Genomic DNA, 46,452 nt, shown 5'->3' on the forward strand with positions numbered 1-46,452 from the left:
CACCTCCCTTGTCGCGGTGACCGCACGCACCAACCGGTCGAAGGCGGACCAGGATCCGACGGACTGGATGCCGCCGTCCCCCGAGGCGCAGTGCCGGTACCTGGGGGAGTGGGTGGCCACCAAGCTCCGCAGGCAGCTCACCGCGGACGACCGCGAGCTGGAGACGCTGAAGGTGTACGCGGACGAGCCGTGCGAGGACACCATCGTCCGCTACGCCCCGGCCGCCTGAACCCTCCCTGCCGTTCGGGGACCAGGCCGGCGTGCGACCGCGCCGCGCGGAGAGTCCACCGATCCACAGGACAGGCAGGGCGCTGCCGCACCGCTCCACGATGCACGCGAGGCAGCGGCCCGCCCGGCAAAGAACTGCGTTCGCCCGGTCCCCCGAAAACGCCGATCCTGAAAAAATCCAGGGAGGGTGAACGGTCAACTTTTCAGCCCATGGAACACACGAAAAATCCAGAATTTCAAAAGTTCACAGAAAGTGGAATCGATGAAACCGAAAACCTGGCCCGCATGGCGAATGTGCGAAGCTGAACACTCGCGCAAATGCGAGTTCGGCGTTTTCTGCCGGACGGCAGATCGAGATTTCGCAGAAAATTTGGATCTCTGAGAACCAAAAAACGGCGCTTCAGGGTGGATTCATCCACCCTGAAGCGCCTAGAATGAGCACAATCTCGGTGCGATTCACGCGCCGGGAGTCATCGGGCCTTCGAAACCTCAGACTCCCGGAGCTCTCCGAGACCGCTGCAGGGCCTGGACCGTCTGCCGTGGTTCAGGCCCCGCGGCCCCTAGAGGTACTGCTGCAGCAGCAGAACCACGTGCTCCTGTACGTACGGCCACAGCCGGATCGAGATCTTGACTCCGCGGTAGAGAACCCTCAGCCCCCGCCCCCGGTGCGCGGGATCTGCGACCCACGGCTTTCGGTGTGAGGTCCCGGACATGAGTCCCGGTGTTCTCTGGCCCGGGACCCATGATGGCTCTGATTCATTTGCTTCGCTTCGGGTCATGCTCGTGCAGCCCTTCCTTTCTGGTATTTGCGGTAAGCGGTATTAGGCTGCTGCGGCCTGGAATAGTCAAGCGGATTGGGGTGTGCGCGTGCTGATTTGAATGCGACTTCCTGCGGAGGGGGGCTTGCCCCCGTCCTTTCGATCGTGTGAGCGAATCCCCGGCCCGCGGCTCATGGGTTACGCATTCGGCTGCCGGAAATCCCCAAACCCGCCGTCCACGTGCGCTCTGGGCCGGGTCCGCGCCAGGCCTCGCACTGTCGCCGTGGCCTCGGTCGGCGGGCCGGTCTCGCGGTGGCAGCGACGCAGCGGCCGACACTGGATGTCCTTATGCTGCGCACTTGCCCAGGACTGTGGGCCGGCTGGCAGAGCGCGGATACGCCCTCCCGCTGTCCGTGTACCTCACTATCCTTGATGCCCAAGAGACGTTACGGCCCGGGCCCGGGCCTCTGCACGAGAGCGGGACGCACGTGACCTCGATCTACCTCTCCTCCGGCAACCCCTGCTGGGTACCGCGGACCGAGGACGACCTCCAAGCCGCGATCGACGGTGGCCTGTTCGAGGAGAACCACCACCTCGACCTCAAGAAGGCCCCGGGCACCAAGAGCGACAACAAGGAACTGGCCCGGGACCTGGCCTCACCTGGCGCGTGCTGGAACTGATCCGGCTGGTCTCCGAGGAGGTCGGCTACCACGGCAACCGGGCGGTCGGAGTCGGCGCGAAGCAGCTGAACGGCCGCCGACGGTACGCCGGGCAGTCACGTTTTCCCGCCAACGACCGCTACAGCGACGACACCTACGAGGAGACCACCGGCACCACCCTGGCCGAACTCCGCGACCAACCGGGCGCCGTCACCCGCCGGCTCCTGTGGCCGCTGCTGCGCTCCCTGGGCTCGGAAGCCCTGTTCGCAGGGGCACTGGGTGACCGGCCCTGACGACAAACCCGGCACCACGGGCCACCGACTCGGTCCGGTGACATGAGGCTCACCGACCTTTGGCCGCTGATGGCCCGCCGCCGGGACGGCGCGCTCAGCTTCGACCGCTTCCGTACCGATCCGATGGTGGCCGCCCTGCGGTGGCCGGACGACGTCCTGGAGCAGTTCCTCTTCGACCACGGCGACAACACCGCCTTCGTCGACGACTACAACGCCATCGACCTGCACACCATCACCTGGCAGCTGGAGACCCTCCCTGCCGCCCACTTCACCGGCATGCCCACCGGAGCCTCCGACGAGGGCTGCATCGAGAACTACGCCAAGAACCCGGTGCACTGGGTCACCGTCCGGCCCCCGCAGGTCGCACGATGCTGGGAGAAGCACGGGACGTGGCTGCGCCCGCCGCTCCTGATCGAGCGGCGTCTTCTGGAGCCGGACGTCGGCGGGCTGCAGGTCCTGGAGGGCCGGACACGCGTGGGGGTGCTACGCGGACGCCTGCGCGAGCACCTGCGCGTCGCCCCCGAACACCGGGCCTGGGTCGACCGCCCATGACCAGACGGGCCTTGTTTCCGTGCGTACGCTGCGGGCGTCCACCCGTTTTCACAGAGAGATACGGATGATGGAGAACCCTTCTGTCGGCCAGTGCCGGGACCTGTCGCTGCACAACGACTGGTTCGTCTCCGGATGGGAGCACGTCCTGCCCCGCCAGGCCCTCGCCCTGACCATGCTGATGGGCACCGCCTCCCAGCGCGGTGTCATCGGCTCCCTGGATGACCTGTTCCAGGAGCTCTTCGACGGCCACTGGGACATGATCGGCGGCGACCTCGACGGTGCCCTCACCTTCACCTGGCACGCTGAGGAGTGGGACTACGAGGAAGCCCCCGAAGGCCGGGAGGCGTGCGAAGCGGAACGGTGGGAGGAGTTCGGCGCCATGCTCACCGCCGCCGGTTATCCGGTGCCCACCACGGTGCGAGACCTCGCCGAGCCCTACCTGACATGGGGCCTGGCCTGCCGCCACGAAACACCCCAGGGAACCCGCTGGTCGATGCCGACCGCCCTGCCGCTCCCCGGCGACCTGCTGCCCTTGGACACCGAACTTACCCGGTGCCTCGACAAGATCCGCTGGGTCATGCGCACCGGCCCCCTCGTCGACGTCCTCGTCAACCACCTGATCGACGCACTGGGTGAACCGCAGGAGATTCTCACCTCCCTGGACCGCCTGGCCGGCGCCACCGGCCAGGACGTCAACGATGCGCGCCTGGCCGTCGCGGAACTCGTCCAGTGCGATGACGCCAAGATCCTGCGCGGACAGGATCCGGCCGACCCCGAGCGCCTGGAACCGCACCACCGCTTCCGCCTGATCATGGACTGGAACCACTTCCACGACACCCGGATCGAGCTCAGCCTCGCCCCCGACGAAGCATGACGCCCCGGGGGCGCAACTGCCAGCCGTGTACTGCCTCTGTCGGCGCCGCCGTGGCCAGACCGGAGGACCGCGGCAGCGAACCCGCTCAGGGTCAGGCCGGGCCGTGGGCGCGTACGAGGAGCGTGCCCAGGCCTTCCCCGCCCGGTGCGGGCAGGACACACGCGTCGACATCGATGAAGCCGTGGCGCTTGAGGAGGTCTGCCCATGCCTGGGGGGTGTACTGCCAGCGCAGCACGGTCAGTTCGCTCTCCCGGCCTTCGAGCCACTTGCCGTGCATCGGCTGCGGCCCGTAGGCACCGGGGGAGGGCTCTGCCTGACTGAAGGCGAAGATCCCGCCGGGCGTGAGGTTCCTGGCGACGAGCGGAAAGAGGAGCTCGGGGTCGGTGAACCACACCGCGCCCCACACCGAGTAGACCGCGTCGAAGGGCGTCGTGCTGGAGGTGAGGTAGTCACAGGCCTCGGCGTGGACGAACTCCAGACCGGGGGTGTCCTTCCACCACCGGCTAGCCCGTTCGACCTGAGCTGCGGAGAGGTCCACGCCGGTCGTGGCGACACCCTGGCGGGCCAGGAACACCGCTTCCCTCCCCTCCGCCGGGCCCAGGTCCAGGGCACGGCGCGGGTGCCCCAGCACCTCGGCTCCGGGCCCGTGGCCGGGGTACTGAGTCCACTCGAACCGGTCCACCACCGGGGCGGGCTGCTCGCCCGCTCCCCGGTAGGGCCTGTAGGTGTCCCAGTACTGGGCCGGGGTGCGGGGCTCGGCTGGCATGACGTTCCTCTGGGGGCGGGGGCGGCCTTCGAACTGGCCACCGTACCCGCGCCGCCCCACTGCCCACCGGCGAACGCCTCCGGCTCACCCTCAGGGGGCCATACGCACCGGGGCCCGGGGACGCTGCGAGCGTCCCCGGGCCCCGGCCGGCCGTTGCTGGCTCAGTGGCAGTTTTCTCCGGGCCGGCAGGGGCCGCACTTGCCGTAGTCCGCCTCCCACAGCTTCCAGTCGACCTCGAAACCGTTGTCGGCGATGATCTGCGCCGTCCGCTCGACGCTTCCGTCGTACTTGAAGTCGATCTCCGGGATGTGCTCCAGGAACCTGCCGTCGAAGTGCCGGTGGCAGAACTCGCGGTAGTTGCGGGTGTCCAGGATGAAGGTGTGCACCGCGATGTCGACGGTGCGGCCGCAGCACATCTCCAGGCCCTGGCCCCACTTGTCGATGGCCGTGATCAGGTTGGAGACGGCGGCGTGGAAGAGACGCGTCGCCATCACCTCGTCGAAGGGGTAGTCGCGCATGAGGAGCTGGACCTCCCGGTCCCAGACCTCGGGGTCCACGTAGTCCCGCGGGTCACGGACCCTGGGTTCGGCGGCTGTCGCCATGCTGTCCTCCCGTGTGTGAGAGGTCCCGCCTCACGCCGGGGCCACACCCCCAGCAAAGCGACCACCCACCCCGCACGGTGATCAACATGCGCCCGGTGCACACCGTTTGCAGACCCTGCACACACCATAGGCACCCCGCCCCACGGCCCCTACCGTGGACAGGCAGACCTGTCGGCTCCTGGCGAGTGGGAGGCCCCTGTGCGCACCGATTCCCTCTGGACGTCCAGCAGGGTCACCACCGCCGTCGCCCGCCAGGACCCCGGCGCCCTCATCCGGATCGCCCGCCAGCACCGCGGCTGGCGTCAGACCGACCTCGCCACACGCATCGGCTGCTCCACCTCCACCGTCTCCCGGCTGGAAACACACCACGGCTACGCCGACCTGACGCTCCTTCGGCACGCCGCCCGCGAGGCGGGCGTCCCGACGGGTGTCCTCGCGGCGTCACTCGGGTTAACCGGGCCACCAGCCGCTACAGTCGTCGCGGACGGGCCACGCCGTGACGAGGAGGACCCCATGCGTCGCCGTACTCTGCTCGCTGCCGCCGGCCTCACGGTCCCCGCCGCCCTGCTGACCGGCGTCCAGGACGCACTCGCCAGCACCCCGGCACCCACCGGCTCGCCCGTCCCGCTGGACAGACGCATCACCACCGCCCGCGGCTACTTCGACGCCGGACAGCACAGCCACCTCCTCAAGGCCCTGCCCGGCCTGCTGGCCGACACCCGTGAAGCCGCCCGCAGCCGCCAGGACCTCGACTTCGCCCGCCTCTCCGCGTGCTACAGCCTCACCGCCCAAGTCCTGACGAAAATCGGCAGATACGACCAGTCCAGGCTCAGCGCCGACCGCGCCACCATCTACGCCGAACTCTCCGGCTCCTCCCTCGCCGCCGCCGCGGCGGCCAGGGAACTGAGCATCGTCCTCCGCCACCAGAACCAGCCGGCCGCCGCCCAACGCCACATCCTCGACGCCGTCACCCGCGTGGAAAAGACCGGACTCCGAACACCGGCCCAGGCCTCGGCCTACGCCCAGATGCTGTGCACCACCTCCTACACCGCAGCCCGCGCCGGCGACCGGGACCAGGCACTCACCATGATCCGCGATGCCACCCGCGCCGCCCGCGACCTCCCGCACAACCCGCCCCAGGGCCGTCTCTTCCCCCTCACCCCCGCCGCCGTCGACCTGTACGCCGTCGGCGTCCACTGGGCCCTCGGCGACGCCGGCGCCGCCCTCGAAGCCGGACGTGGCCTGCACGAGGACCAGTTCACCACCCCGGAGCGCAAGGCCCGCATGCACACCGACCTCGCCCGGGCCTGGTGGCAGTGGGGCAAACCCGAACAGACAGCCGCCGAACTGCTCAGCGCCCTGCGGGCATCACCGGGCGAAGTTCGCGACCGCCCCGCCATCCGCACCATCGTCACCGAACTGCGCACACGGCACGCCCAGGCAGCAGGAGTACGGGAACTGGCCGCGTCCGTCGGCACCACAGCCGCCTGAGGACGCGACAAGAGGCCCTTCGGTACACGAAAGGCGGAGCTGCGCCGCACGACGACGGCGAAGATCCGGGAGAGGGGAGACGCTGACCGGGTGCGAAGGCTGTGCGGGCCGGTGATGGGACCGGCTGACGGGCTGCGCTCTTCCCAGGGCCCGGTCGTGGTTGACGGACATGGTCGTGATCCGCGTACGTGAGCAGCCGCTGCCCACCATCACCCCCACCGGGCGCCGTTCATTCACCTGCAGCCCGGGTGACGTAGGTGCTGCTACGCGTCGCCCTGGCTCGGATCTTTCTGATGAGTTCAGCCTCGGCGCGCGTCACTCCAAGGGGCTTTGGCTGATCAGCGGGGTGTGGGTGAACTGGTCCAGGAGGGCGCGCAGCTCGCTGCGGCGGATCTCGGGATGGGCTGGTGCGGGGCCGGGCCGCTGCTGCGTGGGTACTGCTGTCAGCCGTGGCGGCCGGACTTCCAGCGGGGCGCCGGGAAGCTGCAGCCGGGCGGGCCAGGGCATGGACGGGGGCCGGTAGACGGCGTCCTGGCACCAGGCTGCTGCCCCGGCGTTGGCCTTGGCGGCGATCTTGCGGGTGAGGCCCTGCTGGGGCCGGTAGTGCGCGCGGGGTGTGGAGATGAGCAGGCACGTCGGTGACAGCGGAGCGAAGACCTCGGCCGTCTCGGGCAGCAGTGGGGGAGTGAGGTCAAAGGTGCCGTCCTTGCGGCGCAAGGCCACGCCGCTGTCGCCCAGGACCAGCAACGGCTCCGCCGAACGCAGCACCACCAGGCGACGGCCCGGGACGGTGAGGAGGTCGCGGGTGCGCTCGGAGGCGCGGATCATGGCGCGCAGCGCCGAGCGCGGGTCAGCGACCACCGAAGGGCCGGGAGCCGTCCGTACGGCCGTCCAGAACACCTCCATCCGCTCCACGTCCGACAGCGGCCGCCTCAGCCGCTCCTCGCAGAAACCCACTGCCTCCGAAGCCCACAAAGCTGGGAAGAGCAGCCGGCCGACCTGCTCGTCGAAGGACCTGAACGCCTGCGTGCGCACCACCTGCCAGGCCAGCGCGTCCAGCACGAGAGCATGCTGCGCCCCGTCCAGCGGCCACCGTCCCTCACGCACGGCGCGCAGAACCGGCGCGCACGGGCCGTCGACATGGTGGTCCAGGTAGGTCTCCAACGCCACACGCCGCTCGCCCTCCGCGAGGGGGTCGGTGTTGAAGTCCCGAGCCACCGCCGCGCGCCTCACGGGAGTGCGATGCTCCGCGCCGCTGCGCCTCCGCCCCAGTACGTGTCCGTCCTCAGCGAAGGCCCGCAGCCAGTACTTCGGCACCAGGTGGTGTTCCCGGGAAGTGTTCGCCCCCATCCCTCCCCCTACCGTGCCGCACCGGCGAACTCGGCCGGCACCTGTTCCGCTGCGCCGCAGCTCCAGGGGTAGCTGCTCCACCCGGCGTCCAGGACAGGATTGCGGGCATGGTCGTGCCCCGACAACGCCTCACGCAGGGCGTAGGTGGAGCGCCGGGCGTCGGCATCCCGCTCCAGCAGGAGCCGGCCGACAGGGGTGTCGGTGATGGTGACCATGTCCTCCAGTTCACCGATGCTGCACACCGTCACGGGAACCGTGGTGGCCGGCAGAAGCGGCCGCTGCATGGGGGCGTTGACGATGTGGAACGGCTCCATCGTCACGATCAACCCGTGCACGGGCCGGTCGGTGGGCACCCCGGCGAACTCCTTGCGCCCGCTCGCGATCAGAACGGCGGTGTTGTCGATCTGCTCATAGGCGCGCCCGAGCATGCGCTGCAGCTCCTTGACCCGGCTCTCGGTGGCCAGCCGCAGACGCGCGGTGGGCCGCACGGACTTCACCTCCACCAGCAGCACCAGTTCCTCAGTGACGACGATCCAGTCGACGCTGAGCGACCGGTTCTGGCCGTAGGTGATCTCAGGGAGGACCGTCGCTTCGGGCAGCAGCCCGAGCTGGCGGCCGACGTAGGCCTCGAACAGGTCGCCCAGGTCCTGCGCGAAGGCATTACCGAACCGGGCGACGCCGGTGTAGTAGATGCCCAGCGGGCTCGCCTTGGCCGGGACCAGCTGGCTGACCGGTGCGAGCATGCCCGGGCCGTAGCCCTTGACCAGGGGCGTGGTGCGCAGCGGGTTGTACTCGTAGCGCCGCAGGAGCGGATCGGTGGTCACCTGGGCCCGTTCGTTGGCCTGCTGGAAGGCGGCTGTATCGGTCACGAAGTGTTTCTCGGCCACGGACAGGATGGTCGTGGCAGGGATCTCCGCGCAGATCCGCTCGGCACCGGATGCCTCCAAGGACGTCGGATCGAACCGGCCGGCGCAGTTGATCGCCGATGCCCACAACAGCTGGGCGATGCCGACGTAGTGCGACAGACTGGTGCCTAGCAACTCCTCTTCCCAGCCCGGACGCAGGCACCGGGCCTCCCGCGTGCCTGTCGTCTGCGTGAGCATCGCCGCGGCACGCGCCAGCTCCCGGCCCACCGGCTCCTGGTAGATCATCTGCTCCCCGGCGGCGCGCAGCATGAATCGGGCCAGAGCGTCCCCGTCGTTGTCGTGGTCGTAGAGGTAGGGCTCCTCCAGCTGCGAGTGCATGTCCAAGATCCGCAGGAGGTCCGCTTCGCTCGCGTCCTTGCGGTACTCGTTCCCGCACGCCAGCGACACCCGGGCAGCGTCAGCCAGAGCCCACGGCAGATACTTGCGATACGGGCTCTCCTGCCACGACGACGGCAGCGCATAGGTTGCCGACGCCTTTGCGATCAGCGGCAACAGGGCACTGGGCCGATGCCTGCGAACCCGCGCCACATAATCCCGATCCCGTACCGCCCGACTGCCTGCTGCCCACGTCATGCGCTCAAGGATCCCGCACCCGTATATGCGCTGTCCTGCCCATTACCGCCCCGCCCCACCCTTCGTCACTTCTCCGGACAAGTCCGAGCCACGTAGCCGTTCAGCTCGGCGCGCAGGTCCCGGCCCGCCCCGGCCACGGACTGACGCTGCAGGGCCACGAGCTCGTCCGCACTGAGGCCATCCACCCACGCCACCCACCGCCGCTGCTCCGCCTCTTCCTCGTCACGCAACTGCTGGTCGTACGGGTCGAGCTCTACCTCCCTCTCCTTCTCCTCCTCCTCGGTGATGCCTCTGAACCGGCGCCGCTTCTCATCCTGCTCACAGCGATCCTCACGTTCCTCCTCGGCCCGCTCGACGACGTCGCACGGGTAGACCGCGGGCGGCCGGGGCCCGGCAGTGATCCTCCGGTGCGCGGCGAGCAGGGCGTCGGTGGTCGCCGGGCTGGCATCCAAGGCCGCAGCGAGCGCGGCGAACTGTTCGACCGTGGGGTGCTGCCCGTTGAGAAGGTTGTTGATCGTGCTCTTCGACAGCCGCCCGGCCGCTCCGGGGGACGCGGCCAGCGCACGTACCGAGGGCTTTCCGGCCTCCAGGTGAAGGCGGTTGAGGGCCTTCGTCAAACCGGTCCAGGTTCTGACACGCCCCGGGATGTAGACAGGCGCGGGCCAGGTCATGGCCGGAACCGGAGCAGCCCGCCGCGCCGCCTCACGAAGCCTCAGACCTCTCTTCTCCAGAGCCCCGCGGGCATGGTTGTCGGCTGCCGCTCTGCTGCCCCATGCGTAGGCCCTGACCGTCTGCTCGGTGGGCAGACCCTCCTGCAAAGCCCGGCGCAGCGTCCGCTCGGCCACCGCCTGGCCGAACTGCGCGGCCCAGAAGGCGAGACGGGGGAAGGCCAACTCCCCCTTGACCTCACGCATCCACGCACGCAACGCGTCCAGCTCGGCCCACGTGCCCGGACGGGCCGAGCGGCTCACCGGCTTCCGCCGGTACATGAGCCGAGCAGACAGCCGAGCCGGCCGGGCACCAGCAGCGCCCCGGCCGCCGCGGCGAGCGCGAACAGGACGGCGGGCACCGGCCGCTGGAGCACGGAGAGGACCGTCACGGCGGCCACCACCGAGACCACGACCAGCGCCTCACCCGTGCCGACGCGCCCGCACACCCTCTCGGTGACGGAGGGCGGCCCGGACAGCGGGGGACAGGAACAAGACATGGAGGCACCTCGAAATCGTCAGCGGGGCATGCGCAGTGCGGAGCGAGAACCACTCCGGCGGTGCCACCGATCGTCCCAGCGCCCCCGGATACCGCGCGACCTGCTCACCAAAGCCCCCCGCAAGGCGTACCTTCCCGCCCGGTCGCCAAGCACAGGTCAGCCGCAGTGAGGTCACTTTTATGTCCACGCCCCTCTCGCTGCCGCCTGACCCCACAGACCAAGAAACTCACCCATGCCCGCGACCAAAAGGCCTGTCCGACTGCGCTGCCCCCATGTCCGTCATACCGGCCCTCTTCCGCGCAGCCGAGACTGATCACCCGGCCATCGCACAGTGGTGCTCCACCATCCTGGCCGGCGACACCGCCCGCCTCCTGCTCCTGGGACCGCACTGGTCCGGCAAAACACACACCGCCTACGCCGCGCTGCGCCGACTGACGGCTGCCGGATACCGCGAGGCGGACATCACTGTCCACCGAGCCCTTGACCTCAAGAGCACCTACGAGCCCGGCATGATCGAGAACACCACAGCGGTCACGGTCATCGACGACGTGACGCTCTCCGTCGACCTGGTGCGTGAGGCCGCACGGCCACTGCAATCCGACCCTGCGGATGTTCAGGCGATGATGGCACTGGAGGCCGGCGCCCTGGCAGACGCCATCGCCCGCCTGAGCCTACTGCCGCGCCGCTCCTGGCTCCTGATCGCCTCAAGCACCGAACGGCTCAGCGAAGCAGTCGGCCAGGAGACCACTGACCGCCTCCTCGCCGTAGCCGATCTGGCCGAACTGCACCAACGCCCCCGGCCGACCCAGAACTGGTAGCCGTCGAGCGGGGCCCACATCGGCCGTCACCGTCTCGGTGACGGCCCGACGCTTCCCTCGTTCACGTTCAAACGGACCCCGGCTCGTAGGGCTGCCCCCCTCGCCTGGGGACCGCTTCGGCCGATACTTGCGAGGCCCGCCGAGGCGGCCAGGCCGTACGCGGTGGTGATGGGGCCGGCTGGCGGGCTGCGCCCTTGGCCCTCAACATGCCTGGACGCCGGTGGGGCCGTAACCACCCCGTGCAGACCGGGGAGGCTGCTTCTCATCGGTGCTGGTGGCCCCGATCCGGCCCCCATCGCCAGGATCCTAAGAGACGCCTCTGACGGTGAGTTGCCGGAGGAAGCGCTTCTCCTTGCGCTTGCGCAGTATTTGGTACCAGCGGGCGTTGTAGGAGAGCTCTTCTCGGCAGGTGTCCAGGAACGTCTTCTGGGCGGCAACAACGGCCTCGGCCTGTAGCTGGAAGCGGTCCGCCTTTCTCTCGTTCAGGTCCAGGTCGCCGGCGGCCGTGACGAGGTTCTCGGCGGCGTCGATGACCTGGACGCTGCCGCACAGGCGAACACCGTTGAGCGCACTGATCAGGTCGCTGCTGATCTCCCACATCGCGGGCATCTGCGCAGTGAGCAGCTTGTACGAGGCCCGTCCTGCTTCGCGGCGCAGGTTGGCGAACTGGTAGCTGTAGGCGAAGGAGCGGGTCGAGGCGTCCAGCATCCGCCGGTACGCGCCTGCCCGGTCCTCCCTGCTGCCGAGCCGGGGGATACCCGTAGGCCGGTAACGGCCTATCAGGGCACCGAGCGGACCACCAGCAGCCTTGATACCTGCTGAGGCCACACCAGAAGCGATCAAATCCATGCTCGGGGTTCTATCACCTACGCCGCACGCGTGAGCGGCCGCGCGCCCGGCCCTGCCGCGGCCGCCCCCGCCGCCCGTGCCTGGGCGCCGGGCGGTTCACCAGGTTCGCCTCCGGGCGCCGGGTCGTTTGTCCTACGGTGCACCGGTGAACATGGAGATGCTGCCGGGTGGCGGAGCACGGTCCGTACGGGAACTGCCAGTGCTGGATGAGGTCTTGGCCGCTGCGCTGCGGGCGCAGGGCGAGGGCGGTGTTCGGGCGCTGGGGCTGCTGCGGGACGCGCACCGGATCCTGTCCAGCGACAGCGGCTTGGAGAGCCCCGGGGAGATCGTCGAGGCGTGCGTACGCAGCGCGGCCGACGCCTTGCTGAAACTGCCCGGGGCCCCGAAGAACCCGGCCGGCTTGCAGTCGGCGGCGACGGGCCTGCTGGCGGCGGTGGACGTCTTCGGGTCGCCGCACGCCGGGAGTACGGCCCCTGGGCGCCAAGCCCCGGCGGGCAGCCCGGACTGGGAGCCGGTCGCGGAGGCGGCCGAGGTGCTGCGCGGCGAGATCCAGAGCCCCGGCGGCCATAGGCGCCGTCAGGCGCGGGGGATCGCCGAGCGGCTGACGGGTCTGCGGCTGGGGGCCGCGCAGGACAAAGCCCTGGACACGTGGGGGGCTCTGTACTCGAAGGCGTCGGGCACCCTGCACGGCGCCGGTGCCGAGGGGGCCCGGCCTGCTCGCCTGTACACCGAACTCCTGTACGCGGCACGCGAGTTGCTGGTGCCGCTGCCCGGCCGCGCTGCCCGGGTTCTGGAGCTCACTGCCCTCACCGACCCCGGCCCGGACGACGCGGCGGAGCTGGCCCGGTGGACGGACCCGAGGGCGGAGGCATTCTTCTTCCGCTCCGGCCCGTCCCCGGCCTGGCTGGGCGTACTGGACGAGCACGCCGGGCACCTGCTCCTCACCGACGAGGAGAACGGCGTGTGGCCAGCCGCCCCGTTCCTCGAGCACCTGAACGCCACCGCCCCGGACACCGCCCGCCCGTGGCTGGCCGCCCACGCCGGGCAGCTCGCCGCCGGCGGCCCGGCCGTACTGGACGCGCTGCTGCGCCTGGCCCTGGCCGGCGCGCTCACCCCGGCCGCTGTCCGCTCGCTGCTCCCGCACATCACCGCGCCGCCCCTGCCCGGGGCCCCGGCCGGACAGGGCGGGTTCGCGCTCCGGCTCGCGGCCCGCTGGGCACGCACCCTCCCGGTGGCGGCCCGCGACGGGGACTGGGTGGTGGTGGCCGAGACGCTGCTGACGGACGCGGTGGACGCCGAGCACACCGGCCACCTGGCCCTGCAGGCGGTGCTGGAGCGCGCGCACGCCGCCCAGGACGCCGCGACAACCGGCCCCGCACCGGGGGCCGGTGCCGAGCGCGCCGCGGCCCAGGCTGATGTGGAGATGGAGGAGGCGATCGCCCGGCAGAGCGCCGACCGCTTGCCCGGCCACGACGTCGCGGGCCTGCTGCAGCAGTTGGTGGCGACTGTCCACCCCGCCGCCGGGGGAGGCCCCTTCCGGTGGGCCCGTGCTGTACGCGGCGCGGTGGCGGGGCTGCTGCGCCGCGACGTCGAGGCGACCTCATACGCAGCCCGGCAGCTGGTCTTCGACGTCGACCTCGCCGAGGTTCGCCTCGGCGACTCGGCCGCCTTCACCGGCCCGGTGTTGGCCCGCACCGTCCTCGACCTCGCGGCGGCGGACGCCGCGGCAGGCCTCCCGATTGCCGAGCGGCTGCGGGCGTGGTCCCGGATCGAACAGGCCGACGCGCACCTACACGCCCGCCTCCTCGCCGCACACCTGGCCGCCCACCCGCCCCACACCCCGGACCCGCACACCGCTCCAGACCCGGGTGCCCCCGCCCTTGCCCTCGCCGAAGCGCCGGGAGGGAAAACAGGGAAGTGGTGGGATCTGGCGCTGGAGACCACGGAGCGGCTGCTGACCGGCCGCCCCACTCCGGAGGGCGCCCGACTGGCCGACCTGGTCCTCACCACCTGCCCGCCCGAGCGCGCCGAAAGCCTTCAGCGGCGGGCCCGGGAGGCGCTCGGCCCCACACCCGCAGCCGCCGAGGTAGAGCAAGCCCTGCACGCCGGACCCACCGGGGTCGACGGAACGGTGGAGCCGCTCGCGTCCTGGCTGCGGGTGTGGGACTGGTCCCCGGTGCTCACCGCACCGTTGCTGGAAGGGTTCGGTCCGCTGCTTGCCGCGGTGCGCCGCCTGCGCCCGGCCGGGCCGCCCGACCCGCGCGCCGCCGATCACCTGGTGCCGCTGCGCCGCGCCGTCACCCTCGTCGAGGAGGAGTTGCTGGAGCTGGCCGCCGCGGACGGCCCGCTCGAAGCCGCCGCCGCACTGGCCGCCGTCGAGGACGCCGGCGCCGACGGGTACGCGATCGTGCTGCACCGCCTCGTCGGGGCCGACCCGGCCGCCTGGACCACCGACGTCCCCGCCGTGCTCACTGCCCTGGAACGGGCGGAGCTCGGCGCGTTCTACCTCGCGGCCACCGCGAATGCCGGCCACCGTCCCGGAGCCCTCACGGGCGGGCCGGTCCCGGCCGCACGGGCCGCCCTCGGCCTGCGCCGAACCCTGCCCGCCCCCGCGCCAGGCCAACCGAACCCCACCGTCCTCCTGTTCGCCGACCAGGCGCTGTTCGACCTGCTGACCCTGGTGTGGCGCACCGGCACCGACCTCGCCGAGGACCTCATCCCCGCCTTGGACCACCTGCACGCCCTCGCCACCCCGCTCACCATTCCCGCCGTCCCGCCACCCGCGCCCGGCCCAGGCCCGGACAGCACCGTGCTCGCCGACGCTGCCGGGCCGGACGACGAGAGCGCGGTGCCCGAGCCGACCGGAGACCTGCCCGGCTCGGACCCGGCGGTGCGCGCGCTGGGCTGCCTGCTGGAGTACGCCGCCGCCCAAGTCCGTACCGGCGCCGCAGTTCCCAACGACGTCCTCGACCTGGTGGCCCGAGCCCTGGCCGCGCGCGGCGGCGAGGAGGCGCTCACCACCGCCATCGGGGTGGCCCTGCCGTTTCTGCACCGCCGCGCCGCCGAGTTCACCGATGCCCATCCCAGCCTGTACGTCCTCACGCCGGACCGGCCCACCCCGGCGACCGCATGGCTGCGCTGGTGCGGGTACGACCCGCTGCTGCTCACAGCCCTGGGCCCCAGCCCACTCCTTGACGCCGTACGCGGGAACCTGCCCGGCGCCGACCGGCACCTCGCCCATGCCCTACTCACCCGCACGGGCGACACCGGCGACGTCCTGGGCGACCCACGGGCCGCCTGGACGGAGCTGGCCGCCGCACCTGACGGCGCGCCTGCGGCATCCCGGCTCCTGGCCGCGCTCGCCGCACACACACCGCACCGGACCGGGTCCGGCGACACTCCGCCGGACCCGGCCGCCCACCGCGCCCTGGCAGCGGCAGCACGGTGGTGGACCGCAGCGCTAGACGCCGACCTGCCGCCCGGCGCGCTCGCCGCCGCCGGCGACTTCGCCGACACCGCCCTCGACGACACGGTGTGGCTGCCGCTGGCCCGCCGCAGCGCCGCCCACACCCCGGCCCAGACCCGCGCCGGTGACATCGCAGAACGGGCCGCCGCCCACCCGCGCGACAACGACGCCCTGCTCCTGGCCGCGCACCTGCTCACCCGATCCGCCCTCGCCCCCTGGCACGACATCGAGGTCCGCGCGCACGCCCGCACCCTGCTCCTGGCCGCCGATGCCCAACCCGCCCCCGAACACCCGGCAACCACCGAGCAGCTGCGCCGAGCGCTGGTGGAGGCAGGAGAGGTGGACCTTGCCCGGACGACATCGATGACCAGCTGACCTCACCGGCCCCGGGCCGGCAAGGAGGCGGGTTGTGGCTCGGCCCCGGCGGCGGCCCGCGCTCGGTCCGCCTCCCCGTGCGCCAGCGGGCGAGGAACTGGCCAGGAGACGGGGATGGGTCTACGACTTCGCCGCGTCCCGCTGCGCTCGCTGGTCCCGGAGCCGCGTGCGCTGGCTGACCTCCGCCGGTTCCGCACCTCTCTGGATCCCTGATGCGTTGAGTTGTCGACCGCCCCGATCCTCGGGCGAACTCGGGGCGGGACCGTCGACTCTCGGGAACCGTCTCTGCTGCGTGGGCGAGCGCTTCCCGGCCGGTTCCGCGCGGCCACCTACAGCGGGGGCCCACGTCGGCCCTAAGCCTGTACGCGATTCAGCCCACGGAAGACCAGTTGGTGACCGAGAAGGGGAGGGCCGGGCACTGCCGGGGCCGGTGAAGCTGGTGCGGGCCGCAGTCGAGGACGCCACCGTTCGTCCAGAGGAAGAACTGGTATGGGTTGGCGGGCAGTCCGCGCACCGCGAAGCGTCTCGAAGCATTCTTGATTTCCTGCTGGTGCACCCCTAAGGAATCTCGATACTCGGCTTCCAGCAGGAAGTCGCAATCCTGCACCCCGGACGAAAAGCTCGCACGCAGTCCTCCCGGCTCGGCGCCGTTGCCGAGATCGATCTTCTTGTGCGAGAAGTACGGCTTGCCGAAGTAGTCGTCGGGGCTGAGGGAGTACGGCGTCTTCGACTCGGAGAGATTGAAATGGATTCCGTCGTAGGCGCCCCCACCCTCCGGGCGGACCAGGATGACCGTCTTCGCGGCAGCGGGGCCGCATCTCAGATCCTTGGCCCTCACGCCTGTGATCGCCAGGCCCGCCGATCTGTCGCTGAAGAGATCGATGAGCCACGAGGACGAGTATCCACCGGCCTTGTCCCAGCCCGGGTCCTCAAGACCGTGGCCACCGTGGGTCGCGGCCAATTCTTCCACCGCCTCGAATTTGGGGCCATCGCTGCCGGACTCCAGGAAGGTGGCGACCTCGGAACGGGTCAGCGGGCGATCCAGCACATATGCCATGTAGAGCGGGTCCGGGTCCACGCGCGTGGACGCTGTGAAAGCCGGCCCCTCACGATCGAGATTCTCCTCGACCTGTTTTGAGTGGCGTGTCGTCGGCTCGGTTACGAAGTAGTCTAGAGCGGCTGGGACGAGCCAAGCGAGAAGACCAACGACGGCACCGCTCGCCAGAGTCCACAAGACCTTTCGTCGTCTCTGTCCCGGCGGACTCTCCAGTATGCCCGGCACGAGAGCCTCGCCGACCAGCTCGCGCCGACGTGGCCCGGCCGGACTCAAGTCCGGTATTGCGGCCGCGGCGGCAGGAGTCGTCTGGTCCGGCATGGGTGAAGTGGCCGGGGCGACGCCCGCACTCTGCGGGGTTGATAGAGGCCCGGAAGACGGTGCGGTCCCGGCGGGCGTATTGCTCGTAGCTGCGGAGGGCGCTGCCGCCGGATCCGTACTGTGCATGGCGCCCTCACGGGGAATCGACCAACGGAAAGTGGGCTCATGATGCCCGCTGAAGGGTCTGATTCTCAACGCCCCTTCACCGGAACCAGGTTCCGAGAATTCTCTGTCCCGGCTCGTCCGGCCCTACTGCCGCCCGCATCCCTCCCGCATGTCCCGCGTTGTGTCGTGCCCTGTGTCCCTGCTCGTGCGGTTGTGCTTCTCCTGGATGCGGCGGAGCAGCTACCGACGCTGTGTGTTCTCCGTGGCTGCGGCCAGCCCCCCCTGCCCTTGACGCTACTCTGGCCTTCCGGGGCACGACCACAGGAGGGGCATATGGCGCACGAGGACTGGACAGTGGACCGGCTGCACGTCGCGCTGCCGCATTCGGCGTCCCGGCAGCAGCTGCTCCAGGACGTCAACCTCACCCCGATCGAGGGCCTCCCCGCCGTTCTGGACGGATGGGCCTCGGCCGCCGAGCAGCTCGAATCGGCCCGGCCCCGTATCGAGGCCGCCCGCGCCCACATGAAAATGCGCGGTGTTCTCCCTGATGACCTGGAAACCAGGGACGTCACCGCCGACGTGCTCAGGGACGCCGAGCCGCGCCAGAACAACCGGGACGACCGCGGCCGGGGAGCGGCGTGACCTACCGGCTCAACTTCCCTACCGACGTCTTCGACACGTACAAGCAGCTGCCCGAGCTCGCCCGGCGGGACCTCGCGTTCGCCCTGGTCGACGCCCAGCAGGATCCGCTCGCGTACTCGGAGCCGTACGGGCAGGACGACGGCATCATCCGCACCGTTGCCCAGGGTCACGTTACCGCGGTGATCCTTCTCGGCCATGACACGTCGACGATGACCGTCCTCACCATCGCGTACGCCGGCACGGCCAACACGTAGGCCGCGATCACCTGAATGCCCATCAACACAGATTCTTACCTGGATAGTTGCCCAACGAACCGGACGACATCATCTGTCGCGGCTCGGTTGAAGGTGAGCAGAGAGGGGGGCTCCGAGCTGGGCATTGGTCACTTTTGTGAGCGCTACGGCTAGGTGGTGGTTGCTGGCGGTGGCCTCGACTGGCCTTTGATGGATTCGCCCGTGGCGCCTTCGGCCTGCGTTCTGTGACCTGTGAGCTTGTACAGCCTGCGTTGCTCACAGTGAGCGGATGCTGCGCAGTTCTACCGGGCCGTCGGTGTAGTGGTCGAAGCCGCATCGCAGTCGGCCGGCGCGGCAAGGGGTATACACCTACTTCTCCCTCACACTCCTCGACATCTTCGCCGAGAACGGCCTCGAACGCCGGACCCGGCAGGCAGCCCAGCGCGGCCCCGACGGCAACCCGGAGCGACTGGCCCACGCACGCCAGGAACTGGCAGTCTCGCCCTACAGCAGCCGCCCGCTGATCGAGGCCATCCGCAAGGCATGGTCTCTCCCGACGAGCCCCAGCAACGTCATCCGCTGGCCGTGGGAACGCGCATGCCCGATCCACCTTTCCTGAGAAGCGAACCCCGTTTCCTCTGGCTCGCCGAGGTGGGACCAGGAGCGGAAGTCGTCGTGATTCTCCCTCTGCGGCATCCCCGCCACCTTGTAGACGAGCCTGCGCTACGCGATGGGTACTGGGCTTTCACCACGGCCGGGCCACCCGTGGTGGGCGCCCCTACGATGGTCTGTGACCACTTGCCGCGCCCTTAGCGCAGGACCCCAGGTTCCCGGGGCCAGTAGTATCCGCGCGGCCGAAGCCGTCATTCGCGATGTGTTCTGCCCGATGCTCCTGCCGTGGTCGGATAGGCCGCTTCTGGACTGGAAAGCTATTGGCTGTGTCAGCGGGTCAGGCCAGATCGAGGGGTGAGCGGCTGGGGCCGGCGAGCCTGAACTGGCTGGGGTCCCAGAGCGCAACGGGTAGCAGTGGAGGGGTGCCGCCGTCGGCATGGAACGTGTCGCGCGGGCCGATGATGTGCTCCTGGTGCAGGAGGCGGGAGAGCAGAGCGTCGTCGAGGAGGTTGACCAGCCCCTCGCGGCCACCGTGACGGCCCGACAGGCGTGTGCAGTAAGCGGCTTGGACCACCCAATGAGTCAATACGCGGCACACCACGGATCGCAGGGCATGTAGATCCGATTCCTTGTCCTTGGCTCCGTGGGCGTAGGCAGAGCGTGCCGCGTAGCCCGCCCCTACCGTGTTGCGGACCTGTAGACGGTCATCGTCGTCCGTCCCGACCAGCATGGCGGCACGCTGCTGGACTTTGCGGCCAACCTCGGCATGCCCGCCGTCCCCGCCGGCCAGCAGAGACTCCATCGCCGCGGTGAGCCGGAACGCGGCTTCGCTCAGGTGCAGGGACGACCCGGCGGTGGTGCCGCCGCCGTCGTCGCCGAGTACATGGCACTTGACGAAGAGGAAGTGGTCGGCGGCCCGCGCCAGTTGGCCTTGGCGGCGAGCATCGAGACCAGCGGTGCGGGTCAGGAAGGCACGGCAGAACGCGGCAACGTCCGCATCGTGCCCGGTACTGATCATGTAGGCCCGTTGGTGATGGCCCGGTGCGAAGGTGTAGCCCCAGCGGGACACTTCCGAGGGAAGCGGCCAGCCCAGGTGCGGGCGGACGACGCGGCGCCCGGGTTCCACCAGGTAGCGCGGGCCGGCCACGACAGGGACCTCAAGGGCGAGATTGAGCGCGAGCAAGGGCCACACGAGTTCCCGTGGCCGGTCGTCGTCCACGGGAACCGGGACACCCCCCAGGGGGCGGCGGAGCAGACCGAAGCCGTGCATTTCGTGCAGCGCGCGCGGCGCCAGCAGATCCCCCGGGACCCCGGGCGCTCCCGTCAACGGCAGTTGCGGATCGGTCGCGTAGGCGAACGAGGCGAGCTGCCACCCGCCGATGTCGACGGGCGGGGCGCCATCGAGGGTGAGGTTGACGCAGAGGTACTCCCATTCAGGGAGCGGTGGACCGTACACGTGGCCGACCGCCCGTTCCACGGCCTCGGCGATGCTGAACCGGTCACTGCTCGCCAGGACTCTCAGCGCGGTGCGGGCGGCCTGCGAGGCCACACTTCTACCCCTGGTACCGGAGTGTGGATCGTGCGGCTGCTGCAGAGCCCTGTCCTCGTCACCTGGTTCCGCGGCAGTGGCCGCATCAGGAACCTCGGTCTCCAGCAGGTGATCGAGCACCCGGCCGCGTGCCAGGGCTTCGGTGAGCGCATTGAAGCGTCTTGCCCGCCCGGTGCCGGCCAACTGGCAGGACAACCTCTTGATGTCTTGTGGCGTCATGCTGCGGAACCGCCGCAGAGCCCGCTCCAGTCCCTCCTGGAGACTCTGCCGCGCAACTGTCGTCATGGCACCGACAGTAGGGAGACTTCCCGCGACCGTGCATGGCATTTTCCCGTCGGCAACCCCTGCGTCCGGCAGATCACACGTGTGGCGACGAACCGAGCCGGTACGCTGCCTTCCCGCATGGCCGGATGAGCTCCTACGGCAGGGTGTACACGAACTCCTTGCCTCCCCGCTCCGGGCCGGGTGCGCGGACCCGGCTCAAGGCTCCCGCGTGGACAAGGCGCTTAAGCCGGTTGTTGGCGTTGGTGACGGAAATACCGAGTGCTTCGGCCAACTCCTGAGCACGGAAGGTGCCCAGGCTGCGGGCTTGGGCGTAGGTGTCCGGCATGACAGAGGTGTCGCCCAGCAGCGTGTGATCCTCGCCCTGCACGGCGAACTGCTTGCGCCGCTCAAGGCAAACGGCGACAGACTCACGGGTCTCCTCATTCAGCCCGATCAGCCGGACGGCGGCAGCCTGCACGTCGCCAGCCGCCAGGGACACGTAGAGCTTGCCGAGGAACTCGTCCACGAAGCTGTGGGTCATGGCCTCGGTGCCGGTGAAGTCGATTTCCAGCACGGGGGACGGACCGGCCGACTTGAGCGCAACCTCCAGCTCGGTACGCTTGTGCGCCCCCGTGCCGCGGGTGGACAGGAACGTGCCCGGTTTACTGACGGGGAAGGTGAGCATTTGCTTTTTCGCCTTCATTGAACGCATTGAAGCACAGTGCAGTTAACCGGGGAACGAGACTCTCAGCCAGGCCCAGGTGCCCGCCACCTGCTCGGGAATGCGCCGGTAGGAGGTAAAAGCGTGCTCCCGGTAGTGGCTGGCCGTCACGGCGCCGTGGCCGCTGCGCAGGATCAGGCTCGTGATTGCCGTCTCTCTGACCCCGCCCAGGACGTCAGGAAGACCGTAGCCGCGGTCCTCGTCTGTTCCGCTGGCACGGGGACTCAGCGCGCGTTCCAGCGCGTGGATGCTGTCGGTTACGTCCGAGTGCTGCTGGTTGCGGCGCAGATGATTGAGTACTCCGACACCGGTGTCACAGACCGAGACCTCCAGTCGCCTGCGGCCGGTCGTTCTGCCGCTGTAGGCCTGCGCGGTAATAAAGCCGCCCAGCTTGCTGGTTCCGTGACTCACCGCGTTGTCGATGAGCTCACCCAGCCCAGTGAACGCCTGCCTTCCGAAGCGCCTTCCCAGGTGATTGGTTGCGACGAACCCGATCCGCTGGTTCACGTCACGGACGGCCGCACCCGTAAGACGGGTGACTTCCAGCAGACTGGCCGAGTGATCATTGCGCTCGCCTCCGGAGAGGGAGCCCACGATGCGAGATCCGTCCGGCAAGTGCTTCAACAGGTCCATGCGCTGCAGATACGAGGCCACGCCAGGGCGTTCGGGCAGGAGCAGGGCGATCTCCGTGCCGCTGGCCGCGTGAGTGTGGGTGAGCGCGGCCACGGCAGCGAGATCCAGCGGGCTGGCGAACTCCAACTTGCGGGCATCGACGGTCAAGCCGGGCTGGGCGGTTTCCTGCAGGCGCAGCGTGCCGCGCAGCAAGGGGTGGCGGCCGGGCAGCTCAAGTAACACGACACACCAGCATGCCACCCGTTCGGCCGTGCCGCAGCCGTCTGCCGCACCGTGCTACGGTTTCATGAACTTCATTGAAGGCGCTGTGCGTATGGTGCCAGTGCCCAGCCGGGCCGGTCCTGCAAGGAACAGCACGATGGGGGCGGTTCAACTGATCGAGCGTTTCCAGATCCTGGCCCTGGACGGCGGCGGCTTCCGCGGCATGTTCTCCGCTGCGGTCCTCGCCCGCCTCGAGGAAGACCTCGACATCCGCATCGCCGACCACTTCGACCTGATCGCCGGCACCTCGACCGGCGGCATCATCGCGCTCGGCCTCGGCCTGGGCCTGACACCCCGCGAGATCCTCACCTTCTACACCGAGCACGGCCCGAGGATCTTCCGCGACCGCTCCAAGATGCGCGGCCTGCGCCACCTTCTGCGCGCGAAGTACAGCACGGAGCCCCTGCGGGCGGCGCTCACCGACGTCTTCGGCGAGCGGACCTTCGGAGAGAGCACCAAACGCCTGGTGATCACCTCTTACAACATCGCCGCCGACGACGTCTACCTCTTCCGGACCCCGCACCTGCCCACCCTCAAACGGGACTGGCGGGAAAAGGCCGTCAACGTCGCGCTCGCCACCTCTGCCGCACCCACCTACCTGCCCGGCATGCCCCTGGACGGAGCTCGCCTTGTCGACGGCGGCCTCTGGGCGAACAACCCCACCATGGTCGCGCTCACCGAGGCCGTCGGACCACTGTCCGTCCCCCTCGAGGCCATCAAGGTCTTCAGCCTCGGTACCACCACCGACGTCCGAAGCCGCCACCGCCGCCTCGACCGCGGCGGCCTGCTGCCCTGGGCCAGCGACGCTGTCGAGGTGCTTATGCGGGCCCAGAGCGAAAGCGCGGCCAAACAGGTGCGCCACTTCGTAGGCAAGAACAACGTCCTGCGCCTCAACCCGACCGTCCCCACCGGAGCCGTCGCGCTCGACAACGTCGACATCCAGACCCTCTCCGGACTGGCAGGCCACGTAAGCCGCGACGCCTCACCGGCCGTCCACCGCACCTTCTGCGACCACCACGCCCCCGCCTACACACCCTGCCACCCCACCCGTGAGGAATGACGTGACCACGCTGCACCCGGCAGGGGAGACCGACACGGACTCCCTCGAACAGATGCTGTCCATGCTGCTCGACGGCGCCGTGGAGACCCTCGACATCTCCCCGGACGTCTACGACAGCGCTGTTCGCCGCTACAAGGACGTCGCCACCTATCTCGGGCTGAACGAGAGCCCGGACTACGAGATCTACTCGCAGGGCTCTTTCCTCCTCGGCACCGTCCTCCGCCCCCAGACATCCACCGGCGAGTACGACATCGATCTCGTCTGCCGCATCCCCCTGCACAAGACAAGCACCACACAGGACGATCTCAAACAGCGAGTGGGCGACCAGCTCATCGCGTACCGGTCCTGGAAGCAGCAGCAGGGCCACGAGGACGGCCCCGTCACCCTGGAGCCCCGCCGCCGGTGCTGGACACTGGGATACACCAGATTCCACCTCGACATCCTTCCCGCCATCCCGGACGACGAACACCAGCCCCACGGAATCCTCTTGACGGACAAGAACCTGTCCAAGTGGCAGCACGGCAACCCGATCGGCTACGCGGGCTGGTTCAGCGCCCGCTCCGAACTGTCACATGCCCTTCTCGAGAAGCGTGCCAGCATCGCGGATGTGCCCGTCTGGCACATCCGCAGCACTCTTCAGCGCCTTGTGCAGGTAATGAAGTGGCACTGCATGACCTACTTCGGCGACGACACCGACAACCGTCCACCGTCCATCCTCCTCACCACCCTCGCCGGCCTCGCCTACCAAGGCGAGGACGACCTGTTCACCGCCCTGCGCAACGCGCTAGCCGCCATCCCCGGCTTCATCAAACAGCGCAACGGCCAATGGTGGGTCGCCAACCCCGCCCACGAGAAGGAGAACTTCACCGACAAGTGGAACGAATACCCTCAGCGGCGCCAGGCCTTCATGACCTGGTTCCGCGAGCTCACGGACACGATGGTCAACCCGGCTCTGATGCACTCCCAGGGGCTGGACGCCGTCTACTCCCAACTCGTCAAGTCCTTCGACCCCGTGCCTCTTCAGCGCTCCTTCACCCGCTACGCGAACCGCATGAACAACACAGCCACCCAGCAGCGGATGAGCACCACGGGACTGCTCTCCACCACCGCCGCCGGCCCGCGCAGGCGCCCCCAGAACTTCCATGGCCAGCACACCGACGCGCGCGCTTAACCTCGCCCGGCAGATGGCCGCCGTCAAAGCCGCTGTCCCCACAGCCGAAGTGACCTTGCGCAGCGGTGAACTCGTCTGCGTCCTCACCCTGCAGCCCACCCCCGTCAGCAGGCGCTACACGGTCAGGATCACCCACCGCCACCGCAGCCACCCCCGCGTCAGCGTCATCGATCCGCCACTGGCACTGCACCCTGACGCCACACGCCTTCCGCACGTCTACGCCAGCGGCGACCTGTGCCTGTACCTGCCCGGCGAATGGGACGACCACATGTTCCTATCCCAAACCATCCTGCCGTGGACCTCGGCGTGGCTGCTGCACTACGAACTCTGGCTCATCACAGGCCGCTGGACGGGAAGCGGCGAAGAGCATGCCCTCCCAACGGCCTGGCCCCCCACCGCCGACCGGTGAGGCGAACGCCACGCCAACTGGTCACACAGATCACGGACGGCGATTCTCTTGGGGCTGACGGTGATGGCTGGGTGGGTGCTACGTTGTGGCCTAGGGTCTGTCTTCAAAGGGTCATATCCACATCAGGAGTGACGCGATGGTGAGTGCCGCTTCGTAGGATTCTCGGGTTTTGTCGTAGCGGGTGGCGATGGCCCGGTACTGCTTCAACGCGTTGAAGCAGCGTTCGACGACGTTGCGCTGCTTGTAGCGCTCCTTGTCGAAAGCGGGCGGCCTGCCGCCGTTGCTGCCACGACGGCGGCGGTTCGCCTGCTGGTCCGAGCGTTCCGGGATCGTGTGCGGGATACGGCGTTTCCGCAGGTAGTTGCGTATGCGTCGGCTGCTGTATCCCTTGTCGCCCAGGAGATGGTCGGGCCGGTTGCGTGGGCGGCCCGGGCCTGGACGGCGAACCCTGATCTGCGCGAGGATCTGCTCGAACTGCGTGCAGTCGTTGATGTTGCCGCCTGTGACGACGAAGCCGAGCGGACGGCCGCGGCCGTCGCAGGCGAGGTGAATCTTGGTCGTCAGTCCGCCACGGGATCGTCCGAGGGCGTGAGTGCGTGCCGCTTCTGCAGGGCTTGCCGCTTTTTACGGGCGCCGGCCGCGTGCTGATGAGCGCGGGTGATCGTGGAGTCCACCGATACCAGCCAGTCGACGTCTCCAGCCGCTTCCTTTTGAGCCTGAACGGCTTCAAGCATCCGCGTGAACGTGCCATCGAGCGCCCACCTGCGGAAACGTGTGTACAACGTCCGCCAGGACCCGTATCTCTCCGGCACATCACGCCAGGCCGAACCGGTCCGAAGCTTCCACACGATCCCGTTCAGGACCACCCGATCGTCCCGCCGGGGCCGCCCCGTGCCCGTTCGCGGAAGCAGCCCCGACAGGACGTCCCACTCTTCGTCCGAGAGCTCATGTCGCCGCACCATGCGTAACATGATGCCCCATCAACAAGCTTTGAAGACAGGCCCTAGGGGAGTGGCACAGCGCATCGCACCAGACCGAGCAGCCTAGAGCTGTATTCCTGGTGCGGCCGGTCGCAGGGGTGGGACTTGCGCCGCTCAGGCAAGCACGATCAGTAGTGGGGAACGTGGCGCGAGCAAGGTCGCATTCGGCGGCAGGGCAGATGACCGGATATCTCTACCAGTGCGAGCTTGCCTTGCTCGAGCTCGCCCGTCGCAGTTGGCAGGACCCCACCGTCGAGGTTCGCATGGAACTTCTCGACGACATCGAGTTCCTCGACCCGGACAAGACGCCACGTGAACTGCTGCAGGCCAAACACCGTGAAGCGGCCGGCCCGCTGAGCGAGACCGGCAAGGACTTCTGGCGTTCCGTCGCGTCCTGGATCGATGCCCTGAAGAAACTCTCCGACCCCGCAGATGCCGCCATGCCCCTCCTGCGCCTGGTCTCGACCCAGACCGGGTGGTGTCCACTCCGGCCTTCGAGATCCGGCCGTCCGCCCGGCACGGCTTCGTCGGCGCCGAGGACGTGGTCCCGGGAGAGACGGAGTCGGCGACACGGGCGCGGGTGTGTACGTCCCTGAGTGCTGTGACGGAGGCGTTCGGCCTGCCGCGGGTACCGGTGCTGGAGGACATGACCATCGGCCTCCGCCCGATCCCGGCGGGCGACGGCGTGCTCTGCGCACCGCTGGCGAGCGCTCCGGGGGTCGTCGCACTGGCTGCGCACCCCGGGGTGACGCTCGCGGCCTCGCTGGCGCTACGTACGGCGGAACAGCTCGGGGGCTCTGCCGACTCGAAGTAGCCGGGTCCGGGGCAGGCATCGTCTCGCCTGCACGACGGGTCACACCGTCGCCACGACAAACCCGCCCGGCTTCAGAACTGCCGAATCCTCGGAGTGCGGTTGCGGTGTTAGGGTCCGTCTTCAAAAGATCTTGCCCAGAGTAGGAATGAGGCGAGGCTGACCGCTGCTTCGTAGGAGGTGGCGGTTTTGTCGTATCTGGTGGCGATGCCTCGGAATCCCTTGAGGTGGTTGAAGCAGCGTTCGACGGTGTTGCGTCGGCGGTAGGTCTCGCGGTCGAAACCTGGTGGCCGGCCGCCGTGACTGCCGCGGTTTCGGCGGTGCTTCTTCTGGTCGTCCTTCTCGGGGATCGTGGCGATGATGCCGCGTCGTCGCAGGTAGGCGCGGAATGCCCGGGAGCTGTAGGCCTTGTCTGCCACGACATGGTCGGGGGTGGAGCGAGGTCGGCCCGGTCCGGTGCGGGGCACGCGTATGCGTTCGAGCAGTGCCTGTGCCATGACGCTGTCGTGTCGTTGGCCGGCGGTGAGCATGAGAGCCAGAGGACGGCCCTGCCCGTCGGCGGCGAGGTGGATCTTGGTGGTCAGGCCTCCTCGGGACCGGCCGAGGGCGTGATCGTCCGGTTCGTCCTGCCGGTGCTTCCCCCTTTCGTCCGGTGGCAGCGGCGTGCTGATGTGCCCGGACGATGGTGGAGTCGATCTGCACCAGCCAGTCGATGTCGCCGGCCGCGTCCGCGCGGGTCTGGATCTGCCGCAGGGCTCTGGTGAACACGCCGTCGATCGCGTAGCGACGGAACCGCGTGTAGACCGTCTGCCAGGAGCCATAACGTTCTGGCAGGTCACGCCAGGAAATCCCGGTACGGATCTTGTAGACCATCCCGTTGATGATCCGCCGGTCCTCCGCTCGGGGCCGCCCCCGGACTGCCCGCGGTATCAGCGGAGCGAGCAACTCCCACTCGCGATCGGTGAGTTCATGTCGGCGTATCACGACACCATGATCCACCATCGAACGATCTTTTGAAGACGGACCCTAGTCTCGCCAAGGAACTGGGGATCACGCCGAGCGACCACGCTCAGGCAGCCCTCGACGAGATCAAGGGGTGGTGGTACGGCATGGCGATCAAACTGCTGGAACGCAAGAACCCCCAGCACATGCGAGCCTCCGTCAGCGCCCAGCAACTCATGTGCCGACGGGACGAAGTCACCGGCCGCTACATCGGCAAGAACCTGCCGATCACCGAGACACTGCGCCACCTCACCCAGGCAGAGATCGCCGGCTACAACGACCGCCTGGTCGTCACCCAGATGCGGTGGATCGGCCTGCCCGACGACGAAGTGGCGATGCACCTGCGTGACTACCACTACGCACGGGCCCAGCGCTCCGAATGGCTGCGCACCTTCAAGATCACCCCGGAACGGCTCGACGAATACGAAGGTGAACTCCACTACGAGTGGGAGACAGCCTTCCGCCGCCGCACGCGCCGCATCCGAGACGACATGAGCGAAGAGCAACGCCAGGACATCGGTCAGGAAATTCTGGACGCCACCATGGACCGTGTTGCTGACACCCAACTGCGACCCGGCAGCGTCACCGCCCCCTGGATCGGCACCGGAAGCGCCCACGGCCTGTCCGACCAGGCCGACACGGCGGAGCCCGACCGGCAACTCGGCTGGCACCCCGACTACAAAGACCGCTGTCAGAGCCCCGACGAATCGCAGGAACAGTGACGACCGCCCCCCACCGCAACGTGTCGGAGGCACAGGCGTTGTTCAACCCAGCCTTCGGCGCCTACCTCCTGGCCAGCGCCGTCAACACGGCCACGAAGAAGGCGGGCCGGCCGCTGCCCTGGCCCAGTGCGTTCCTGATCCTTCCTCTCGTGCTGCCCGAAGATACCCGCGCTTCTCTCCCCGGCAAGTCCACCGTCACGCTCACAGCCTGGGCACACGAACACCCGCGCCTGCAGGCCGCATTCGCCGAACGCGCCACAGCACTGACCGACTACACCCGCAGCAGCCTGCGTACCGCAATGCGCCACCAGGCCATAGACGTCACCCCCGACGGCCTCGTATGCCCCCGCACCCCCAAGCCAGCCTCCGCCGCCCCCGGCGAAGAAGTCGCCGACTGCGCCCGCGCAGCAGCACTGGTCGGCCGTTGGCTCGCCGTGACCGACCCCACCCGCGCCTTCACCACCCTCGGCGTCCGGCCCTGATCCGCCCCCATCAAGGAGTTCCAGAACCGTCATGCAACTGCTCGCCCTGGCCCTCTACCACCGAGACGGCAGGAAGCCCCCAAGGATCCTGCGGTTTCGCCCCGGGGCGCTCAACATCCTCACCGGCGAGTCAGAGACCGGCAAGTCCGAGGTCCTCACCATCGTCGACTACTGCCTCGGGCGCCGCGCACCCAACCTGCCTGACGACCTGATCGACCAGACCGTCGGCTGGTACGCCCTCCTGGTCACCTTCGCCGACAACTCACGCATGGTCCTGGCCCGGCCTCGGCCGACAGGAGCCTCCACCCAGCACGCGTACACCCGCACCGGCGGCGCCGGCCTGGACATCCCACGACCCGACGAACTCGTCAACAACTCCAACGTCGCAGCGCTGCGCAGCGAGCTCAGTGCCCGCCTCGGCATTGAGGACTTCCACTTCCAGCCACCCACCGGCGCTGCCCGCAACGCCTTCGATGTCTCCATCGGCCAGGCAGCCCTGCTCTGCTTCCAGAGCCAGAACGAGATCGCCGACCAGACAGCCCTGTTCCACCGACAAACCGAATCCGGCATGGCCCAGGCACTCAAGGACACCCTGCCGTACTTTCTCGGCGCCGCCGGCCCCGAACAGGCGCTGCGCCGCCACCGACTCGGCGAAGCCCAGCGCGCCCAGCGCGCAGCACAACGCAAGCTCGACGACGCCCTGCGCCATCAGCAGGCCATGGATGCCAACGGTCTCGCCCTCGTACGCCTGGCGGAAGCCGAAGGCCTCCTGACCGAGGTGCCCGCAGCACCCGACACCACCCAGGTCCTCGACCTCCTCCACCAGGCCCTGGCCGCAGCCCCGGAAACCGCCGCACCACTCGAACTGCGTGACAGGCGCCAGGAACTCAACGACGAACGCCGCGCCCTGCGCGAACAACTGCATGAGTTCGACGACGCCCTGGCCGCGGTCGACCGCTGGCAGCAGCAGGGACGAGCCTTCACCGGCGAACTCCACCTCCAGCTCGACCGCCTCAAAACCCTCGACCTCCTCGGCCCGGAGCGCCAGCACGACACCAGCGTGTGCCCTATGTGCACCCAGCCCCTGGAACACCCGGACCCCAACGCACACGACATCACCGAACTGACCGGCCACCTCGCAAGCGAACTCGCCAAGGCACAGACACTCCAGCCCGTCCGCGAGGAACACCGACGAGCCCTTCAGACCGGACGCACCGACGTCACCGAGCGCCTCAGGCTCAACGGCGCCCAGCTCAAAGAACTCCTCGCAAGCAACGAGCGCCTGCGCAACCTGCAAGAACAGAACCTACGAGTCGCCCACATCCAGGGCCGGATCTCCGAAGCACTCACCCGCACAGGCACAGACAGCGACATTGCCCGGCTGCGCCAGAACCTAGACCTCGCTCAGGACCAAGCAGCCACACTGGAACAACTCGTCGACGAGGACGACGTCGTGGCCGAGACGGAGCGCCGTCTCGCCGACATCGCCATCGGTATGACGGCCTGGGCCAAGCGACTCAACCTCGGAGGAGCAGCCGACGCCACCGAGGTAGCCATCAGCCTCAAGCTCCTCAACGTCGTCCTCAGGCGACCCTCAGGACGCCTGCCCCTCACCCGCATCGGCAGTGCCAAGAACCACATCGGCTACCACTTGGTCGCTCACCTCGCCCTGCACACCTACCTGCGACGCAACAGCCGTCCCGTCCCAGGCTTCCTGATGCTCGACCAGCCCACCCAGGCCTTCTTCCCGGAAAAGCCCCGCGACGCGTCCACCATCCAGGACGCCGACTGGGCCACCGTCACCGCTTACTTCCAACTTCTCAACGACGTGGTACAGCTCAACGAGGGAGCTTTCCAGATCATCGTCTGCGATCACGCGAACCTGCCCGAAGGCTGGTTCCAGGACGCCGTGATCGGCAACTGGCGCCCGATGCCGACGGCAGGCGCACCGCCCTGATTCCTCTGGACTGGCTCGGCTGAACAGACCACAGTGGCGGACGCGCCGATGCGATCCAGACACGGCCGACTCCATGAGAGCGCCCAACTGCAGGGGCGCGCAAGCGGGATGAGGCTTTGACTGTCTCCGGCACGAGTTGCTGAACGACCTGTACGGCTGGCCTGTATGCCCGGCAGAAGGCGGCGTCTGTGCTGCGCTCTGCCGGGCGCCCGGCCCATGGACGGTCTCGGGGAGAAGGTTCAGAAACAGAAGCGATGAGGCGACGGGACCTCAGGCGGATTCCTGGCCGGGGCCGTCGGCATCCGTCTCCAGGGCCTTGTCGACGAACTCCCGTACCAGCTGCCTGACCTGTGCGGCCGGAACGACCTGTTCCCACTTGAGGGCAGATGTGCGCTGCCAGCAGCGCATTCGGAAACGGATCGATCCGTCTTCCTGAACCGCACCCCACGCGGAGTGCCCCTGCGGCGCACACGGGCCGTGAGGGTCGGGCACGAGCGTCTCCAGCACGATGTCGGGCTGGTGGCGCGGCGGCACGGTCCTGTCGCGGCGGCAGCCGTCGCATAGCAGGAGGTGGCGGACTGCACCCGGCCGTTGGACGAACCTGTAGCCGCCGCCTTCATAGGTGTTGCAGCTGGCACACACAGGCCCGCGCACGAATCCGTGCTCGTGGCAGTGGTCCCAGTACATGGCCTGACGAGGACTGGGGCACAACCGGCACAAGAACGCCTCCGGCTGCGAGTTCTTCAGCAGCGACGCATAGAGCCGACCGCGCAGGTGGCCCTTGTAAGGGCGGGCGACGGAGGCGGTGCACGCGGGGCACAGGGTGGTGTAGCCGCTGTTGCTGGACGTGCGCCACGCCCAGACGTCACCGGCGGCGTTGCAGCGGCTGCATCGGGTGGCCTGTTCGACGCACTCGGCGGCGATCTGGTCCGCTCGGTCCAGGAGGGCCGCGTAGGCGCGCGGGACCATCCAGGTGGAGCCGGACCACGTCAGCAGCGGTAACGGGCTGGTACATGCGATGGGCCAGCGGCCGTAGCGTTCCTTGACCTGCTCAAAGGTCGCTCCGCACCCCAGCCCGTTGCGGTTGGGCCTCATGCCGCTGCACGGCTGCTGTCCTTCGCAGCGGCAGCCGTTCGCGCTCTGCACCTGGTAGGAGATGTGGTCGAACCAGCGGTGGATCTGTGAGCGCCACGTCCGATTGTGCTCGGCGGACGAGAGACGGGCGTCGACCAGGTCGTCGGGATCGAAGGGCAGCGAGGCGAGCCGGGCGGCGGCCGCGCGGATGTCCCGATCGTCCAGCCGCCACCGGCCTTTGTACTTGTAGCCGCGCACGGCGGTGTCTCCGATGAGGACGTGGTTGCTGATCTGGAAGGTGTAGCGGGACAGCGAGGCGGGCGCCGCGGGGACGGGGCAGCCTTCGGTGAGTTCCGCCAGTAACTGGTTGGCGTACTCCGGACTGATCGGTGACATGGGTATGTCTCTCTTTCGTGTGCGATGGGGGTGTGTGGCGGCCTGCGGATGCCGACGAAGTAGGGCCGGGGCGGAGCGGGAGTAGGTGATGGGCGGTATCAGCTGGGCCGCAGCGTGTGACGGCGCAGGGTTGGGCTCGGGCTGGGCGAGGCAGCTGCGGAGGACGTGGGCGGGCGGGGCCCGTGACCGGAGACCAGCGCCTTCGTGAGGCCGCGCCGAGATGCCGGCCCGGCGGGTGTGTGGCACCGTCACGAAGGCGCCTCACCCGGGCCCGTGACGATCGTGGGCTCCCAGCCTCCGGTCAGGAAAGCGGCCCTGGCGTCGTCGATGACCGGGCGGACAGGGGAGCCGACACTCAGCGCAACCCGGTCGCCGAACTGGCTGGGGCGGCCCAACGAAGCAGGCATCCGCCACAGCTCCTCCTCAGGAGCGCCCTCGGACGCGAGGAGCCGTTGGAGCCACCACCGGAGAGGGTCGTGCTCCGCTGCGCTGGCACGCCGGGTGCGGGTGCGGGCGATCATCCAGTCCGGGATCCACGGTCTGCCGGTCCGGCGGCCGAACTCCTCCAGGAGGAGGCTGTGGGCGGCACTGAATCCTTGTCTGGCCGCGGTTGTGCGAAGACGCTGGTGCCAATGCCGGTTACCGATCACACGGGCGATGGCGATCGTCTCGGGATAGGGCACCAGCGCATGCGCCGTTGCACTCGCGGCCGAGCAGCCGGTGAACGAGGCCAGAGCGGCCGCCCGCTGCCGCCAGATCGGGTCCCCGTGCCATCCCTGAACCTGCCACGACCACACCACCGCCGAAGCCAGCGCCACGACCTCGGCGGCTTGCGGGCGGGCACGCAGGAGAGAGGTGTGGTGCCGGTGAGCCGCCAGGACCTCGGGCAGCGCCTGCAGCGGAGCGGACACCGAGGTGTGAGCGTCGGCAAGCAGCCAGCGCCGGTGCTTCCGACAGACATGACCAGCCGCTCCCGGGTAGACCAGCACCGGCTGCCGAGGCGACCAGGAACGCCTGGTGCACGGCAAGCAGGCTGTGACCCACGCGCCGCGGGGGGAGAACCAGCCTGCCTGCGGGCCGATGTCATCGGTGAGCCGCTCATGCGTCGGCGCGAAGGAAGGAAGCAGTTCGTGCAACCGGGCTGGTGGCATGCGGGTGAGGCGGCCAAGGGCCACCCGGGCGGGTTCGTTGAGGAATACCTCTGGGGCGGTCCGAAATGCTCCGGTGAGCTTGACGGGGCGGGGACCACTGAAAGCGCCCCGTAGCAGGTCCTGCACCGGCAGGCCGTAGACCTGCGCAAGCCGGCCGACCCAGGAGCCGGTCAGCTCCTGACTCACGGGAGGTACGCGCACAAGAGCGTGCGCGGCAACAAGGTCTTCCACAGACGCAGTCCTCAGCAACTGAAAGGAGACGGCGGCTCCGGGCCGGAGCCAGGCGAACACGGAAAGTGCAGTGCAGACGCAGGGCCCCACCGGGAGGGGAGAGACCTGCCGGTGGAGGCGTGCCCCTTGTCCGGCCGGCCTCTGCGACAGCAGTGCTTCAAGCAGATCTGTCGGGGCGGCGACGGGCGCGTGCGGCGTTCACGGCCTGTGTGTCCAGAACGACCTGCGAGAGCAGCTTCTTGGTGATCGCGTGACTCTCCTCCACGATGGAGCAGATCGCCGCTTCCCGGATGAAGGCGAATAGGCTGGCCATCACACCGCCGGTTCGCAGATGGATGTAGTCAGCGTGACGCACCAGCGTGTGAGGCCGGTGGTTCACCAGCCGCAGTGCCGACTCCATGTCTCCCAGCAAGATGCGCCACTGAGCCTTCTGCTCGGGGGTGCCGTTGAGCAGAGGGGGAGTGCGCAGCAGTTTGAAGCGGGCAGCGAGCTGCGCGCCGCGGGGACCGGTGAGGAGCGCGGACGTCTCCACGTTCACGCCCGCCAGGACGAACGTGGCCGGTACACGCTCAGCGAGCGCCTTGACCTGATCGGAGCTGTCGGCGCCAGGGCGCGTTCGGGTGTTGAGCAGATGCACGTCATCGAGAAACACCAGCCGGGTCCGCCGCGCCACCATGACATCGCAGACCGCATCGGTGATGACCGTTTCCGTCATCCGGTCGTGCACGGGGATGCCCAGAAAACGCGCGAACTCCTTGACCAGCCCCTTGGGAGTGCAGGTGGGCGGGATCGCCGCGAACACCACCGGAAGGCAGTCGGCGTGCCCAGGCCTTCGGGTCCTCTCGCTGCGCTCGAAGGCGCGGCCCAACTCCATGAGCGTCGTGGACTTTCCCGCCCCAGGCGGCCCTGACACGATCAGCCCGCGCCTGGCCGTGCCCCGGTGCCGGTTATTGACGAGCAGAGTCAACTGCAGCTGACGCAAAGCCTCGTCCAAGCTGCGGGTCTTCAGCGTCACGAACTCGGAGTGGTACTCCAGCAGCCTCTTGCGGCTCCAGAAGGAGCTGCCTACCGGCGGTGCGGGCACGCGAGGACGCGCAACATACTCCTGCCACAGACCGGCCCCGCTCATCGGGCTGGGGGAAGGCTCCTCCTCGAAGAAGTCGCCACTGGGACACAGCGTTACGGCAGCCACAGATCACCCTCCGGGGTGGTGTCGTCGAGAATGGAAGAGCCATCGGCCGGTTCAGCAGGCAGCTGACAGGCCCCGTCCGGGAAGCCGTCGTCCTCGTCCGGGATGGTCTCGTCGTCGATCTCCGGCGCCGCGTACACGCCCGCCAGACCGAACGACAGTGTCGGAACGCCCAGGACGTCGAGTCCGCCCGAGGGGACCGGGATGAGATCCGCGCCTGAGGCACGTGACCGGGCCACGACCCGCCGCTCCGTGCGGGACAGCTTCGCCTTTCCCGCTGCCCTTTTGAGGACATCATCCAACGCCAAGGCGAGCTGAGCCTCGTGCTCGGCGCGCGAGCCTGTCCGCTCGGTGACTTTGCAGACGTGCTCCCAGACGTGGTGGGTGAAGGGAAGGCTCACCGACGTCGCGTGAATCCACGGCACCTCGACGAAGCCCTCCGCCAGCCGCACCCAGACCCGCACCGGGTCGTAGGGGTTGTAGTGCACCTCCCACAGTCCGTCCTTTGACCGCACCCCGGGGTCCTGGACGTGCTCCTGGTGCAGGCACGCGTGGTCGTAGGTGCGGTAGTCGAACCGGATGCCCGCGTCGGTGATGGCCTGCCATCTCACCGGCAGCAGTTCGACGTAGTCGTCCGAACCGAGGGGAACCGGCACATAGCCCGCCACAGGCAGAAGCGACGCCCACATCTGGTTCGGTGTGAGGGCCTTCTTCGGCATCAGAGGATGGCGCAGGCCCGCATGGGGCCGATGGTGCCAATGGACCAAGAACTCATCCAGAAGACCCTGCAGTTCACGCATGGTCCGCAGCGGTTCCCGCTCGACCTTCGAGCCGCGTTCAGACACACTCGCCCCCGTGTGGCCTGCCAAGTACTGGCAGAACTGCGAGTTCACAGAGCCGAACTGCCGCTCCACATGACCCTTGGCCGGTCCATTGGCCGGCGGAACGGGCTGCAGGGAAATCCCCAGGCTCTCGCACGCGGCACGTGTCGAGGGCGAGACGAACACCTTGCCCTGGTCGACCACGATCGTCTCGGGCACGATCACCGGGCGTGCCGCAGCATCCTTCAGCCGCTCGTCCACGCTCAGCAGACGCTGATGGGGAATCACCGAGGCGGCCATCGACAACGAATCCGGCCACTCGGGACGCATCATCATGGGGATCATCATCTGCGCCAGGAGCACAGCCACGTCGGTCAGCTTGCTGCCCGACGCACGCACGATCGCCCACACACTGCGAGTCGCCACATCCAGCGCAATGGTCAGCTCCGGCCGCCCCACCACCCCGTCATCGAAAACGATCAGCACATCCAGAGGCGTGCTGTCGAGCATCACCAACTCACCCGGACGCAACACCACCGTCGGCGCGAACGGAGGCGCAGGCCGGGACGCCCTGGCCCGCCGCTGGCCGACGGTGCCCTCCAGCCCGAGCACCGCTTCCACACAGGTGAGAAGGATGTTGAACGTGGACTGCGGCGGGACTTCCACCACGCCGGGCCCGTGCTCGATGTCCAACCACCACTGCGCCTCACGGCGCATCCGCTTCTTCCACCCACGTGACCGGGAACGCAGGGCCTCCTGAACCAGCAGGGCCCGCAACGCCTCGACCACCCGGGAGTCGGCCCGCTGCAACCGCGACGAGCCGCCCCGCTTCGAAACGAGGCCCCACACACCCCCCTCGTGGTAGCGCTTGCGCCACCTGCGGACCGTCGCGCGGCTCACGGCGGTCCAGCCCTGCTCGGCCAGCTCATCCGCTTTGGCCTGCTCCCGCTGCGCCAGTGTCGTGAGCGCAGGGTCGTACTGGGGCCTGGGCCGCCCCGCCCTGCCCAGGTCAGGCGTGGGAAAGCCCGTCTCGACCTCACGGACGTGCTGCTCAAGAGCGAAGGCACGGACCTGCTGGTCCTCTGAGACCGTCGACAACAGCCCCATCTGCGGCACATGCAACCGCGGAGGCCCCTTCAGCAACTCGAAACCGAGATCACTCAGCGCAGCCAGACCGAACACCGCCAGGCCACCCGAACGACCCCGTTCCAGCAGCCAGATCCGTGGCCCCTCAGCTCCGTGGGCTTCCACCCCCGCCACGGACCACTCCCGGCCGTCACCGCGCACCGGATCCCCGATCCTCCAGACCGGCCGGCTCACTGCGCTACTCCGGCCGCGGAGGGGGCGGAAGCGACAGCCAGGGTCCCCGCGTGCAGCGGAGTGTCCAGAGGAGCGGTCAACAGCCCCCGCCACAAGCCATGGAACACCGCAGGCCACACAGCGATGGGATCACCCACCGCGGCTACGCCGTCCAGCAGAGCCGTGGCAGTGCGGAACGACCGGGAGAGGCGGGGCATCAGGTCCTGCGCGTACCGCGGGTGACGGTACCCGGCGAGCCAGCGGACATTCGCCTCGACCACCTGCGACGGCAGACCGACCAGCCGGTAGTGCCAGCCCGCGGCCGTCGCAGCGGCGTCGACATGCGCCGCCCGCTGCACCAGCCGCCGCCCTGCCCCCAGCCGGCCCGCACAGTCGATCAGCAGTCCGCTGCCGTCGGCCAGCCGCGCCACCAGATGCGGCGCGTGCCCAATGATCCTTCCGCCTCTGCCCCGCCACCGCAGCTCCACCGGACGGCATGCCACAGCAACCACCTGGGGATCGAAGTCCAGCATCATCAACTGCGTGCGCATCGCCCCGAATCCGTAGCGCACCATGCCGCCGTTCGTTGCCGTCCACCACCAACCTGGACCCACCCGGCGGCCTTTGAGGATCGGGAACTCCCACACCGGGGCGCAGTCCTCCAGGCGCATCTCGCCCACAGCCTGCAACCACGGCATCTGCACGGCCTCACCAGCCTCACCGATGAAGTGTGCTTCGACGAGATCCGGGTCCACGCACCGAAGTACGCGACCACTCGCAGAGCGGTCACCTAGCTGTAATTCTTCATAGATTGTGCTGATATTTCGCATACAGGGCGGCATCTTTCGGGAAGAGGGAATGGTGCCGCTGACAGTCACCGGGAACAGAGGACACACCGGTGCGTACACGGCTGATTGCCCGAGGGGCGCAGCGGAGGCAGCCTGTCGGCCACGAGAGAGCCTCGTAGCCGACAGGAGGTAAAAACCCGCCGTCACGTGACGTGCGGCCGAGGGCAGACACCGTTCGGGACGTGGGTACGCGGCACTGACGCCGGTGGAGCGTCACGGGGGTCCCGTGACGCGGAGCGGCGGTGCAGGAAACAGTCGCGCCTTCAGCGAGCGGCGCGGCGTGGAGCTTCGCCCCACTCGGCGTCAGGCGGGATCGAGATCGTACAGAGCGGGCACCTGCTTGAGCAGGGCGACGTAGTGCTCGGGCGGCAGGCTCCGCAACTCCGCAAAGGTCAGACCCATCAGCAGACCGGACGACTCCTCGGCAGTCACCTCAACCGCGGGTGGGGCGGACGGCAGGGCGACGGTGCACGCCGCCGACGGCGAGATCCGCATCGTTGGATCCTGGCGAAGAACCAGCGCCAGCATCAACCACTCGACGAGGTACTGAGCCCGGCGGGCGGCGATGCCTGTGGCTTCCCGGAGGCGGCTCACCAGCACTGTCTGCTCGACCGGCGCGTCAAGGAGCATGCCGTAAACGAGCGGCACGGACCAGTGCTCCAGAAAGAGAGGCAGGAGCAGCAGGCGCCCCTGGGTCTCGTCCTTCCTGCAAGCTGTCGCGATCTCCCAGCCCGCCACCGTTGCGGCGCACTCTTGCCGTGTGCCTTCGACAAGACCGACTGTCCCCAGGAACGCCATGATCTCCGCGACTGTGTCCTGCCCCAGCCCCGAACGGCCGGCGAGTTCAAGGGAGCTGACCGAACGCCTTTCCGGTCCGCTCAGCGTTGCCAGATCGAGAGAGACCGCCCACTGAATCGGAGTGCTCGCACGGCTGGTAGGAAACAGCTGACGGGTCTGATGCGTGCTAGTCACTGCTCTACCTCCCGCACAGCCTGACGGCCGGCGAAGCAGAGGGAGCGGCCGATTCCGTCACCGGTCATAGAGCTCATCACGTGGGGCCTCTTTCGTAAGTACAGACACGTTGGTATGACGCACCGCACCGTCCGACACCAGGTCTCGCTATAGTGACGGTGCGCGTGGGGCCTAAGAAGCCATCTCATTTGGGCGACTCGGTATTCTGTGAGTCATGGTGGGGATCGTTGAGCGGTTGGTGCCGGACGAGTTGTGGGAGTTGTTCCAGCGGGTGGTGCCGGAGGCGCCGTCGCGGCCGCAGGGCGGTGGCCGGCGCCGGCACGGCGACCGGGAAGTGCTGGCGGCGATCGTCTTCGTGGCGACATCGGGTTGTACCTGGCAGCAGCTGCCTTCGGCGTCGTTCGGCCCGTCCGGCGCGACCGCCCACCGGCGGTTCTCGGAGTGGTCGAAGGCCAGGGTGTGGGCCAAGCTCCACCGCCTGGTCCTCGACGAACTGGGTGCCCGCGGCGAGCTGGACTGGTCGCGGTGCGCGATCGACTCGGTGAACATGCGAGCCCTGAAAAGGGGGACCTGACAGGTCCGAATCCTGTCGACCGGGGCAAGTACGGCTCGAAAATCCACCTGATCACGGAAAGGTCGGGTCTGCCCATATCCGTCGGCATCTCCGGCGCCAACCTGCACGACAGCCAGGCCCTGATCCCCCTCGTGAAGGGCATCCCGCCAATCCGCTCGCGCCGCGGCCGGCGACGGCGCAAGCCCGCCAAACTCCACGCCGACAAGGGCTACGACTACGCCCACCTGCGGCAATGGTTACGCGAACGCGGCATCACCCACCGCATCGCCCGCAAGGGAGTCGAGTCCTCGCAACGGCTGGGCCGCCATCGCTGGACCGTGGAGCGCACCATGGCCTGGCTCGCCGGCTGCCGCCGCCTCCACCGACGCTACGAACGCAAAGCCGACCACTTCCTAGCCTTCACCAGCATCGCCTGCACCCTCATCTGCTACCGCAGACTCACCAAATGAGATGGCGTCTAAACATGCGCAGCCGGGGCCGCCGAACCTCACTTCGGCGGTATCCCGTGCCTATGTGCGCACGCCAGGACATGATCTTTCAGGAACGCACTGGCTCGGACTCCTTGACAGCAAGCCGGTATGAACCGGTCCGGGGACGCGTCAGAATTCCGCGCTTCACCATGCGGTTCAGGTCTCGGGCGCAGTTCTCCGCCTTGACATCGGGACGCATCTTCCCGACCTCATCCTTGATCTCCGCGTACGTTGCCTCGACTTGCAGCCGCAGCAAGTCCTGGATGACGGCAGCGACGGAGACCCGCGGCTGTGAACGCGGCGACGCTTCCGCGACGGGATCAGGAACACCGGTCGCACCCTCGGCCAGCGGCTCGTCCAGTGCCGACAGCCAGGCCTCGGCCTTCGACAGAGCACTGCCGGAAGCCGTGACCATCAAGGCCACCAAATCCTCCCGCTCCTTCGCCGACCGCAGCGCTTCCTCGGCGGCCTGACGCTCAGCCGTCGCCCTGCGGAGCAGTTCTCTGTCTTCTGCAGCATGCCGCGCCAGCTGGGTAGCCCACAGCCTCCGCCTGGTCACGTTCACTGGGCATCTCCTTCCGGCATAGTCGTAAAAGGCCTTCCCTGCGCAGCAGACCATATAGCGGTCCCGCCACCTACCTAGCACCTTCCTGGCTGGATGGAAACACTCTCCCATCCAGCCAGCACTGAACTACCCCGTATTCCTGGGCCCACCTACCGTCGGACACCTTCCCTAATGCCGTAACCCTCGTGGGTGAATGCCCCAAGGGTCAAGATTGACGCCTTCTTTGCGTCAGCCGCGACGGTAGCTCGCGGCATACCTGCGACGGTGCCGGATGGTCCGTGCTGCCCGCACTCGCGGTGTATCCAGCGGGTCGTGACCTACCGTTTGGAATCGGCCTCGCAACAAGCAGAGTGAGCCGCTGCGGCACCGGCGTGACGCCTGCCCCGTTATGATAAATCCGGCTGTCCGGCACCCTCAGGAACCGTCACTGAATACGGCAGACGGGAAGATGCCGGTTCCGCTCTGGTGTAGGTACCGTTACGATATCCAATCGAATAGAACATGTTATCCGTGTTCGAAACTATTTCTTGATCTTCCAGAGTGCAGAGGAAGTTGAGAGGGAAAACCGTGGCCAGACGCGAGCGATCAGTTCCCGCGGGCGAAGGCGTGCCGGTACAGCGCCTGGAGTGCCCCCACTGCGGCATGTCCTGGAACCGTCCTCCCAAGCCAGGCCGGCTACCCCGGTTCTGCTCGGATGCCTGCAAGCAGGCTTCCTGGCGCAGACAGGCCCGGGATCGGCACGCCGAGAGGGCGTCTGCGCAGCCGCGACAGGGGCAACGCGAGCGATTCCACGCCGAACTGGCGGCCCTCTCGGGCAGAAAGCCCCTGCCCACCCCAAGGATCCTTCCCCTGCTGAGGGAACTCGCACAAGCGACGGCCTCGGACGAACGCACAGCCCAGCAGCTCTACAAGGCCGCGGCGCGGAAATGGCACCCGGACGCTGGGGGAGACGCCGGAACATTCACGCTGCTCCAACTGGCATACCGCCGGGCGCGGCAGGAGGGGTTGTGAGGGCGGCAGAACCTGCAGGCAGTCAACGTCCGTGGCCTCCTGTTCCTTCCTCCCGGCCGGTCTGCCGGCTGCTCGTACGGTAGGCGGGCAAGCCGCGACCGGTAGTGCTCGTTCACCGAGCCACCTGCTCATGCCCTTCCGGCGGCGTGAAGCCGTTCGGCGGCGGCACCTCTCGCCTGCCAACTGGGCCCGGCGCGAGCGCACTTCTTCACCGGCGTGAACGCCGCTGCACTGAGGCCGACGAAGCCGAAGGGACGGCGCCGCTTTCACCTCGAAGAGGTGTGAGCGCCTCTGGCTCTCCCGTGCTTGCTGTCCCCCTCGCCTCGGCGACGAGCTGTCACGAACTGCCGTTTTCCCTCGGCCGCATGGCGGCTTCTTCGCGTCCCCCAGGACGAGATCCGCTCTCCGGCTCCCCTTAGACGCCATCTCATTTGGTGAGTCTGCGGTAGCAGATGAGGGTGCAGGCGATGCTGGTGAAGGCTAGGAAGTGGTCGGCTTTGCGTTCGTAGCGTCGGTGGAGGCGGCGGCAGCCGGCGAGCCAGGCCATGGTGCGCTCCACGGTCCAGCGATGGCGGCCCAGCCGTTGCGAGGACTCGACTCCCTTGCGGGCGATGCGGTGGGTGATGCCGCGTTCGCGTAACCATTGCCGCAGGTGGGCGTAGTCGTAGCCCTTGTCGGCGTGGAGTTTGGCGGGCTTGCGCCGTCGCCGGCCGCGGCGCGAGCGGATTGGCGGGATGCCCTTCACGAGGGGGATCAGGGCCTGGCTGTCGTGCAGGTTGGCGCCGGAGATGCCGACGGATATGGGCAGACCCGACCTTTCCGTGATCAGGTGGATTTTCGAGCCGTACTTGCCCCGGTCGACAGGATTCGGACCCGTCAGGTCCCCCTTTTCAGGGCTCGCATGTTCACCGAGTCGATCGCGCACCGCGACCAGTCCAGCTCGCCGCGGGCACCCAGTTCGTCGAGGACCAGGCGGTGGAGCTTGGCCCACACCCTGGCCTTCGACCACTCCGAGAACCGCCGGTGGGCGGTCGCGCCGGACGGGCCGAACGACGCCGAAGGCAGCTGCTGCCAGGTACAACCCGATGTCGCCACGAAGACGATCGCCGCCAGCACTTCCCGGTCGCCGTGCTCGGCGCCGGCCACCGCCCTGCGGCCGCGACGGCGCCTCCGGCACCACCCGCTGGAACAAACTCCCACAACTCGTCCGGCACCAACCGCTCAACGATCCCCACCATGACTCGACAGAATACCGAGTCGCCCAAATGAGATGGCTTCTTAGTCCTCCTGGCGGTGCGCCCTTCGGAGTGAAGGAGGAGTAGCCTTGATCGAGCCGGGTGAAGCTGCAGTGCGTGAGGCCGTGCGCTACCGGGCCTGCGCCCCCGCCAACTCCCGTTCACCGGAAGCTGCGCACCAAGCAGCTCGCGGCCTTCGGACCGGGACACGGTCCGAAGCCGCTCGGTCTTCCCTGCGTCCTCGAACGAAGTGCAAGTCGGATCAGATAATTGAGTTGGCTTGTATCTGGAGAGGGTTCGCGGTACGTTCGCAAGAACAGAGCTTCAATCGGCGAGGAGCCAGGCCATGCTGCTCACGACTGGGCAGGCTGCTGAGGAACTCGGCTGCGCCATCACTACTTTCCGCCGCCTCATCACTGCAGAGGTCCTGCCCGGTCTCGCCCGCAGGCGTGCGGGTCATGACTCCCCTTCAGGTCGTACAGGCTCTGCGGGAGCGCCCTTCCGCTCCCGTGCAGCACCTGGGTGAAGGAGATCGGTGTGCTGCGTGTTGACGCTGCCCACCAGGGCGGTGGTCCTGACGGGGCAGCGGGCCGGCTTCGTCCAGGCTTGCCCCCGAGGATCTTCTGGAGAGCCTGCGGGGCGGGTGGCGCTCTGCTCGATGCCGCCAGTGTGGCCGCCGGGGCAGTGCTCCCGGTGACCCTGTCCGGTTACGTGCTGGCCGTCCTGCAGGCCCGGACACTGGAGAAGAGGGAAGACGGGCGGCACGTCTTCCCGGACGCCGTCCTGGCCGGGGTCACCACCTGGCCACCCCGGTCGTGCACCTGACCGCACCGCGGCAGGCCGACCGGGACATCGCCGACCTCTTTGGTACCGCCTGCCCTCCCACTCTGGCTGGCGCTGTCGCCTACGTCTCCACCAAAAGCTCTTCCGCCAACTGACCCAGGTACAAGGAATCGTCGACGACGCAAACACCTACAACGCGGAGCTGGCCGAGCTGCGCGCCCCTGCGGACGGCATCAGGAAGACGCAGGCCACGCTGGAGAAACTGGAGACGACCGCGCCCGCAAGATCACCGCGCTGCGGGACGAGAAGGCGAAGGCAGAGCCTATCGCTCCTGCGGCCGGGTGAGCCTGGCTGACATCGTGGCGATCGCCCCCATCCTCGCCCCCGACCGGCTCACCACCGCAGCACAGCCATCTACTTCCGTGCCCCCGTCGCCCGAACCGGAACTCCGCCCACCACAGCCGTCCCAGCCCCGCAGCCCGCCGGGGACACAGCACTGCCCAGTAGCACCGAACACCCACAGACCCCGTCCCAGGCGGGCACGGTCGCCCCGGCGATGACCCGCCCCGCCCCTGAACCGGCAGCTGAACCAAACGGCCCTAGCGCCCCCTCGAAGCCCGCCCCGGCCACCGCCGCCCCTCTCGTGGCTCAGACAGCACAGCGCACCCTTCCCGGCACCCCCAAGGCCCCACGGGGACCGCTGGTTCACCCACACCACCAACCTCGCCTCCACACACCCAACTTCACCCAGCAGGCCCGGAGCACCGTCTTCCTCGACACGCACACCGGCGTGCGCCTGTCGACCCGGCACCTACGTTCCGCATCGACCTGCCGACCGCCAGCGCCGCGGAAATCCTGAACACCTGTTCCTTCCACGTCCTGCCCGGCGGTGTCGAGCGGATCTACATCACCGCAGGCGCCCTCTTACCGGCAGGCCGACCAGCACCCTTTCCTCAAAGGACACCGTCGCCGCCTGGCTGAACGCCCCCACACCCGGCTGGCGCACGGACACCGGCCGCGGCAAGGACAAGATGGCCGGCCACTTCGTCCACCCCCGCAACCCCGTCGGCCGATACCAGCGCGAACAGGGCGACCAGCATGTCGAGATCCGGTCGGCGGGAGTGGTTCGAGCACCGAGGGCACTGAGCCCGCCGTCATCCGTGACGCGTTCGTCCTGCTGGAAGGCCCTGCGCCGCCAGTGGCCCGACGCCGTCCTGATGGGCTCACCGTCCCAGACCGGCCGTGACCTGTGGACCCGCACCATCCCCACCAGGTGAGTACGCGGACGGCTACCCGTCCGTCTGAACAGCTCCGCGGCCTCTTCCACGCACCCAGGGCTGCACCGAACTCATCACCCCGCCCCGTGTTCCCGCCCAGCTCCCCGCCCTGGTCGAGTACGACCGCACCTTCGCCTACGCCAAACACACCTGGAAATCCGCGAGTCGGCACCCCCCGCCGCGTCATGCTAGTCCACCTTCGCCTCCTGGCTCCAGAAGGAACAGACCAAAGCCCTCTTCGCCTGCGGCCACTGGCACGTCCGCGTCACCGTCCCCGACATGGATCCTACATCGGGATCCTCCCCGCACCCGCCCCCGGCGACCGCGCCCTGGACTACCCCGCCACCCCGGCACCACCTTCACCACCTGGGCAGGCCGGCCCCGAAATCCACACCGCCCTCTCCACAACCCACACATCCCGTGGGAAGATCGAGATCCTCGACGGGATCCTTCTTCCACCACGGCAAACCACTCGACGACTGGTCCAAGAACTCAAGGAAGCCTGGCTCCCCCTCACTGCCCAGGCCGACCTGAACGGCGACCCCGACCAGCGCACCGCAGCCCACCTCGCCGCCCGCGCCGTCCGCGCCCTCCTCCTCTACGGCATCGGCGCCTTCGCCCAACGCCCCCGCACCGTCACCGGCACCACCCCCCGCATGATCAACGTGGACGGCCCCCGGACGCCGAAATCATCGGCTTCGACGACCAGACCATCACCTGGCAACGCCACCGGCTTCACCCGCGACCCCAACGCCCACCCCGAATGGGCCTCCCACCGGTCCTCGCCGTGCCGCCCTGCTCTCCCAGCGCCACCGAGACGACAACACCTACGCCGGAGCCCTCCACGCCCCACCCGGCACAATCGTCGCCTTCCGCACCGACGCCGTCTACCTCACCCAGCCCCAAACCCGGCCCCACCACGGCCAGCCGGGCTGACTACCTCAACAAAGGCCACCTCCCCGGCCCCATCCTCGGCCCCCACCACCGAAGACGAACTCCTGACCCTCCGCTACAAGGGCCGCGCTGCCCACCACGCCACGCCCACTGCGAACAGAGGCCTGATGCCACCGCGCCGCAGGCACCTTTCGGCACCGCACCGCAACGAAGCAGCCCGCCTTGCTCACCAACTCCAACAAGCCGGCTACACCAAACGCGACATCGCCCGCATCATCAACCGCGCGCCTCCCTCGTCTCCCAGTTCTACAAGAACAAGGGCGCATCCTTCGTTCCCCGCCCTCACCCAGGTCCTCACCGCCATCCACACCGCAGGCATCAGCGACGTCACCGAACTCGCCGCGATCGCCGCCACCACCCGCCGCACCACCGCCAGCCGCAACCGAGCCCGCGTCCGCACCAAAGCCGTCCTCATCACCCCCACCGGCACCGGCACCGGACGAGCCGGAGCACAGGCCATCGCCTCCGGCTCCGCCCGACTCCGCCCGTTCATCGCCGAAGCCGCCCGCCAGGACCTGCGCCTGGCCTTCACCGTGCGCCTCGCCGAAAACCGGCTACGTCCACGTGTCAGGAAGCTGCACCACGTGACCCGGCATCCGCCGCGACGTCACCGAGCGCGCCGACCACACCGAGGAACGCTCCGACGCATCCGCCGCACAACGGGTGGCTTCGCGGCAGCCGACATCGCCCGCCGTGTCGATGCGGCGGGCGGCGATGTCACCACGGCCATCCACCGGTGGCTGGTCGACACCGGCCGGATCCACCCCGACGCACACATCGTCCATCTCGAAATCCGTACCTGGCGCCCTCGCTGACCCCGCGCGGC

General features: G+C 68.7%; 40 protein-coding genes and 2 pseudogenes (1 of these 42 running past the window's edge). 21 read left to right on the forward strand and 21 right to left on the reverse strand.

Annotation, left to right across the window (positions count from 1 at the left end; genetic code table 11):
* The 5 genes and pseudogenes from AC3CH1_RS35680 to AC3CH1_RS35700 form a co-directional block, all read left to right on the forward strand.
* Nucleotides 1–229, forward strand: a pseudogene (locus AC3CH1_RS35680) (GmrSD restriction endonuclease domain-containing protein); its annotated part reaches 248 nt to the left of the window's first position; the annotation flags it as partial.
* A gap of 1,245 nt (nucleotides 230–1,474) precedes the next feature.
* Nucleotides 1,475–1,666 (forward strand): hypothetical protein, encoded by a 192-nt coding sequence (locus tag AC3CH1_RS35685; RefSeq protein WP_488466662.1) that lies wholly within the window; start codon nucleotides 1,475–1,477, stop codon nucleotides 1,664–1,666.
* Entirely contained in the window at nucleotides 1,654–1,938 is a 285-nt protein-coding gene (locus tag AC3CH1_RS35690; RefSeq protein WP_488466663.1) for a hypothetical protein, read from the forward strand. Before AC3CH1_RS35685 ends, AC3CH1_RS35690 begins: the two co-directional genes overlap by 13 nt.
* A 42-nt stretch (nucleotides 1,939–1,980) precedes the next feature.
* Entirely contained in the window at nucleotides 1,981–2,490 is a 510-nt protein-coding gene (locus AC3CH1_RS35695; protein WP_488466664.1) for a hypothetical protein, read from the forward strand.
* Nucleotides 2,491–2,557: 67 nt separating this feature from the next.
* A complete protein-coding gene (locus tag AC3CH1_RS35700; protein WP_488466665.1) occupies nucleotides 2,558–3,364 on the forward strand; it encodes a DUF6042 family protein in 807 nt (268 codons plus the stop codon).
* A 91-nt stretch (nucleotides 3,365–3,455) separates the two neighbouring features.
* On the opposite strand, the gene AC3CH1_RS35705 is transcribed toward AC3CH1_RS35700, so the two are convergent.
* Complete coding sequence (locus AC3CH1_RS35705; protein WP_488466666.1) at nucleotides 3,456–4,130, reverse strand: class I SAM-dependent DNA methyltransferase; 675 nt, start codon at nucleotides 4,128–4,130, stop codon at nucleotides 3,456–3,458.
* A gap of 161 nt (nucleotides 4,131–4,291) precedes the next feature.
* On the reverse strand, nucleotides 4,292–4,732 hold the full coding sequence (locus tag AC3CH1_RS35710; RefSeq protein WP_488466667.1) for a glycine-rich domain-containing protein: 441 nt from the start codon (nucleotides 4,730–4,732) through the stop codon (nucleotides 4,292–4,294).
* A 198-nt stretch (nucleotides 4,733–4,930) separates the two neighbouring features.
* Between AC3CH1_RS35710 and AC3CH1_RS35715 the strand changes: the two genes are divergently transcribed.
* Nucleotides 4,931–6,223 (forward strand): helix-turn-helix domain-containing protein, encoded by a 1,293-nt coding sequence (locus AC3CH1_RS35715; RefSeq protein ID WP_488466668.1) that lies wholly within the window; start codon nucleotides 4,931–4,933, stop codon nucleotides 6,221–6,223.
* Between the two features lie 315 nt (nucleotides 6,224–6,538).
* Here the strand turns inward: AC3CH1_RS35715 and AC3CH1_RS35720 are convergent, their stop codons facing one another.
* The 4 genes from AC3CH1_RS35720 to AC3CH1_RS35735 all read right to left on the reverse strand — a co-directional run bounded on the left by AC3CH1_RS35720 (nucleotide 6,539) and on the right by AC3CH1_RS35735 (nucleotide 10,279).
* Nucleotides 6,539–7,573: a DUF4238 domain-containing protein gene (locus AC3CH1_RS35720; RefSeq protein WP_488466669.1), complete on the reverse strand. Its 1,035-nt coding sequence runs from the start codon at nucleotides 7,571–7,573 to the stop codon at nucleotides 6,539–6,541.
* Between the two features lie 8 nt (nucleotides 7,574–7,581).
* Nucleotides 7,582–9,072: a hypothetical protein gene (locus tag AC3CH1_RS35725; protein ID WP_488466670.1), complete on the reverse strand. Its 1,491-nt coding sequence runs from the start codon at nucleotides 9,070–9,072 to the stop codon at nucleotides 7,582–7,584.
* Between the two features lie 65 nt (nucleotides 9,073–9,137).
* Entirely contained in the window at nucleotides 9,138–10,061 is a 924-nt protein-coding gene (locus tag AC3CH1_RS35730; RefSeq protein ID WP_488466671.1) for a hypothetical protein, read from the reverse strand.
* Nucleotides 10,040–10,279, reverse strand: a complete 240-nt coding sequence (locus tag AC3CH1_RS35735) for a hypothetical protein (protein ID WP_488466672.1) — start codon at nucleotides 10,277–10,279, stop codon at nucleotides 10,040–10,042. Before AC3CH1_RS35735 ends, AC3CH1_RS35730 begins: the two co-directional genes overlap by 22 nt.
* Before the next feature lie 272 nt (nucleotides 10,280–10,551).
* Here AC3CH1_RS35735 and AC3CH1_RS35740 point away from each other — a divergent pair, with 272 nt between their 5' ends.
* Entirely contained in the window at nucleotides 10,552–11,097 is a 546-nt protein-coding gene (locus AC3CH1_RS35740; RefSeq protein WP_488466673.1) for a hypothetical protein, read from the forward strand.
* 306 nt (nucleotides 11,098–11,403) lie between these two features.
* On the opposite strand, the gene AC3CH1_RS35745 is transcribed toward AC3CH1_RS35740, so the two are convergent.
* Nucleotides 11,404–11,805 (reverse strand): hypothetical protein, encoded by a 402-nt coding sequence (locus tag AC3CH1_RS35745; protein ID WP_488466674.1) that lies wholly within the window; start codon nucleotides 11,803–11,805, stop codon nucleotides 11,404–11,406.
* 292 nt (nucleotides 11,806–12,097) lie between these two features.
* On the opposite strand from AC3CH1_RS35745, the gene AC3CH1_RS35750 reads away from it, so the two are divergent.
* Complete coding sequence (locus AC3CH1_RS35750) at nucleotides 12,098–15,787, forward strand: hypothetical protein (protein ID WP_488466823.1); 3,690 nt, start codon at nucleotides 12,098–12,100, stop codon at nucleotides 15,785–15,787.
* 370 nt (nucleotides 15,788–16,157) lie between these two features.
* Here AC3CH1_RS35750 and AC3CH1_RS35755 read toward each other — a convergent pair whose 3' ends face one another.
* On the reverse strand, nucleotides 16,158–16,865 hold the full coding sequence (locus AC3CH1_RS35755) for a hypothetical protein (protein ID WP_488466675.1): 708 nt from the start codon (nucleotides 16,863–16,865) through the stop codon (nucleotides 16,158–16,160).
* Between the two features lie 735 nt (nucleotides 16,866–17,600).
* On the opposite strand from AC3CH1_RS35755, the gene AC3CH1_RS35760 reads away from it, so the two are divergent.
* Nucleotides 17,601–17,909 (forward strand): hypothetical protein, encoded by a 309-nt coding sequence (locus AC3CH1_RS35760; protein ID WP_488466676.1) that lies wholly within the window; start codon nucleotides 17,601–17,603, stop codon nucleotides 17,907–17,909.
* The gene (locus AC3CH1_RS35765; protein ID WP_488466677.1) at nucleotides 17,906–18,163 is read left to right on the forward strand and encodes a hypothetical protein; all 258 of its coding nucleotides are present in this window, start codon (nucleotides 17,906–17,908) and stop codon (nucleotides 18,161–18,163) included. The genes AC3CH1_RS35760 and AC3CH1_RS35765 overlap by 4 nt, the downstream gene beginning before the upstream one ends.
* Nucleotides 18,164–19,091: 928 nt before the next feature.
* Here AC3CH1_RS35765 and AC3CH1_RS35770 read toward each other — a convergent pair.
* From AC3CH1_RS35770 to AC3CH1_RS35780, 3 genes are all read right to left on the reverse strand, one after another.
* Nucleotides 19,092–20,588, reverse strand: a complete 1,497-nt coding sequence (locus AC3CH1_RS35770; RefSeq protein WP_405468133.1) for a hypothetical protein — start codon at nucleotides 20,586–20,588, stop codon at nucleotides 19,092–19,094.
* A gap of 133 nt (nucleotides 20,589–20,721) precedes the next feature.
* Nucleotides 20,722–21,270, reverse strand: coding sequence for a type IV toxin-antitoxin system AbiEi family antitoxin domain-containing protein (locus AC3CH1_RS35775; RefSeq protein ID WP_488466678.1), 549 nt, complete (start codon nucleotides 21,268–21,270; stop codon nucleotides 20,722–20,724).
* Nucleotides 21,271–21,294: 24 nt separating this feature from the next.
* Nucleotides 21,295–22,143, reverse strand: a complete 849-nt coding sequence (locus tag AC3CH1_RS35780) for a hypothetical protein (RefSeq protein WP_488466679.1) — start codon at nucleotides 22,141–22,143, stop codon at nucleotides 21,295–21,297.
* Nucleotides 22,144–22,279: 136 nt separating this feature from the next.
* Here AC3CH1_RS35780 and AC3CH1_RS35785 point away from each other — a divergent pair, with 136 nt between their 5' ends.
* From AC3CH1_RS35785 to AC3CH1_RS35795, 3 genes are read left to right on the forward strand one after another with little or no spacing between them, the layout of a single operon-like run.
* Nucleotides 22,280–23,242 (forward strand): CBASS cGAMP-activated phospholipase, encoded by a 963-nt coding sequence (locus AC3CH1_RS35785; RefSeq protein WP_488466680.1) that lies wholly within the window; start codon nucleotides 22,280–22,282, stop codon nucleotides 23,240–23,242.
* A gap of 1 nt (nucleotide 23,243) precedes the next feature.
* Nucleotides 23,244–24,413 carry a nucleotidyltransferase domain-containing protein gene (locus AC3CH1_RS35790; protein WP_488466681.1) on the forward strand — a complete coding sequence of 390 codons (1,170 nt, stop codon included), beginning with the start codon at nucleotides 23,244–23,246 and terminating at the stop codon, nucleotides 24,411–24,413.
* Complete coding sequence (locus AC3CH1_RS35795) at nucleotides 24,385–24,822, forward strand: type II CBASS E2 protein (RefSeq protein WP_488466682.1); 438 nt, start codon at nucleotides 24,385–24,387, stop codon at nucleotides 24,820–24,822. The genes AC3CH1_RS35790 and AC3CH1_RS35795 overlap by 29 nt, the downstream gene beginning before the upstream one ends.
* A gap of 111 nt (nucleotides 24,823–24,933) precedes the next feature.
* Here AC3CH1_RS35795 and AC3CH1_RS35800 read toward each other — a convergent pair.
* Nucleotides 24,934–25,784, reverse strand: a protein-coding gene (locus AC3CH1_RS35800) for an IS5 family transposase (RefSeq protein WP_488466683.1) whose coding sequence is annotated in 2 segments (ribosomal slippage) — nucleotides 24,934–25,442 and nucleotides 25,442–25,784 — 852 coding nt in all. Because the reading frame shifts where the segments join, the coding sequence is not laid out codon by codon here.
* A gap of 493 nt (nucleotides 25,785–26,277) precedes the next feature.
* Between AC3CH1_RS35800 and AC3CH1_RS35805 the strand changes: the two genes are divergently transcribed.
* A complete protein-coding gene (locus AC3CH1_RS35805; RefSeq protein ID WP_488466684.1) occupies nucleotides 26,278–26,616 on the forward strand; it encodes a hypothetical protein in 339 nt (112 codons plus the stop codon).
* A gap of 107 nt (nucleotides 26,617–26,723) precedes the next feature.
* Here the strand turns inward: AC3CH1_RS35805 and AC3CH1_RS35810 are convergent.
* Nucleotides 26,724–27,615 (reverse strand): IS5 family transposase gene (locus AC3CH1_RS35810; protein WP_488466685.1). Its coding sequence is split into 2 segments (ribosomal slippage): nucleotides 26,724–27,227 and nucleotides 27,229–27,615, totalling 891 coding nucleotides; the frame shifts between segments, so codons are not numbered across the junction.
* A gap of 11 nt (nucleotides 27,616–27,626) precedes the next feature.
* Here AC3CH1_RS35810 and AC3CH1_RS35815 point away from each other — a divergent pair.
* Genes AC3CH1_RS35815 through AC3CH1_RS35825 form a run of 3 tightly spaced genes read left to right on the forward strand, consistent with a single transcriptional unit; the run spans nucleotide 27,627 to nucleotide 30,776 of the window.
* Entirely contained in the window at nucleotides 27,627–28,337 is a 711-nt protein-coding gene (locus AC3CH1_RS35815) for an ABC-three component system protein (protein WP_488466686.1), read from the forward strand.
* Nucleotides 28,334–28,819, forward strand: coding sequence for a three component ABC system middle component (locus AC3CH1_RS35820; protein ID WP_488466687.1), 486 nt, complete (start codon nucleotides 28,334–28,336; stop codon nucleotides 28,817–28,819). The genes AC3CH1_RS35815 and AC3CH1_RS35820 overlap by 4 nt, the downstream gene beginning before the upstream one ends.
* Nucleotides 28,820–28,850: 31 nt before the next feature.
* Nucleotides 28,851–30,776, forward strand: coding sequence for a DUF3732 domain-containing protein (locus tag AC3CH1_RS35825; RefSeq protein ID WP_488466688.1), 1,926 nt, complete (start codon nucleotides 28,851–28,853; stop codon nucleotides 30,774–30,776).
* A 270-nt stretch (nucleotides 30,777–31,046) separates the two neighbouring features.
* Here the strand turns inward: AC3CH1_RS35825 and AC3CH1_RS35830 are convergent, their stop codons facing one another.
* From AC3CH1_RS35830 to AC3CH1_RS35855, 6 genes are all read right to left on the reverse strand, one after another.
* Complete coding sequence (locus AC3CH1_RS35830) at nucleotides 31,047–32,246, reverse strand: endonuclease domain-containing protein (RefSeq protein WP_488466689.1); 1,200 nt, start codon at nucleotides 32,244–32,246, stop codon at nucleotides 31,047–31,049.
* 248 nt (nucleotides 32,247–32,494) lie between these two features.
* Nucleotides 32,495–33,718: a TniQ family protein gene (locus AC3CH1_RS35835; protein ID WP_488466690.1), complete on the reverse strand. Its 1,224-nt coding sequence runs from the start codon at nucleotides 33,716–33,718 to the stop codon at nucleotides 32,495–32,497.
* Between the two features lie 67 nt (nucleotides 33,719–33,785).
* Nucleotides 33,786–34,643 carry a TniB family NTP-binding protein gene (locus AC3CH1_RS35840; RefSeq protein ID WP_488466691.1) on the reverse strand — a complete coding sequence of 286 codons (858 nt, stop codon included), beginning with the start codon at nucleotides 34,641–34,643 and terminating at the stop codon, nucleotides 33,786–33,788.
* Between the two features lie 164 nt (nucleotides 34,644–34,807).
* The gene (locus tag AC3CH1_RS35845; protein WP_488466692.1) at nucleotides 34,808–36,898 is read right to left on the reverse strand and encodes a helix-turn-helix domain-containing protein; all 2,091 of its coding nucleotides are present in this window, start codon (nucleotides 36,896–36,898) and stop codon (nucleotides 34,808–34,810) included.
* A 56-nt stretch (nucleotides 36,899–36,954) separates the two neighbouring features.
* Nucleotides 36,955–37,692: a TnsA-like heteromeric transposase endonuclease subunit gene (locus AC3CH1_RS35850; RefSeq protein ID WP_228924543.1), complete on the reverse strand. Its 738-nt coding sequence runs from the start codon at nucleotides 37,690–37,692 to the stop codon at nucleotides 36,955–36,957.
* A gap of 396 nt (nucleotides 37,693–38,088) precedes the next feature.
* Nucleotides 38,089–38,757 carry a hypothetical protein gene (locus tag AC3CH1_RS35855; protein WP_228924542.1) on the reverse strand — a complete coding sequence of 223 codons (669 nt, stop codon included), beginning with the start codon at nucleotides 38,755–38,757 and terminating at the stop codon, nucleotides 38,089–38,091.
* Nucleotides 38,758–38,971: 214 nt separating this feature from the next.
* On the opposite strand from AC3CH1_RS35855, the gene AC3CH1_RS35860 reads away from it, so the two are divergent.
* Nucleotides 38,972–39,780, forward strand: a protein-coding gene (locus AC3CH1_RS35860) for an IS5 family transposase (RefSeq protein WP_488460925.1) whose coding sequence is annotated in 2 segments (ribosomal slippage) — nucleotides 38,972–39,320 and nucleotides 39,320–39,780 — 810 coding nt in all. Because the reading frame shifts where the segments join, the coding sequence is not laid out codon by codon here.
* Nucleotides 39,781–39,868: 88 nt separating this feature from the next.
* Here AC3CH1_RS35860 and AC3CH1_RS35865 read toward each other — a convergent pair.
* Together AC3CH1_RS35865 and AC3CH1_RS35870 are read right to left on the reverse strand one after the other, a co-directional pair.
* A complete protein-coding gene (locus AC3CH1_RS35865) occupies nucleotides 39,869–40,366 on the reverse strand; it encodes a hypothetical protein (RefSeq protein ID WP_228924541.1) in 498 nt (165 codons plus the stop codon).
* 1,438 nt (nucleotides 40,367–41,804) lie between these two features.
* A pseudogene (locus AC3CH1_RS35870) lies at nucleotides 41,805–42,615 on the reverse strand (IS5 family transposase).
* A gap of 666 nt (nucleotides 42,616–43,281) precedes the next feature.
* Between AC3CH1_RS35870 and AC3CH1_RS35875 the strand changes: the two are divergent.
* The 3 genes from AC3CH1_RS35875 to AC3CH1_RS35885 all read left to right on the forward strand — a co-directional run bounded on the left by AC3CH1_RS35875 (nucleotide 43,282) and on the right by AC3CH1_RS35885 (nucleotide 46,441).
* Entirely contained in the window at nucleotides 43,282–43,437 is a 156-nt protein-coding gene (locus AC3CH1_RS35875; protein ID WP_488466693.1) for a hypothetical protein, read from the forward strand.
* Nucleotides 43,438–44,426: 989 nt separating this feature from the next.
* Nucleotides 44,427–44,672: a hypothetical protein gene (locus AC3CH1_RS35880; RefSeq protein WP_488466694.1), complete on the forward strand. Its 246-nt coding sequence runs from the start codon at nucleotides 44,427–44,429 to the stop codon at nucleotides 44,670–44,672.
* A gap of 1,061 nt (nucleotides 44,673–45,733) precedes the next feature.
* A complete protein-coding gene (locus AC3CH1_RS35885; protein WP_488466695.1) occupies nucleotides 45,734–46,441 on the forward strand; it encodes a helix-turn-helix domain containing protein in 708 nt (235 codons plus the stop codon).
* The last annotated feature ends 11 nt before the right edge of the window (nucleotides 46,442–46,452 follow it).

It is taken from the genome of Streptomyces sp. MGP-P1, from assembly GCF_057766565.1.

Coding starts and splice junctions, on each gene's coding strand:
- AC3CH1_RS35885 (WP_488466695.1), top strand. CDS start 45,734: ATGCCACCGCGCCGCAGGCACCTTTCGGCACCGCACCGCAACGAAGCA.
- AC3CH1_RS35750 (WP_488466823.1), top strand. CDS start 12,098: ATGGAGATGCTGCCGGGTGGCGGAGCACGGTCCGTACGGGAACTGCCA.
- AC3CH1_RS35745 (WP_488466674.1), bottom strand. CDS start 11,805: ATGCTGGACGCCTCGACCCGCTCCTTCGCCTACAGCTACCAGTTCGCC.
- AC3CH1_RS35760 (WP_488466676.1), top strand. CDS start 17,601: ATGGCGCACGAGGACTGGACAGTGGACCGGCTGCACGTCGCGCTGCCG.
- AC3CH1_RS35740 (WP_488466673.1), top strand. CDS start 10,552: ATGTCCGTCATACCGGCCCTCTTCCGCGCAGCCGAGACTGATCACCCG.
- AC3CH1_RS35705 (WP_488466666.1), bottom strand. CDS start 4,130: ATGCCAGCCGAGCCCCGCACCCCGGCCCAGTACTGGGACACCTACAGG.
- AC3CH1_RS35770 (WP_405468133.1), bottom strand. CDS start 20,588: ATGACGACAGTTGCGCGGCAGAGTCTCCAGGAGGGACTGGAGCGGGCT.
- AC3CH1_RS35880 (WP_488466694.1), top strand. CDS start 44,427: ATGGCCGGCCACTTCGTCCACCCCCGCAACCCCGTCGGCCGATACCAG.
- AC3CH1_RS35795 (WP_488466682.1), top strand. CDS start 24,385: ATGGCCAGCACACCGACGCGCGCGCTTAACCTCGCCCGGCAGATGGCC.
- AC3CH1_RS35695 (WP_488466664.1), top strand. CDS start 1,981: ATGAGGCTCACCGACCTTTGGCCGCTGATGGCCCGCCGCCGGGACGGC.
- AC3CH1_RS35785 (WP_488466680.1), top strand. CDS start 22,280: ATGGGGGCGGTTCAACTGATCGAGCGTTTCCAGATCCTGGCCCTGGAC.
- AC3CH1_RS35725 (WP_488466670.1), bottom strand. CDS start 9,072: ATGACGTGGGCAGCAGGCAGTCGGGCGGTACGGGATCGGGATTATGTG.
- AC3CH1_RS35710 (WP_488466667.1), bottom strand. CDS start 4,732: ATGGCGACAGCCGCCGAACCCAGGGTCCGTGACCCGCGGGACTACGTG.
- AC3CH1_RS35720 (WP_488466669.1), bottom strand. CDS start 7,573: ATGGGGGCGAACACTTCCCGGGAACACCACCTGGTGCCGAAGTACTGG.
- AC3CH1_RS35730 (WP_488466671.1), bottom strand. CDS start 10,061: ATGTACCGGCGGAAGCCGGTGAGCCGCTCGGCCCGTCCGGGCACGTGG.
- AC3CH1_RS35830 (WP_488466689.1), bottom strand. CDS start 32,246: ATGTCACCGATCAGTCCGGAGTACGCCAACCAGTTACTGGCGGAACTC.
- AC3CH1_RS35700 (WP_488466665.1), top strand. CDS start 2,558: ATGGAGAACCCTTCTGTCGGCCAGTGCCGGGACCTGTCGCTGCACAAC.
- AC3CH1_RS35825 (WP_488466688.1), top strand. CDS start 28,851: ATGCAACTGCTCGCCCTGGCCCTCTACCACCGAGACGGCAGGAAGCCC.
- AC3CH1_RS35735 (WP_488466672.1), bottom strand. CDS start 10,279: ATGTCTTGTTCCTGTCCCCCGCTGTCCGGGCCGCCCTCCGTCACCGAG.
- AC3CH1_RS35775 (WP_488466678.1), bottom strand. CDS start 21,270: ATGAAGGCGAAAAAGCAAATGCTCACCTTCCCCGTCAGTAAACCGGGC.